Raw genomic sequence first — 55,708 nt, forward strand, 5'->3', positions numbered from 1 at the left:
GAGGGTGGCGGGCGTCTCGTCGTCGAGATGACCCCGGACGAGGCCACCGACCTCAGTGAGGCGCTGAAGTCGACCGTCGGCTGACAGTAGACGACACGGACACGACGCGGCGGGGCCGGGAGACCGGCCCCGCCGTCGTCGTCTCCGGGGGTCCCGGCGACGGGCCTCAGGCCACCGACTCGTAGATCTCCAGCGTCCGACGGGCCATCTCGGCCCAGGCGAACTCGGCGACCGCGCGCTCCCGGCCCCGCTCGCCCATCGTCGCGGCCCGCTGCGGGTCCGCGACCAGCGCGTTGACCCCGTCGGCCAGCGCCGCCTCGAACGCGGCGGTGTCGGCCGGGTCGTAGTGCGCGAGCAGGCCGGTCACGCCGTCGTCGACGACCTCCGGGATCCCGCCGACGTCGGAGGCGACCACGGCCGTCCCGCAGGCCATCGCCTCCAGGTTCACGATGCCCAGCGGCTCGTAGACCGAGGGACACACGAACACCGTCGCCGCCGACAGCAGCTGGCGGACCTCGGTGGTGGCGAGCATCCGCTGGATCCACACGACGCCCTCGCGCGAGGCGGACAGCTCCGCCACCGCCCGCTCGGTCGAGGCCGCGATCTCCTTCGTGTCCGGGGCGCCCGCGCACAGCACGACCTGCGCCGACGGGTCGAACCGGTGCGCCGCCGCGACCAGGTGCCCGAGGCCCTTCTGCCGGGTGATCCGCCCGACGAACACCACCAGCGGCCGGTCCGGGTCGACGCCGTGCGCCAGCAGCGCGTCGCGCGCCGGGTCGGGCGCGTAGAACTGCGTGTCGATGCCGTTGTGCACCACGTGCACCAGCTCCGGGTCGATCGCCGGGTAGGCGTTCAGCACGTCGCGGCGCATGCCGTGCGACACCGCGATGACGGCGTCCGCCGCCTCGTAGGCGGTCCGCTCCACCCACGACGACAGCCGGTACCCGCCGCCGAGCTGCTCGGCCTTCCACGGCCGCAGCGGCTCCAGCGAGTGCGCCGTGACCACGTGCGGGCGCCCGTGCAGCAGGCCGCCGATGTGGCCGGCCATGTTGGCGTACCAGGTGTGGGAGTGCAGCACGTCGCAGCGCTCCAGCTCGGCGGCCATCGACAGGTCCACGCCGAGCGTGGTCAGCGCGGCGTTCGCCCCGTCCGGCAGCGGCGGCGCGGAGTGTGCGCGGGCGTCGGCCGGGGCGTCGCTGCCCGGCTCGGCGAAGCAGTGCACGTCGACGTCGACGAGCTCCCGCAGGGCGGGGACGAGATGTCCCACGTGGACTCCGGCACCGCCGTAGACGGCGGGCGGGTATTCACGGGTGAGAAGGCCGACGCGCACGGGCCGGGACGCTACCGGGGCGCCCGGACGCCGCGCGAGGAGTTCGTGCGCCCGATCCGGTCCGGTCGTGCCCGGGGTCGCGCACGGCGCACACGGCGCGGCCGGACGTATGGCCCCACCACCGAGCGGCCACTAGTGTTCACGCCATGCGACCGACCGCGCCCGGACGTCTTCCCGGCAGGGTTCTCGGCATCGTGCTGGCGGGCGGTGAGGGGAAGCGGCTCTGGCCGCTCACTGCGGACCGCGCCAAACCGGCGGTGCCGTTCGGTGGCAACTACCGGCTCATCGACTTCGTGCTGTCCAACCTCGTGAACTGCGGGATGGACCGGCTGTGCGTGCTGACCCAGTACAAGTCGCACTCGCTTGACCGGCACATCTCGACGACGTGGCGGTTGTCGTCGGTGCTCGACCAGTACATCACCACCGTCCCGGCCCAGCAGCGGCTCGGCCGGCGGTGGTACACCGGCTCGGCGGACGCGATCTTCCAGAGCCTCAACCTGGTCTACGACGACCAGCCCGAGTACATCGCCGTGTTCGGCGCCGACCACGTCTACCGGATGGATCCGGCGCAGATGATCGCCCAGCACGCCGAGTCCGGCGCGGGCGTCACCGTCGCGGGGATCCGGGTGCCGCGGGCCGAGGCGAAGGCCTTCGGCTGCATCGCCTCCGACGAGTCCGGTCGCATCACCGAGTTCCTCGAGAAGCCGTCCGACCCGCCGCACGTGCCCGACGACCCGGACGTCACGTTCGCCTCGATGGGCAACTACGTGTTCACCACCGAGGCCCTGCTCGACGCGCTGAAGGCCGACGCGGCGAACGCCGACTCCGACCACGACATGGGCGGGGACATCATCCCGGCGCTGGTCGCCAAGGGTGAGGCGCACGTCTACGACTTCGCCGACAACGTCGTGCCCGGTGCCACCGAACGGGACGCTGGCTACTGGCGCGACGTCGGGACCATCGACGCCTACTACGACGCGCACACCGACCTCGTCTCGGTGCACCCGATCTTCAACCTCTACAACCAGCGCTGGCCGATCCGCACCGCGGTGCCCGCCCTGCCGCCGGCGAAGTTCGTCGAGGGCGGCATCGCGCAGGACTCGATCGTCGGCGCGGGCACGATCATCTCTGGGGCGATCGTGCGCCGGTCGGTGATCAGCCCGAACGTGTCGGTGTCGGGCGGTGCGGAGGTCTCGGACTCGGTCGTGCTGCCGGGCGCCCGGATCGGCCGGGGCGCGGTGGTGCGGCGGGCGATCCTCGACAAGAACGTCGTCGTCCCCGACGGTGCCCTGATCGGGGTCGACCTGAACCTGGACCGCAGCCGCTACACGGTCTCCAACGGCGGCGTCGTGGTCCTGGGCAAGGGCGTCACCGCCCACTGAGCTACCTGCGGTGTGGATGCCGCGTTCGCTCCGCTCACCTGCGGACCGCGCAGAGCATCCCGTCCGCGACCGGCAGCAGCGCCGACAGCAGGCGCTCATCGTCGCGGACCAGGGCGGCGGTCTCGCGCAGCGCGGCCGTGCCCGGACCGTGCTCGGCGCCGGGCTCGGCGACCCGGCCGCCGTCGAGCACCCCCTCCAGCACGAGCATCCCGCCGGGGCGCAGCAGCCGGATCGCCTCGGCCAGGTAGCCGGGGTACTCGGCCGGGACCGCGTCGGCGACGACGAGGTCGTAGCCGCCGTCGGTCAGCCGCGGCAGCACCTCCAGCGCCATCCCGTTGATCAGCCGGGCCCGCCCCGGCCCGTACCCGGCGGCGAGGAAGGTCCGCCGGGCCGAGCGCTGCAGCTCCGGGTCGACGTCGATGGTCGTCAGCGTCCCGTCACCGGCCATGCCGCGCAGCAGGTACAGCCCGCTCACCCCGGCCCCGGTCCCGATCTCCACCACGGCCCGCGCGGAGATCGTCGCGGCCAGCACCGACAGTGCCGCCCCGCCCGCCGCGGAGATGGGGTGCGCGCCCGCCGCCGTGCCCAGTGCGCGGGCCTCGCCGCACGCGTCGTCCTCGGCGAGGTAGCCATCGGCGTACGCGGCCGCCCCCGCGGGTGTGCTCATGGAACAAGATTATCGCCGGACGATTTCACAGACTTCTCTCAGACGGGTTTCACATCCTCCTCATGGGTGGCAGGCAGGCTGTGCTGCAACGAACGAAGCTTCGCGGCCGATCGACTCCACGACACGGTCGCGACTCACGGAGGTGCCCCGCCCCGATGTCCGCCCCTCGCGCAACCGACGACGCCCCGTTCCGGGACGCCGCCGCCGGTACCCGCCCCGGTGAGGGTGCCGACTGGACCCCGCCCACCTGGGACGAGGTCGTCCGGGAGCACGCCGACCGCGTCTACCGCCTCGCCTACCGCCTGTCCGGCAACCAGCACGACGCCGAGGACCTCACCCAGGAGACGTTCATCCGGGTGTTCCGGTCCCTGGCGTCCTACAAGCCGGGCACCTTCGAGGGCTGGCTGCACCGCATCACCACGAACCTGTTCCTCGACATGGTCCGCCGCCGCGCCCGGCTGCGGATGGAGGGCCTGCCCGAGGACACCGACCGCCTGCCGGGCGGTGGCCCCGAGCCCGAGACCGTCTTCGCGATCAACCACCTCGACCCGCACCTGCAGGCCGCGCTGGACGAGCTGCCCCCGGACTTCCGGGTCGCCGTCGTCCTGTGCGACGTCGAGGGCCTGTCCTACGAGGAGATCGGCGCGACCCTCGGGGTGAAGCTCGGCACCGTCCGCAGCCGCATCCACCGAGGCCGGACCGCGCTGCGGGCGTCGCTGGAGCGGCACCGTGCGGCGGCTGCGGAGGAGCAGCCGGTGGCATCCGACCGTGGTCCGGTGGCAGAGTTGGTGCCGTGACCGAGCGACGGCGTTTCCAGGTCGTCCCCCTGGACTGGGGGGAGACGCATCTGACGCTCGAGGCGGTCGTCGCCTTCGTGGACGACGAGTTGGCCGCCGGTCCGCACGACCGTGCTGCCCGCCACCTCGAGCGCTGCCCCGACTGCGCGGTGGAGGTCGCCGAGCAGCGGCGGGCCCGCACCGCGCTGCGAGCGGCCGACGCCCCCACGCTCCCGCCGTCGCTGATGTCGGCGCTGCGCGCCATCCCGCAGGACACCGAGCTGCCCCCGCCGCCGGCGGGCCTCTCGCTCACCCCGGACGGCCAGCTCGTGTCGGTGCTGCGCCCGGCACCGGTCGAGGGCGACCACGGCCGTCGCGCCAGCCGGTCGCGACGCGTACGCCTGGGCACCGGCGCCGCCGTGTCCGGGCTGGCGCTCGGCGCACTCGCGCTCGGTCTGCCCCCCACCACGACCGGCACCCCGACCGCGCCGACCGTGCCCGGCCCGGGTGCCGCGGCCGTCGCCCGGTTCGCGGCCACCCCGGTGCCCGCCTCGTCGCGGCGGACGGCCGTCCCGGCGGTCAGCACCACGGCGGGCTCGACCGGCGCGTCGCTGTCGCCGACGACCTCGGCCACCCCGACCGGCGACGCCGGCCTCTCCCCGACGCCCTGACCCGTCACCGATACACCGACTTCACCGCCCGCCGGGCAGGCTGTACGGGTGTACTGGGTGGACGCCGTGCCGGCTGATCGATCGTCGGGAGCAGTCTCCCCGGGCTCCGGGGTGACCCGGTGAGCGACGACCGCGGCGCACGCCCGGACGGCGCGGCCGATCCGGACGCGCCCGGCTCCGCCCCGCCGCGACTGCGCCCCCGCCCGCTGGACCGTCCGGCGACCGACCCCGGCGAACGGGCGGCGTTCGGCCGCCCAGACGGCGTCGACAGCTCGTTCGCGCCGCCGTCGTCGCACCTCGGGGCGAACGGGTCGCTGCCGAGCGCGCCCCCGCCGACCGCCGCCGTCGCTCGCGCCTTCGGCCGGCCGGACCGCACATCCGACGGCGAGCCCGCCGGCGGTCTGCAACGCCCGCCCGGTGCGTCGGGCGACGCGCTGCGTGGGGGTGAGCAGAGCGCCGAGCAGGACCCGTTCTGGCCCGGCGGCTCGGCCGGCGACCCGTGGCGCGACCCGGGCACGCCGGTCGTCGCCGCCCCGCCCCCCGGCGACGGCGCCGCCCCCGCGGAGGGCCCTCGCCCCGACGGTCCCCGCCTCAGCGTCCGCGAGGTCCTGTTCGGCAGGCGGGTGCAGCCGCGCGCGCTGGCGCTGCTCGGCGTCCTCGCCCTGCTCGTCGGCGCGGCGGGCGGACTGGTCGGGTACTGGTCCGCGACCGCGGCGGGTGCCCTGACCAGCCCCGGAGCGGTGCTGAGCGCGACCGAGCCGGCTCGTGAACGGCCGCCCGGCTCGGTGTCGGAGGTCGCCTCGCGGGTGCTGCCCGCGGTCGTCTCGTTGGAGGTGACCGTCGGCAACCAGGCGGGCAACGGCTCCGGCGTCGTGATCGACCCCGCGGGCTACGTACTCACCAACGACCACGTCGTCGCGCCCGCCACCGGGCCGGGCCAGGGCACCATCGAGGCCCTGTTCTCCGACGGGTCCCGGGTCCCGGCCACCGTGGTCGGGGCGGACCCGATGACCGACCTCGCGGTGGTCAAGGTGCCCGTCGCGAACCCGACGGTCGCCGCGATCGGCCGCTCCGGCGAGCTCGCCGTCGGCGACGCGGTGATCGCGATCGGGTCGCCGTTCGGCCTGGCCGGCACGGTGACGACCGGGATCGTGTCGGCCGTCGATCGCCCGGTGCGGCTCGACCCGGAGGGCAGCGCGGGCGACGCGGTCATCGACGCGGTGCAGACCGACGCCGCGATCAACCCCGGCAACTCCGGCGGCCCGCTGGTGGACGCGACCGGCGCCGTCGTCGGCATCAACACGGCGATCCGCAGCGCGGACAGCGCCCAGTCCGGCGGGCAGGGCGGCTCGATCGGCCTCGGCTTCGCCATCCCGATCGACGACGCCCGCGCCATCGCCGAGGAGCTCATCCGCACCGGCCGCGTCGCGCACGCCGACCTCGGTGTCAACTCCCGCTCGGTCACCGACGGCGCCACCGACGGCGCCCAGGTGCAGAACGTCGTCGCCGGGGGACCGGCGGCCGCGGCCGGGATCGCCGACGGCGACGTCGTCGTCGACATCGCCGGGCGCCCCATCGCCAGTGCCGACGAGCTGGTCGTCGCCGTCCGCGAGCACTCACCCGGCGAGCAGGTCCCGGTCCGCCTCGTCCGTCAGGGACGACCGCTCACCGTGACCGTGACGCTCGGGCAGCGCTAGTACCCGTACGCTGGCGTCGTGTTCGAGAACATCGGCATGCCGGAGATCCTCGTCCTGGTCGTGGCGGGGCTCTTCATCCTGGGCCCGGAACGGCTGCCCGAGGCGGCGGCCTGGGTCGGTCGCGCGGTCCGGCAGGTCAAGGAGTTCGCGAGCGGCGCCCAGAACCACCTGAAGAAGGAGCTGGGCCCGGAGTTCGACCAGATCCAGCAGCCGCTCAACGACCTGCGCAGCCTGCGCTCGCTCAACCCGCGGACCGCGATCACCCGGAGCCTGTTCTCCGACGACGCCGCCACCCCGCCGGTCAAGCCCAACGGGTTCGCCCCGGGCCCGGGTGCCGGCGCCGCCGGGGCCGCAGCCCTGGGCGGGGCAGCGGCGAGCACCCCGGCCCCGGTCCGTCCGCCGCAGCCACCGCTGGCCGCCGACGAGCGCCCCCCGGTGGACCCGGACGCGACCTGACCCCGGCCCCTCCCTACGACGACGGCGCCGCTCCCCGGCCGGGGTGCGGCGCCGTCGTCGTGGACGGGGTCGGTTCAGCCCAGCAGCGGCGGCCGGCGCAGGTGGTGCGTGGTCGCGCGCTGGTAGGCGTGCGCGGCGGCCAGCACCGTGGCGTCGGCGTGCCGCGGTCCGACGACCTGCAGACCCACCGGCAGACCGGCGGAGGTGAAGCCGCACGGCACCGAGGTCGCGGGCTGCTGGGTCATGTTGAACGGGTAGGTGAACGGCGTCCACGACGTCCAGCGCGGGTCGTGCCAGCCCTCGGGGACCTCCCGGCCGCCCTCGAACGCGGTGATCGGCAGGGTCGGGGTGAGCAGCAGGTCGTACTCGGAGTGGAAGGCGCCCATCAGCGTCCCCAGCTCGTTGCGCACGGCCATCGCGCCCAGGTAGTCCAGCGCCGAGACCCGGGCCCCCTGCTCGGCGATCTCCACCAGCGCCGGGTCCATGGCCTTCCTGGCCTCGGCGCCGATGGGCTCCAGGGACTTCGCGGCGGCGGCGAACCAGAGCGTGTGGAACGGCTCGATCGGGTCGGCGAAACCGGGGTCGGCGTTCTCGACGGTCGCACCGAGCTCACGGGCGAACACCGCGACCGCCTCGGCGACGAGCGCCGCCACCTCCGGGTCGACGTCGACGAACCCGAGAGTGGGGGAGAACGCGATCCGCAGACCCGCCGCGCCGCCGGCGAGCCGCTCGACGGCCGACTCACGGGGCACGTCGAACACCCACGGGTCCCGCGTGTCGGGCTGGGCGACGACGTCGTACAGCAGCGCGGCGTCCTCGACGGTGCGGGTCATCGGGCCGACGTGGGCCAGGGTCCCGAACGCCGAGCCCGGGTAGTGCGCGATGCGGCCGTAGGTGGGCTTGTGCGCGACGGTCCCGGTGAACGCGGCCGGGATGCGGACCGAGCCGCCCGCGTCGGTGCCCAGCGACAGGGGTCCCATCCCCAGCCCGACGGCCGACGCCGAGCCGCCGGACGAGCCGCCGGCCGTCCTCGTCGGGTCCCACGGGTTGGTGGTGACGCCGGTCAGCGGTGAGTCGGTCACGCCCTTCCACGCCAGCTCCGGGGTGGTGTTCTTCCCGATCAGCACCGCACCCGCGGCGCGGACCCTGGCCACCGGCGGGCCGTCGACCTCGAACGGCCCGTCCGGCGACGTCGTCGTCGAGCCGCGGCGGGTCGGCCAGCCGATCGTCAGGAGCATGTCCTTGATCGAGGTGGGCACGCCGTCGAGCGGCCCGACCGGCTCACCGGCCTGCCAGCGCGCCTCGGAGTCCTTGGCCTGCGACAGTGCCGAGTCGGGGTCGACCAGGCAGAACGCGTTCACCGCGCCGTCGTGCGCCTCGATCCGCTCCAGCGCGTCCCGGGTGGCCTGCACCGGCGAGATCTCGCCGCTGCGGTAGCCCGCCAGCAGCTCGGTCGCGCTGAGGTCTGCAGTCGTCACAGCAGTCACACCTTTCCTGCGGATGAGCTCACGTACCCGCGCTCGGGGTCCACCACGTTGCGCAGCTCCCGGCCGTCCCGGAAGCGCGCGAGGTTGTCGGCGAACAGCTCGACGAGCATGTCCTTCCAGCCGACGACGTCACCGGACATGTGCGGGGAGAGCAGCACGTGCTCCATCGCCCACAGCGGCGAGGTCGCGGGCAGCGGCTCGACCTCGAACACGTCCAGCGCCGCGCCGGCGAGCCGCCCGGTCGCGAGCGCGTCGGTCAGGTCGTCCTGCACGACGAGCGCGCCCCGGCCCACATTGACGACCCTGGCCCGCTCGGGCAGCAGGGCGATCGTCCCGGAGTGCAGCATCCCGCGGGTCGCGTCGGTCAGCGGAGCGGCGAGCACCAGGTGGTCGGTGTCGGGCAGCAGGCCGGGCAGCTCGTCGAAGGCGTGCACACCGTCCGCGGCGCGCCGGCCGACCAGCCGCACCCGCATCCCGACCGCACCCAGCAGGTCGGCGACGGCGCGTCCGATCGGCCCGCTCCCGACGACCGTCGCGACCTTCCCGGCGACGGTCTCGGTCTCGCGGTGGCGCCAGGTCCGCTCCCGCTGCAGCGCGAGCGAGCGGGCGGTGTCCTTGGCGAACGCGATCACCGCGCCGAGCACGAACTCGGCGATGGGCCGGTCGAACACGCCGCGGGAGTTCGTCAGCGTCGCGCCCGAGGCGAGCAGGGCGGGGAACGCGACCCGGTCGACGCCGGCGCTGGCGGTGTGGACCCAGCGCAGCGCGGAGGTGTCGGTGGCGTCCCAGACGTCCTTGACGGCGTCGGAGGTGAAGTCCCAGGTGAGCAGCACGTCGCTGCCGGGCAGTGCGGCGGCGAGCCCGTCGGCGTCGGCGGCGAAGCGGAGACGTGCGTCACCGGCGTGGCGCTCGAGGCCGGGCGGGGTCTCCCCGCCGTGCAGCACGGCGACGGTGATCGGGTCCTGACCAGCGGAAACCGGCAACGGGAGATCCTGTCGGTAGGGAGGTCGGGCGGCGTTGACACGCTAAGAAGCGCACCTACGATTGTCAACAATCCGCGTATCGGACAGGGGGATCGGATGACCAAGCTGATCAGGATCGAGCTCGCGAAGCGGGGCGTCGCCTGCACCGCGGCACTGCTGGAGACCGAGGCGCCCCGCACCGCCGCGGCGGTCTGGGAGGCACTGGCCGACGGCCCGCAGGGCGGCGACGCGCAGCACGCCAAGTACGCCCGCAACGAGGTCTACACGATCGTCCCGCGGTTCGGCCCGCGGATCGGGCAGGAGAACCCGACGGTGACCCCCATCCCGGGCGACGTCTGCTACTTCGACTTCCACGGCGGGATGCTCGACAGCGCGTTCAAGGACGACCAGGGCATCGACGCCGCCGAGGGCGGGATCGACCTCGCGATCTTCTACGGGCGCAACAACCTGCTGCTCAACGGCGACGTCGGCTGGGTGCCGGGCAACGTGTTCGCCACCATCGTCGACGGTCTCGACGCGATGGCGACCGCCTGTCACGACGTGTGGCGCGCGGGCAGCGTGGGGGAGCGGCTCGTCTACTCGCGGGCGTCCTGACCCTTGCGGTCACCCCAGCCTCTGTAGGATTGTCGACAACATGAGCACGGTCGGATTCCTCTACCCGGGCTACTCGGCCGAGGACGACTACCCGCGCGCCGAGAAGCTGCTGGCCGATGGCAGCCGGCTCGCCCTCGTCCACACCGAGATGGCCACCGACGCCCACCGCGAGGACGCGCTGCTCGCCATCGGCGGCGACGAGGTCCTCGCCGAGGGGGCACGTCGGGTCGCCGCGGAGGCGGGCCCGCTGGACGCGGTCGTCTGGGCCTGCACCTCGGGGTCGTTCATCTTCGGCCCCGACGGTGCCGCCCGGCAGGTCGCGGCGCTGGAACGGGTGTCGGGCGTGCCGACGTCGAGCACGTCGTTCGCCTTCGTCGACGCCTGTCGACGGCTCGGGATCGGCTCGGTGGCGGTCGGGGCGACCTACCCGCCCGACGTCGCCGGCGCCTTCGTGCACTTCCTGACCCACCACGACATCTCCGTGCACACGCTGTCCGCGCGCGACATCATCACCGCCGCCGAGGTCGGGACGCTGCCGCCGGAGACGGTGCTGGAGTTCGCCGCCGCGGTGGCCTCGGACGCGCCCGGCGCCGACGCGGTGCTGCTGCCCGACACCGCGCTGCACACCGTGGACGTGCTCGACGCGCTGGAGGCGCGGGTGGGCAGGCCGGTGCTGACCGCGAACCAGGTGAGCATCTGGCAGGGCCTGCGCCTGGCCGGGGCCGACATCGACCGTCCCGGCCTGGGGACACTGTTCCGGAGAGGGTGAGTCGTGGGCCTGGACGTCTCGGAGCTCGAGCCGGTGAGCCGGCGCTCCACCGCGGAAATCGTCGCCGACCGGATCCGTGCCGCGATCATGCGCGGCACGTTCGCGCCGGGCACCCAGCTCGGCGAGGTGGACCTCGCGAACCGGCTCGGGGTGAGCCGCGGCCCGCTGCGGGAGGCGATGCAGCGGCTGGTCGCCGAGGGGCTGCTGCGCAGTGAACGCCATCGTGGCCTGTTCGTGCGCGAGCTCGGCCCCGACGACGTCCGCGACGTCTACCTGGCGCGCACCGCCGTCGAGCGGGCCGCGGCGCTGAAGGTGCTGGAGGGCGACCGGGCCGCCGCCGTCGTCGCGCTGGAGATCCCGCTCGGGGTGATGGCCGCCGCGGCCGAGGCGGGTGACGCCGTCGCGCTCGCCGACGCCGACCACGACTTCCACGCCGCGCTCGTCGCCGCCTCGGGGAGCCCGCGGCTGCGCCGGATGACCGAGGGGCTCCTCGTCGAGACGCGGATGTGTCTCGCCGCGTTCCAGCAGACCGCCCCGCCCGCCCGCGCGCTGCTCGCCGAGCACGAACTGCTGCGCGACGCCCTGCGCGACGGCCGCACCGAGCTGCTGCTCGACCGGCTGGCCGCGCACATGGACGACGCCGTCAGCCGGATCCTCGCCGCGATGCCCGGCGCGGCCTGAGTGCACCTGTGAACCGCACCGCCGGACACCCCGGGGACTAGTTCGCATACGTAACATGTCGGGACGTGGTGGGCGTCATCGAGGGTTTCCTGGTCATCGGCGTCGTCGTGACCGTCGGGTACGTCCTCGGCCGTGGCCGGCTGCTCGGCGACCAGGGCTCGAAGGTCCTCGCCCGCACCGCCTTCTTCGTCGCGACGCCCGCGCTGCTGTTCACGACCCTCAGCCACTCCGACGTCGGTGCCGTGCTGTCCTCGGGACTGGTCGTCACCGCGGTCACCAGCACCGTGGCCTGCCTGCTCTTCGTGCCGGTCGCGCTGCTCCGTCGGCGCCCGGCCGGCGAGGTCGTCGTCGGGTCGATGGCGTCCGGCTACGTCAACGCGGGCAACCTCGGCATCCCGATCGCGACCTACGTGCTCGGCGACTCCGCCGCCGTCGCCCCCGTGCTGCTGTTCCAGCTCGCGATCCTGACCCCGCTGTTCACGACCCTGATGGACGTCCTGCCCGGCGACGGCCGCGGCGAGCGGCCCGGGTGGGTCCGGGTCGCGTTCGCCCCGCTGCGCAACCCGATCGCGATCGCCACCGCCGCCGGGTTGACCGTCTCCGCGACGGGCGTCGTCCTGCCGGAGCCGGTGACCGCCCCGATCGAGCTGCTCGCCGACCTCGCGGTGCCCGCCATGCTGCTCGCGTTCGGCATCTCCCTGTACGGCGCCCGCCGCCCCGGGACGGGGGAGACCGCGGTCTCGGTGTGGATCGCCGTCGCGATCAAGAACGTGGCGCACCCGGTGATCGCCTGGGCCTTCGCCGCGGGGGTGCTCGGCCTGACCGGCCCGGCGCTGCTCGCCGCGGTGGTGCTGGCCGCGCTGCCCACCGCGCAGAACGTCTTCGGCTACGCCGTGCGGTACGACCGCGCCGTCCCGCTGGCCCGCGACGTGGCGCTGGCCTCGACGGTCGTCGCCGTCCCCGTGCTGCTGGTGATCGCCGCCCTGCTGGCCTGACCAGGGCTTTCCTCTTTGCTGCGTCCGAGATGAGGGGTCCTTCGCTCGTCCTTTTGCTCTGCTCACCGATACGCAGCACCGGCCCTGCGCCGGCGCCGGGTGGCGTCACGGCGGGCCGGCCACCCGTGTCGCGCGTGCGCCGAGATGCAGCCCAGCGGGCGGTGGAGATCGACAACTCCCGCTGAGCTGCATCTCGACGCCGCCGACGACGGCTGTCCGCACGCGACGCGGGCCCGTCCGGGACCGCAGCGCCGGGTCGCCCCGGGTGCCTGATGCGTATCGGTGAGCAGAGCAAAGGCGGGCCCGGACGACCCTTGCCCGGACCCACCCACCCGTGTTTCCCTAGGATTGTCGACAACTCGACAACCTGAGACGCACCACCCTCGACGCACCAGGAGCTGCGAACCCATGGCACAGCTGTCCCCGCTGCTCAAGCAGGCCACCCCGGTCCAGGCCGCCCGCGGTGAGGGCGTCTACCTGTACGACACCGACGGGCGCCGCCACCTCGACTTCACCGCCGGAATCGGCGTCACCTCGACCGGGCACTGCCACCCGAGGGTCGTCGCGGCGGCGCAGGAGCAGGTGGCCACGCTGATCCACGGGCAGTACACGACCGTGATGCACCAGCCACTGCTGGCGCTGGTCGAGCGGATGGGCGAGGTGCTCCCCGAGGGCATCGACTCGGTGTTCTTCACCAACTCCGGTTCCGAGGCCGTCGAGGCGTCGGTGCGGCTGGCCCGCCAGGCCACCGGCCGGCAGCTGATCGTCGCGTTCGACGGTGGCTTCCACGGCCGCACCATGGGTGCCGCGGCGCTCACCACCTCCGGGGCGAAGATCCGGGCCGGGATCGGCCCGATGATGGGTGGGGTGGCGTTCGCGCCCTTCCCCTACGCCTACCGCTACGGCTGGTCCGAGGAGCAGGCCGTCGCGTTCGCCCTGTCCGAGCTCGACCGCCAGCTGGCGAGCACCGCGCCGGCGTCCGACGTCGCCGCGTTCATCGTCGAGCCGGTGCTCGGCGAGGGCGGCTACGTCCCGACCCCGCCCGCGTTCCTCCAGGGGCTGCGCGAGCGCGCCGACCGGCACGGCATCCTGCTGATCGCCGACGAGGTCCAGACCGGCTACGGCCGCACCGGGAAGTTCTGGGGGCACCAGCACGCCGAGGGCCTCGTCCCGGACATCATCGTCACCGCCAAGGGGCTCGCGTCCGGCTTCCCGCTCTCGGCCATCGCCGCGCCCAAGGCCCTGATGGAGAAGGCGTGGCCCGGCTCGCAGGGCGGCACCTACGGCGGCAACGCCGTCGCCTGCGCCGCCGCGCTCGCGACCCTCGAGGTCGTGCAGGGCGAGGGGCTGGTCGAGAACGCCCGGGTGCAGGGCGAGAAGCTCCTCGCCGGTGTCCGGGACGCCGCGCAGGGGATCGCCGCCATCGGCGACGTCCGCGGCCGCGGACTCATGATCGGCATCGAATTCGTCGACGCCGACGGCAAGCCCGACGGCGCCACCGCCGCGACGGTGCACGCCGCGGCCGCCGCACAGGGCCTGCTGCTGCTGACCTGCGGTGTGTACGGCAACGTCGTCCGGATGATCCCGGCGCTGGTCGTGACCTCCGAGCAGGTCGACGAGGGGCTGGCGCTCTGGACCAAGGCGCTGAACGACGCGCTGTCCTGAGACCCGCCCCGGGGGACGGACGAGGCCCCGCACACCGGTCGGGTGTGCGGGGCCTCGTGGTGTCGGAGGGTGTGCGGGTCAGCGCCCGACGGGGGAGATGTTCAGGCTCATCCCGGCCAGGCCGCGGGCCTTCACGGTCAGCTTCTCCGCGATGGCGTCGAGGGCCTGCGCCGCCGCCGACTCCGGCTTCCCGAGCACGATCGGGGTGCCGGCGTCGCCGCCCTCGCGCAGCGCGACGTCGAGCGGGATCTGACCCAGCAGCGGCACCGTGGTGCCGACCGTGCGGCTCAGCGAGTCCGCGACGGTCTGCCCGCCGCCCGAGCCGAAGATCTCGTTGCGCGAGCCGTCGGGCATCTCCATCCAGGACATGTTCTCCACGACCCCGGCCAGGCGCTGGCGGGTCTGGGTGGAGATCGACCCGGCCCGCTCGGCGACCTCGGCGGCGGCCTGCTGCGGGGTGGTGACGACCAGCAGCTCGGCGTTCGGCACGAGCTGGGCGGTCGAGATGGCGACGTCGCCGGTGCCCGGGGGCAGGTCGAGCAGCAGCACGTCCAGGTCGCCCCAGAACACGTCGGCCAGGAACTGCTGCAGCGCGCGGTGCAGCATCGGACCGCGCCAGACGACGGGGGTGTTGCCGTCGGTGAACATGCCGATCGAGATGACCTTCACGCCGTGCGACTGCGGCGGCATGATCATGTTCTCGATCTTGGTCGGCCGGTCCGCGGCGCCGATCATGCGCGGGATCGAGTGGCCGTAGATGTCGGCGTCGACGACGCCGACCTTCAGCCCGCGCCGTGCCATGGCCGCGGCCAGGTTGACGGTGACCGAGGACTTGCCGACGCCGCCCTTGCCGGACGCCACACAGAAGACGCGGGTCAGCGAGCCGGGCTGGGCGAAGGGGATCACGGGCTCGTCGGCGTCGCCGCGCAGCGAACGACGCAGCTGGGTGCGCTGCTCGTCGCTCATGACGTCGAGCTCGACCTCGACCCGCTCGACGCCGGGGACCTTCGAGACGGCCTCGGTGACGCGGGAGGTGATCGTCTCCCGCATCGGGCAGCCCGCGACGGTCAGGTAGACCCCGACGTGGGCGAGGCCGTCGGCGGAGACGTCGACGCTCTTGACCATCCCCAGCTCGGTGATCGGCTTGTGGATCTCCGGGTCCTCGACGGTGCCGAGGGCGGCGCGCACGGCCTCGACGACGGTGCTGGTGCTGCTGGTGACGGACATGAGCTCCTACGACCTCTTTCCTCTCGCGTCACCCCATGCTACGTGGGCTGTTCCGGGGTATCCGGGTCACCGGCGGTGTCACGCGGCACCTCCGCGCTGACGGGGCGGTCCGGGTGTCTCTAGCATTCTTGCGATGGACGACACGACCGGCACCCCGACGCGCGAGCACCCGGTGCGCCGGCGCGTGGTCCCGACCCCGGCCGAGCTCGCGTCGTGGCGCAGCTTCCTGCGCGCGCACGCCGGCATCACCCGACGGCTCGAGGCCGAGCTGGAGAGCGAGCAGGAGCTCTCCCTGGCCGCCTACGACGTGCTCGTCCAGCTGCCCGAGGCCCCCGACCGCCGGTTGCGGATGACCGAGCTGGCCGACGCCGTGCTGCTCTCGCGTTCCGGGGTGACCCGGCTCGTCGACCGCCTGGAGCGGGTCGGGCTCGTCGCCAGGGCCAAGGTCGCCGACGACGGCCGCGGGGTCACCGCCCGGCTCACCGACACCGGCTACGAGCGCCTGCGCACCGCCGCGGTCACCCACCTGCGCGGAGTCCGCGCGCACTTCGTGGAGCGGCTCGACGCCGAGGACCTCGCCGCGCTCGAGCGCATCATGGGCCGCCTGATCCCCTGAGCGCTCAGCGTTCCTTCTTGCGCATCTTCTTCCGGGCACCCGGCTCGACCGGGGGTTCCTCGCCGCGGCTGCGGGCCACGGCGTCGTCGAGCCGGTCACCCAGCTTCTCCAGCTCACCGCGCAGGTAGTCCCGGCTCGCGGTCTCCCCGACGGCCAGCCGCAGCGCCGCCAGCTCCCGGGCGAGGAACTCGGTGTCGGCCTTCGTCCGCTCGGCACGCCTGCGGTCCTCGTCCAGCGCGATCCGGTCCCGGTCGTCCTGCCGGTTCTGGGCCAGCAGGATCAGCGGTGCGGCGTACGCGGCCTGGGTGGAGAACGCCAGGTTGAGCAGGATGAACGGGTACGGGTCCCACCGGCCCACCCAGGCAAACCCGTTCAGTGCGATCCACACGACGACGATCACCGTCTGGATGGCGAGGAAGCGACCCGTCCCGAGGAACCGGGCGATCCGCTCGGAGAACCGGGCGAACCCGTCCGGGTCCACCTCGAACCGCCGACGCCCGACGCGCGGCTGGTCCAGCCGCCGACCGATCCCCGGCTCAGCCACCGTGCACCTCCCCGTCGCGCGAGCGGCCGTTGCCGCCGTTCGCGGCAGCGGCCAGCGGGCCGCCGTGCACCTCGCCCGGGGCGAGGTCGCGGTCGCGCCAGCCCTGCGGCAGCAGGTGGTCCAGCACGTCGTCGACGGTGACCGCGCCCAGCAGGTGGTCCTCGGCGTCGACGACCGGGCCCGCCACCAGGTTGTAGCTGGCGAAGTAGCGGGTCACCTCGCCGAGCCCCGCGTCGGGGCCCAGCTGCGGCAGGTCGGCGTCGACCATGCCCGCGACCAGCTCGAACGGCGCCGCCCGCAGCAGCTGCTGGGCGTGCACGCAGCCCAGGTAGCGCCCGGTCGGGGTCGCCGTCGGCGGGCGGACGACGAACACCATCGACGCCAGGGCCGGCGGCACCTCCGGGTTGCGCACCCGGGCGAGCGCCTCGGCGACGGTCACGTCCGGCGCCAGGGTGATCGGCTCCGGGGTCATCAGGCCGCCCGCGGTGTCCCACTCATAGCGCATCAGGCGGCGCACGGGTTCGGACTCGTCGGGCTCCATGAGCTCCAGCAGCCGACCGGCCTCGTCGTCGTCGAGCTCGCCGAGCAGGTCTGCCGCGTCGTCCGGGCTCATCGCCTCCAGGACGTCGGCGGCGCGGTCGTCGTCGAGGTAGCCGAGCAGCTCGCGCTGGTCGGACTCGGACAGCTCCTCGAACACGTCGGCGAGCCGCTCGTCGTCCAGGGCGTCGACGACGTGCCGCTGCCGGTCGTCGGGCAGCCGCGACAGCGCCGCGGCGACGTCGGCCGGGCGCATCGAGTCGAACACCGCGAGCAGCCGGTCCGCACCCTGCGCGGCGGCGACGTCCAGCCCGGACACGGCCTCCCAGCCGTACACCTCGACCCGTGGCCTGCGCGCCAGCCGGGTCCGCCGGAACCGCAGCGCGACCTTGGTGATCACCCAGTCCCGGGTCCGGCTCGGCTCGATCGCGACGTCGACCACCGAGCCCTCGGTCCCGTTCTCGCGCACCGTCGCGGGGGAGTTCAGCAGCTGGCCGAGCACCCGGGTCTCGTTGGGGCGCTGGTCGAACGAGCGCAGGCTCACCGAGCCGCTGGCCAGCGTCACCGCGGTCGGGGCGATGTCGGCGACCCGCAGCATCGGCACGAAGATGCTGCGGCGCGCGGACAGGTCCACGACCAGGCCCAGCACCCGCGGCGGATGGCTGTCCACGCGCAGCGACACCACGACGTCGCGGACCTTGCCGATCCGCTCGCCGTCCGGGCCGTAGACGGCCAGGCCGGCCATCCGCGCGACGAACACCCGTACCGAGGCCATGGCGCCGAGACTAGGACCCCCGGCGGTCCCGCGGCCGCCCCGGCCGTGTGACTAGGCTCGCCCGCCGTGAACGACCCGCAGCACGATCCCGGCCGGGACCCCGAACCCCTCCGCTACGACATCGTCGACGTGTTCACCGACCGTCCGTACGCCGGCAACCCGCTGGCCGTCGTCCACGGCGCCGAGGCGCTGTCCACGGCCCGGATGCAGGCCATCGCGCGGGAGTTCAACCTGTCGGAGACCACGTTCCCGCTGGCCCCGACCGGCGACGCCGAGGGCGGCGCGGACTACCGGGTGCGGATCTTCACCCCGCTCGCCGAGCTCCCCTTCGCCGGGCACCCCAGTGTCGGCACCGCCTGGGTGCTGGCCCGCGACGGCGTCATCGGCGAGGGCGACCGCGTGCAGGAGTGCGGCGCCGGGCTGCTGCCGGTGCGGGTCGACGGGACCGGCGCCCGGGTGTGGGGCGGCACGCCGTCGATCGGCGCCGAGCTGGACGCCGTCCGCCTCGCCGCCGCGCTCGGCCTCGGCCCCGACGACGTCGACGGCGCCGCCGTGCCGGGTGTGGCCGGTGCCGGGACCGACTTCGCGATCCTGCTCGTCGTCGCCGGTGCGGTCGCCCGCGCGGTGCCCGACCCCGCGGCGCTGGCCGCCGCGGTCGCCGGCAGCGGCGCGACCGGGGTGCTCGTCGCCGCCGTCGACGCCACCGCCGAGCGGGTGCACGCCCGCATGTTCGGCATCGGGATCGGGGTGCCCGAGGACCCGGCGACGGGCTCGGCCGCCGTCGCGCTCGGGATCTTCCTCGCCGACCGCGGTCTGGTCACCGACGACGGCGAGCACTCCTTCGTCGTGACCCAGGGGGTGGAGATGGGCCGTCCGTCCACGCTCTACGCCGGCGTCCGCACCGAGGGCGGGCGGGCCGTCGGCAGCTGGGTCGGCGGGACCGTCGTCGCGGTGGCCAGGGGCTCCCTGACCCCACCTCCCGAACAGGGGTGACCGACGGGTAACCCCATCTGACCACCGGCGGGTGAGAAACCAATCACCTGCACGGGGCGCCGCGGCCGTCGTCGTGCCAGCATCAGTCCCCAGCCCGAGCGCCCGGGTCGTGACGACGTCGTCGCCGCGACGCGGGCGAGGACGAACTCGACGAGGAGCCCGCCTGTGAGCACCACCCTCCGCGCCCGCCGGTCCTGCCTGGCCGTGCCCGGATCGAGCCAGAAGTTCATCGACAAGGCGCGCACGCTGAACTCCGACCAGGTCTTCCTCGACCTGGAGGACGCCTGTGCCCCGCTGGCCAAGCCCGGTGCGCGGAAGACGATCGTGGAGGCCCTCAACGAGGGCGGCTGGGGCGAGAAGATCCGCGTCGTCCGGGTCAACGACTGGACCACCGAGTGGACCTACCGCGACGTGATCGAGGTCGTCGAGGGCGCGGGCGCGAACCTCGACGCGATCATGCTGCCGAAGGTGCAGACCCCTCAGCAGGTCGTCGCGCTGGACCTGCTGCTCACCCAGATCGAGAAGACGAACGGTCTCGAGGTCGGGAAGATCGGCATCGAGGCGCAGATCGAGAACGCGCTGGGCCTGACGAACGTCAACGCGATCGCCACCGCGTCCCCGCGCGTCGAGACGATCATCTTCGGCCCGGCCGACTTCATGGCCTCGATCAACATGAAGTCCCTGGTCGTCGGCGAGCAGCCCCCCGGCTACGACGTGGGCGACGCCTACCACCACATCCTCATGTCGATCCTGATGGCGGCCCGCGCGCACGACAAGCAGGCCATCGACGGGCCGTACCTGCAGATCAAGGACGTGGACGGATTCCGCCGGGTCGCCGGCCGCTCGGCCGCGCTGGGCTTCGACGGCAAGTGGGTGCTGCACCCCGGCCAGATCGACGCCGCCAACGAGACCTTCTCCCCGGCGCAGAGCGACTACGACCACGCCGAGAACATCCTCGACGCCTACGAGTACTTCACCTCCGAGGCGGGCGGCAAGCGCGGCGCGGCGATGATCGGCGACGAGATGATCGACGAGGCCAGCCGCAAGATGGCGCTGGTCATCTCGGGCAAGGGGCGCGCGGCGGGCATGACCCGCACCGACAAGTGGACCCCGCCGGAGGCGTGAGAGCAGCTTGCGCAACGAACCTCAGCGCTGAGAGCAGCTTGCGCAACGAACCTCAGCGCTGAGAGCAGCTTGCGCAACGAACCTCAGCGCTGAGGGCCCGACCGCCCGCCGACCGACGACGCTCACCGAGGAGTAACCAGCATGGCCCGGCTCGCCCAGACCGCCGGTCTGACCGACATCCAGACCGAGATCCTGTCGACCGTCCGCTCGTTCGTGGACAAGGAGATCATCCCGCACGCGACCGCCCTGGAGCACGCGGACACCTACCCGCAGGACATCGTCGACGGGATGAAGGAGATGGGGCTGTTCGGCCTCATGATCCCGGAGGAGTACGGCGGTCTCGGCGAGTCGCTGCTCACCTACGCCCTGGTGGTCGAGGAGATCGCCCGCGGCTGGATGAGCGTCTCCGGTGTGATCAACACCCACTTCATCGTGGCGTACATGCTCCGCCAGCACGGCACGCAGGCGCAGAAGGAGAAGTACCTGCCGAAGATGGCCACGGGGGAGACCCGCGGCTCGTTCTCGATGTCCGAGCCGGACCTGGGCTCCGACGTGGCGGCGATCAAGACCAAGGCCGTGCAGGACGGCGACGAGTACGTCATCGACGGCGCCAAGATGTGGCTGACCAACGGTGGCACGTCGAACCTGACCGCGGTGCTGGTGAGGACCGACGAGGGCGCCGAGCGCCCGCACCAGAACCTCACCACCTTCCTCGTCGAGAAGCCCACCGGCTACGGCGAGGTCGCCCCCGGCCTGGTCGTCCCCGGCAAGATCGACAAGATGGGCTACAAGGGGGTCGACACCACCGAGCTGGTGTTCAAGGGCCACCGGATCTCCGGTGACCAGATCCTCGGCGGGGAGCGCGGCAAGGGCTTCGCGCACATGATGGACGGCGTCGAGGTCGGCCGGGTGAACGTCGCCGCCCGCGCCTGCGGCATCGCGATCCGGGCCTTCGAGCTCGGTGTCTCCTACGCCCAGCAGCGCTCCACCTTCGGCAAGCCGATCGTGGCGCACCAGGCCATCGCGTTCAAGATCGCCGAGATGGCGACCAAGGTCGAGGCCGCGCACCTGATGATGGTCAACGCCGCACGTCTGAAGGACCGCGGTGAGCGCAACGACGTCGAGGCCGGCATGGCCAAGATGCTCGCCTCGGAGTACTGCAAGGAGGTCACCGAGGAGGCGTTCCGCATCCACGGCGGCTACGGCTACTCCAAGGAGTACGAGATCGAGCGCCTCATGCGCGAGGCGCCGTTCCTGCTCATCGGCGAGGGCACCTCGGAGATCCAGAAGACGATCATCTCCCGGGGGCTGCTGCGCGACTACAAGCTGCGCTGACCGCACCCGCGTCCACGGCCCCGTACCCCGTCCCGGGGGTGCGGGGCCGTGTCGTTCGGTCGGTGGGGTGTGACCTGCGGCTCCGCGACTAGTCTTCGGGGGACGTCGCGGTCCGGTCGAACGTTGCACCGACGACGAGACAGGACATCTTCCACGAGGAGCACGCCATGACCAATCCCTTCGGCGGCCAGACTCGTCCGGCTCCGGGCCTGCCGCAGCTGCCCACTCCGCCGACCGGGTGGCCGGTGGGTTCCTACGCCACCTACGAGGAGGCGCAGCGGGCCGTCGACCACCTCGCCGACTCCGACTTCCCGGTCGCCGACGTGACGATCGTCGGCGTCGACCTGATGCTCGTCGAGCGGGTCATCGCCCGCCTGACCTGGGGCCGGGTACTCGCCTCCGGCGCGGCGCAGGGTGCCTGGCTGGGCCTGTTCGTCGGGCTCCTGCTGTTCATGTTCTCCCCGGACGGCAACTTCCTGCCCATCCTCGTCGGCCTGGTGTCCGGCGCGGTGTTCTTCATGGCCTTCGCCGCGGTCAGCTACAGCGCGAGCAAGGGCCGCCGGGACTTCCAGTCCGCCAGCCAGATGGTGGCGGGCCGCTACGACGTCCTGTGCGAGCCGCGCAACGCCGAGCGGGCCCGCGAGATGCTGGCCAAGCTGGCGATGGGCAGCCCCGGCGGGGGTTTCTGACCGGCTCCGGCGCCCGCACGACCCCACGGCCGTCGTCACCCGACCGGGTGGCGACGGCCGTCGTGCGTCGGCGGTCGGACATCTGTTCCCACAGGCCACATTGCCTCCTATAGTTCGCGCGTCGGACATATCGGAGGGGCGCGATGACACAGGTGTCAGGCGGACCGGCGGAGCGCGAGCTCCCGCCGGCGGCGGTGGACGAAGAGGTGCTCCTCGCCGAACAGCGGGCGTGGACCCCGTGGAAGATCGCGGTGTGGGTGGGGATCGCCCTGCTGGGCGGTCTGGCGTGGGTGATGCTCGCGCTGGTCCGCGGGGAGACGGTCAACGCGATCTGGTTCGTGTTCGCCGCGGTGAGCACCTATGCGATCGCGTACCGGTTCTACTCCCGCTACATCGAGAACAGGCTGCTGCGTCCGGACGACCGGCGCGCCACCCCGGCCGAGTACAAGGAGAACGGACAGGACTTCCTGCCGACCGACCGGCGGGTCCTCTACGGCCACCACTTCGCCGCGATCGCCGGTGCCGGTCCGCTCGTCGGCCCGGTCCTGGCCGCGCAGATGGGGTACCTGCCCGGCACGATCTGGATCATCGTCGGGGTCATCGTCGCCGGTGCGGTCCAGGACTACCTGGTGCTGTTCTTCTCGATGCGCCGCGGCGGGCGCTCGCTGGGCCAGATGGCCCGCGAGGAGCTCGGCCGGGTCGGCGGCATCGCCGCGCTGATCGCGACCCTCGCCATCATGATCATCCTGATCGCGGTGCTCACCCTGGTCGTCGTCAACGCCCTCGGCGAGAGCCCCTGGGGCGTCTTCTCGGTCGCGCTGACCATCCCGATCGCCCTGTTCATGGGTGTCTACCTGCGCTTCCTGCGGCCGGGGAAGGTCTCCGAGGTCTCCTGGATCGGCTTCGCGCTGCTGATCGGCGCGATCGTCGCCGGCGGCTGGGTCGCCGAGACCGGCTGGGGCCAGGCACTGTTCACCCTGGACCGCACCACCATCGCCTGGGGCGTGATCATCTACGGCTTCGTGGCCGCGGTGCTCCCGGTCTGGCTGCTGCTCGCCCCGCGCGACTACCTGTCGACGTTCATGAAGATCGGCACGATCGTGCTGCTCGCCGTGGCGATCATCGTCGTCCGCCCGGAGCTGGCCGCGCCCGCGTTCAGCGAGTTCGCCGGCCGCGACGACGGCCCGGTCGTCGCCGGGTCGCTGTTCCCGTTCCTGTTCGTGACGATCGCCTGCGGCGCGCTGTCGGGCTTCCACGCCCTGATCTCCTCGGGGACCAGCCCGAAGCTGATCGAGAAGGAGCGCCAGACCCGCCTGATCGGCTACGGCGGCATGCTCATGGAGTCCTTCGTGGCGATCATGGCGCTGGTCGCGGCGCTGTCGATCGACCGCGGGCTCTACTTCGCGATGAACTCGCCCGCGTCGCTGACGCTCGGGACGGTCGAGGGCGCTGCCGCGTTCGTGAACCAGCTCGGGCTGATGGGCGTCAACATCACCCCCGACCAGCTCGCGACGACCGCGGCCCTGGTCGGCGAGGAGTCCGTCGTCTCGCGCACCGGTGGCGCCCCGACCCTCGCGGTCGGCCTGGCGAACATCATGGCGCAGTTCATCGGCGGGCCGGCGATGATGAGCTTCTGGTACCACTTCGCGATCATGTTCGAGGCGCTGTTCATCCTCACCGCCGTCGACGCGGGCACCCGGGTGGCGCGCTTCATGCTGCAGGACGCCATCGGCACCGTGGTCCCGCGGTTCGCCGACACCTCGTGGAAGCCGGCCGCCTGGATCTGCACCGCGCTGATGGTCGGTGGCTGGGGCGCGATCCTGGTGATGGGGGTGACCGACCCGCTCGGCGGGATCAACACGCTCTTCCCGCTGTTCGGCATCGCGAACCAGCTGCTGGCGGCGATCGCGCTCGCGGTCTGTCTGGCCATCGCGGCGCGGCGCGGGCACGTGCGCTACCTGTGGATCATCGTCGTTCCGCTGGCGTTCGCCGCCGTCGTGACGGTCACGGCGTCGATGTACAAGATCTTCTCCGCGAACCCCAAGATCGGGTACTGGGCACAGCACTTCGCGTTCCGGGAGGCCATCGCGTCCGGGGAGACGAGCTTCGGCACCGCGGGCACCCCGCAGGCGATGGCGGCGGTCGTCCGCAACACCTTCGTGCAGGGCACGCTGTCGATCCTCTTCGTGACGCTCGCGCTCGTCGTGATCGTCGCCGCGGTCCTGGCCGCCTGGAGGTCGATCGCGATGGGCGGCCGCCCGGACAACGAGGACGATCCGGTGCCCTCTCGGCTCTACGCCCCGGCCGGGATCATTGCGACCCCGGCGGAGAAGGAGCTGGAGAAGGAATGGACCGAGGCGGTCGGGACCCCGGCCCGGTCGGGGCACTGACCGTGGCGGCCAGGACGCTCACCCGGCTGCGGGCGCTGCACGACTGGTGGCGTGGAGTGATCGGGGCGGACCTGTACGACCGCTACCTCGACCACCACCGTCGCAGCGGGCACGACCACCCGCCGATGAGCGAGCGGGAGTACTGGCGGGTCCGCACCGCGTACCAGGAGAGCAACCCGCAGGGTCGCTGCTGCTGAGGTGGCGCCGTTCCGACCGGTCCCGTTGCGCCGCACGGGTGGCCGGGCATCCACGTTCGGCCCAGCGCGCCCTCCCGGGTGGGTGTCACACCCCACCGGGGAGGGCGCGTCGGGTTCCGGACTCGGGTCGGTGCGGGCAGGATCAGGCCCCGTGAGCGGCGAGGCGTGGCAGGAGAGCGACCAGATCCGCCCGGCCACGGTGCACCGTGCCTACGGGCGAGGCGCCGCGGGCTACGACGCCTTCGTCGCGACCCTGCCCGGCTACCGCACCCACCTGCGGGTGTCGGCCTCGCGAATGGGGCTGGGCGACGGCCACGGCCTGCGGCTGCTCGACGTCGGCTGCGGTACCGGGGTGTCCACCGAGGCGCTGTTGACCAGCGTCGGGGGTGCCGAGGTGGTCGCGGTCGACGCGTCCGCGGAGATGCTCGCCGTCGCCCGGCGGAAGAACTGGTCGCCCCGGGTGACGTTCGTGCACTCCCGGTTGGAGACCCTCGCCGAGGCCGGTGTCGAGGGCCCGTTCGACGGGATCCTCGCGTCCTTCCTGGTGACCAACCTGCCCGACGCCGAACACGGCCTGCGCCGGCTGCTGAGCCTGCTCGCCCCCGGCGCTCCGCTGGCGGTGCACGACTACGCCGTCAGCGGCCGGAGCCGGATGCGGTGGACGGCGGCGAACTGGACCTGGATGCTCCCGATGGCCTCGCTGCGCTGGGGGGCGGCGGATCTCGCGCGCTACCGGGCCCGGCGGATCGCGACGGCCGGTGGGCCCGAGCAGATGGTGCACCGGATGGAGCGCGCCGGGTTCGACGACGTGCGCGTCCAGACCGTCGGCGGGGTCCAGCAGCACCTCGTGCACACGTTCCTGGGGCGGCGCCCCGACGAGCCCGACGTGGTGGGGGAGCGGAAGGAACGCCGCGCCCGCGGTTCGGCCATCGCCGCGGCCGGGTGGCGGCCGCGGCGGGACGAGCCCGTCCCCGCCCACGGGGACACGACCGGGCCCGTCGACGAGGGCGGCCCCGAGGACCCCGGCTACGCCGAGACGCTCCCGGACCAGGTGCTCGACGGCGACGACGTCGAGCTGGGCGAGGGGGACGCCGCCGTGGTCCCCGTGTCTCCTCCTGGTGCGCCCGCCGGCCCCGCGGGGCGCACCGGCGACGACGACCGGGACGACACCGGCGACGGGCCGGACGACCAGGACCGGGGTGGGTCGGGCGCCCCCGACGGCCCCACCCCCGACGAGGACCCGGACACCCGTCCGCGTGGGCACGGCGTCGCCCGGGCGCTGCGGTACGGGCTGCCGGGATCCCGGCCCGACTCCTCCAGCCCCGGCGCGCGACCCGGCCCCGGCCCCGGCGCGGGACCCGGCCCCGACTCCGCTGGACCCGACTCCGCGGGACCCGACTCCGCGGGACCCGACTCCGCAGGACTCGACTCCGCGGACCCCGGCGCGGCCGGATCCGACCCCGCTGCCGCGGGACCCGGCCCTGGAGAGCCCGACCCCGGTGCCACGGGCCCCCGGCGTCCGACACCCGGTCCTCGTCCGCGCCGCCCGGTCGGGCTCCGCCGCCCCGGCCCCCCGCGGCCGCGCCCCGGCGAGGCGCCCCCGCCCGCCGAGGACGACGAGCCGCCGACCCCGCCGACGGGCACCCGCCGGGTCTGACCGGCGGGCTCCCCGGTCCACGGCCGGCCCGTTCTGCAGCAAGGTCGGCCTGGTCGCACTGCAGGCTGCCGGAGCAGCCGTTGCCGGTGTCGATATCCCAGTCACCGCCGGACTCGCATTGCGCGAGGCGATCCCACGTCGCCGACCGGCGCTCTCCGCCGCGGCGACGTCGTTGGTAGCCGTCTGGGGCTTCTCCGGGCCACGAGGCTGCTCCCCGTCCACCGACCCGGCAGCACCGGTCTCGCTCTGCCCACCGGGGGCAGGCAGAGCGGTCCGGTGTTCCGGAGTCATCCAGCTTCCTGGAACTGCGGTGCAGACGTCGCCGATGTGGCGAATGGTGACGGAGCAGGAGCTGAGTCGGCGTTCTTCTCGTATGCCTCGATGATCTCGACCGGGATACAGCCACGCTCGGCGATCCGGTATCCGTTCTGGCGTGCCCATGAACGGATCGCATTGCTGTGCTGGTGCCGTCCAGTCGATGTCGAGGTTGACACCGTTCGGGCGCGACGCGGCCGGGCAGCGCCACTGGGCGCACGGCGAGCTGCGGGCCGGGCGTCACACCTCGGTGCGCTCGGCGACCGGGCACGCGCCGACGCGACGTACGCCTCGTGCTGCTCGGACGCTGCCGATGACCGTCGCCGCGGTGTTGCCCGCCGGTAGCGTCCGGTGAAACGACGATGCGCCGCCCCAGATTCTGGGGCGGCGCATCACGTACAAAGCCCCGGCGACATGATCACTGAGGTGATCAGGGGCCATCCGGGGCTCTTCGCGGACCACGTTACACGAACGGGCGCCAACGGGAGCAGGGATGAGCGACTGGATCGATGACTGGCTGTCGACGCCCCGGTTCGACGTCTACCTCGCCGACGCCGCCGGCGACCGCGACCTCGCCCTCGCCCGCTACGACTGGAACGCCCGCGCCGCCGCCGCGTTCCACCACGACCTCGGGCACCTCGAAGTCGGACTCCGCAACGCCTACGACCGCGCGCTGCGCGCCGCCGCCCCCGACGGCCCGCACTGGGTGTTCGCCCCGGACCGGCACTTCTCCCCCCTGCTCGAACGCACCAGGCGGGGGAAGGTCTACGACTCCAACGAGACGTCCCGGAAGGTCATCGACGCTGCCGTGCGGTCAGCGCGCCGCGCGACCGGCACGAGCCGCCCCGACCCGGGGAAGGTCATCGCCGAGATCGGCTTCGGGTTCTGGCGGTACCTGTCCGCCCGACGACTGTCCGAGCGGCTGTGGGTGCCGTACCTGCACCACGCGTTCCGACCCGGCACCGGTCGCCCCGCGGTCGACGGCCCGGTCGGTCGGCTCCACGACCTCCGCAACCGGGTCGCGCACAACGAGCCACTGATCCGGCGCAATCTCGACGCCCGCTACGCCGACATCCTCACCGTGGCGGGGTTGTTGTCGGCCGAGCTGCGTGAGCACATCGCCGGTCAGTCCCCGGTCCCAGGGGCGCTCGCGGACCGTCCGTGAAGCCCCCGGGCATGACCTTGGCCAGCGAGCCGGCCCCGCACCATGGAGCCGTCCTGCGACGCGGTCTCGTCACCGCTCGCCGGCTTTCCACCGCCTGATCGCATCACGCATCGCCCACTGCGGGTCCTCGCGCCGCCGCCGCTCCGCAGCCTGGTGTTGATCCATCCGACGTCGACGCTGCTGGCGAAGCTCCGCGAGGTACGCCCGCCCCTCATCGGTCGGCCAGCCGTCTGCATCGACGAGCCCGTACCGGCGCAGCCACCGCAGCGCAGTCCGCGGCTGCGACTCAGGGCCCTGCCCTCCCTCGACGAGGCGGTGCAACGTCGCGTGCTGGAGCGGCGTCAGGTCCACACCCCAGATCCTCGCTCAGCACGTAGCCGCGCTGCTACCGGGGCGCGAACCTCACTGCGATTCCCGCACTCCGGCCCGCCAACGAGGGGACGGCCTCGTCGCCTTCGGCGGGTTAGGGCCGATCGGCGGGGAACAGCGTGGTCTGTTCCGGAACTCCGGCCTCCGGCGTGCCGGTGCGTGACGCGCACTTGCGGCACGTCACGGGATCGCTGGTGGCCAGGAGATCGCCGGCGGCGGCGAAGCCGGACCAGCCCTGGTGGCAGGGGGGCACCGGAAGGGACAGGTCTCCGAGCCAGGTCCGGAACGTGACGGCATGCACGACCCGGGACCGCCCGACGCGCAACTGGTGGTCGGTGAACCGCTCGACCTGCGCGCGGGCGAAGTCCTCAGGATCGACCCGACGCGGGAACAGCTCCAGAGCGATGGTCACCGCGCACCTCCTCCCACCGGCGTCCCGGCCTCACCTCGAAGCCTGACACAGGGGACCGACAGCGACCGTTCAGCACGGGTCGCAGAGTCTGGTCGAGCGGGTTGGGGCGGCTGCTGGCGGTGGCAGGTTGGCCCGCGGTCCCGGCCGGCTCGGCCGCAGGTACGCCGGGTCCCGTGAGAGGGCAGCTACCCGCCAAGAAGATCGGTCGTGCATCGGCGGGCGCGGTCGCAGGATGGGCGTACTCCACTATGGCCGAGCTATGGCCGATAAACGGGCAGAACGGATCAACGTCACGATCTTGCTTGTTCAGTTTCGGAACTTCGCAGGGAGTGCAGCGACCGCACGGTGGCTCCGCGACCGAGTGCGCGCGTGGCCGCCTCCTGAAGCACGGGGCCGTCGAGCATCGGGTCGGTGAGCGGCAGCCCGATCTCCACCGCGTCGGCGCCCGCAGCAGCGCACGCCCGCACATGATCGGTCCACGCCGGGATGACGCCGGTCTACAGCCAGCCGTTGCGGCGGAAGTTGCGGTACAGCAGCCCGCACAGCGTCGCGATGACGAGCAGGACCATCGGGTAACCGAAGTCCCAGTGCAGCTCGGGCATCGAGTCGAAGTTCATGCCGTAGACACCGGCGATCATCGTCGGCACCGAGATCAGGCCCGCGTAGGCGGTGATCTTCCGCATGTCGTTGTTCTGTCGCATGCTGATCTTCGCGAGGACCGCGTCGACCAGGGTGGTCAGCAGCTCGTTGAAGCCCGCCACCTGCTCGGCGACGCCACCGAGGTGGTCGTCGACGTCGCGGAAGTAGGACCGCACGTCGTGCGGGACCAGGGCGCTGTAGCCCTCGGCGAGCTTGCGCATCGGCCCGACCAGCGGCATCACGGCGCGGCGCAGGTCGAGGATCTCGCGCTTCATGACGTAGATCTGCTCGGGGTTCATCGTCGAGCGCGGAGAGAACACCTCGGCCTCGACGGCGTCGATGTCGTCCTCGATCTGCCGGCAGACCTCGATGTAGGAGTCCACGACGTGGTCGGCGATCGCGTGCAGCACCGCGGCCGGGCCGAGGGACAGCTGCTCGGGGTCGTCCTCCAGGCGTCGGCGCACCTCGCGCAGGCCGGTGTGGCGGCCGTGCCGGACGGTCACGACGAAGTCGCGCCCGAGGAACGCCATGACCTCGCCGGTCTCGACGATCTCGTTCGACGTCGTCGGGTCGGCGTGCCCGACGTAGCGGACGGTCTTGAGCACCATGAACAGTGTGTCGTCGTAGCGCTCGAGCTTGGGGCGGTTGTGCGCGTGCACCGCGTCCTCGACGGCGAGCTCGTGCAGCCCGTAGGTCTCGGCGATGCCGGAGATCTGCTCCTCGTCGGGCTCGTGCAGCCCGATCCAGACGAAGCCCTCGCCGCGCTCGCGCACCTCGGCGATGGCCTCGTCGTGTGTCCAGCGGCCGGGGAGCCGGTGGCCGTCGAGGTAGACGCTGCAGTCGACGACGTAGGCGGACAGGGGGACACGCAGCCGGACGGGCGGGCTCGCGGCGGCCCGCGCCGCGGCGCGCTCGGCGCGCCGGGACGGGCGGATGGTGGGGCGCAGCTGGGAGAGCGAGGGCATCACGAGGACCACCTCCGGGCGTGCCGGTGCGGCTCGGGGGACGAGCGGCACCGGATGACGGTGCGACCGCGCAGGGCGGCCGCCGGGCCGGAACTCGCCTCCCGCCGGGATCAGCCCCGGACGTACCTCGGGGCCGTGCGCAGCGGGAGGCGGCACCTACTGCTCGCCGGTGTCTGGGACGCGGACACCGCACTCACCTCCCTGCTGTTCGGCGGACCGTCCTGTGTCTCGTCCGTACGCCGGCCGACGTCACCGTGATGTGACATCCCCGACCGCGCACGTGTGAGCCGGACCGCCCTTCCTCGCGCGGGCCACCGGATAGATTACTCCCGCAACGAATCGACGGCGTGATGGGAGCGTGAACGGTGCAGTTCGGGCGCTACTACGAGGAGTTCGAGGTCGGTGCCGTCTACAAGCACTGGCCCGGCAAGACGGTCACCGAGTACGACGACCACCTGTTCTGCCTCCTCACCATGAACCACCACCCGCTGCACATGGATGCGCACTACGCGGAGGAGACGACCGACTTCGGCAAGAACGTCGTGGTCGGCAACTACATCTACTCGCTGCTGCTGGGCATGTCGGTGCCGGACGTGTCGGGCAAGGCGATCGCGAACCTCGAGGTCGAGTCGCTCAAGCACACGAAGCCGACCTTCCACGGCGACACGATCTACGGCGAGACCGAGGTCCTCGACAAGACCCCGTCGAAGTCCAAGGACGACCGCGGCGTGGTGTACGTCGAGACCCGCGGCTACAAGCAGGACGGCACCGTCGTCTGCACCTTCCGCCGCAAGGTCATGGTGCCGAAGCGGTCCTACGGCGACAGCCGCGGCGGCGAGCAGCCCGGCCGTCCCACGCCGCAGGTCTGACCCGACGGCCGCACCCCGGCGCACCGGCCCCCGACTCCCACCGGAGCGGGGGCCGTCGTGTGTCACCCACACGCATACCGCCGGGGCGGTCGGGCACCCGCCGTGGTGGTCAGGCCCGGGGCAGACAGTCCCAGCCGCCGAGGGTCTCGGTGAGGCCCTCGACGACGGCCAGCGCCGCGTAGCCCGCCCGGTCGACGAACCGGGCGTCGGTGGCGTCGTCGCCGGCCCGCGGCGCACCCGCGTCCGCCGCGAGGGCGCAGACGTAGTCGGCGATCCGGTACGGGCCTCGGAACACCACCCCGGCGAGCCGGCCGGGGACCACCGTCAGACCGGTCTCCTCGGCGAGCTCGCGGACCACCGCGTCGTGCTCGCTCTCGCCGGCCTCGACCCGCCCACCGGGGACCGACCACAGCCCCCGACCAGGCTCGTTGGCCCGGCGGACGAGCAGCAATCGTCCGTCCGGGTCGAACACGATTCCACCCACGCAGGCGACGTGTCGGCTACTGTCGGTCATCCGAAACGACGGTACGCTGCTCGGGTGCCGGTACCGGGGCCAGCCGGCCCTCCGGTACCAATGACATGTCTGTGTGTCCGACACACCGAGAAACGGGTGGGCAGGGAACGTGAAGAAGATCCTGATCCTGGTTGCGGTGGCGCTGGGGATCTTCCTGGTGATCACCAATCCCAATGGTGCAGCCGGTTCGGTCACCAACGTCGGCAACATCCTCTACGACGCCGCGCAGTCCGTCTCGGTGTTCGTCACCAACCTGATCTGAGCCCGTGCTCGCGCCCCGGGAGATCGACGAGTACCTGCTCCCCACGGAGCGGCGCGTCATCCGTGTGCGCCAGCACTGGGCGGTGATGGTCAAGCACATCTGGCAGACCGCGCTGTTCATCATCGTGGTCGTCGGGATCGAGCAGCTGCTCGACCGCCCCGGGACCGACCCGGTCCTGGACGTCGTCGTCGACAACCTGGCGTTCTACCTGGTCGTCGTCGCGGTCCTGCGCTACACGGCGCTGTCGATCCTCTGGTGGATCGAGCGGATCGTGATCACCGACAAGCGGGTGATGATCGCCCAGGGGATCATCGTGCACAACGTCGGCATGATGCCCCTGGGCAAGGTCACCGACCTCACGTTCCAGCGTTCGCTGTCCGGGCGCATGCTCGGCTACGGGACCATGGTCGTCGAGTCCGCGGGGCAGATCCAGGCGCTCAACCGCATCGACTACATGCCGAGGCCCGAGGAGATCTACGAGGCGCTCTCCGAGCTGGTCTTCGGGGAGAAGGGCAAGACCCGCGCGACGGGCATGCTCGCCAAACCACGCTGGCGGCGCTGACCCGCGTGTCCGTCGCGGGATGCGCGCGCGCCGCGCGGCGCTAGTGTCGGTCACGTGTCCGTCATCGACTTGCACGCCCACTCCACCGCGTCCGACGGCACCGACTCCCCGGCCGGGCTGGTCCGGGCGGCCGGCGCCGCGGGGCTCGACGTCGTCGCGATCACCGACCACGACACCACCGGTGGCTGGGCCGACGCGGCAGCGGCGCTCCCGCCGGGGCTCGCGCTGGTGCGCGGCGCGGAGTTCTCCTGCCTGAGCCCGACCGGCCGCACGGGCGAGCCGCGCTGCTCGGTGCACCTGCTGGGCTACCTGTTCGACCCCGAGCACGCCGCGATCGTCGCGGAGCAGGAGCGGCTGCGGGCCGAGCGCGTGCAGCGGCTGGAGACGATGATCGGGCGGATGGCCGCCGACGGGTACCCGGTCGACGTCGAGACCGTGTTCGCGCACCTGCCCGAGGGTGGTAGCGCGGGCCGGCCGCACCTGGCCCGCGCGCTCGTCGCGGCCGGCGTCGTCGGGTCGGTCGACGAGGCCTTCGCCGAGCTGCTGCACAACGACAGCCCCTACTACGTCCCGCGTGCCGACACCCGGGTCGAGACGGCCGTCGAGATGATCGTCGCGGCCGGCGGGGTCGCGGTGTTCGCGCACCCGCTGGCCCGCACGCGTGGTGTGGTCGTGGAGCCGTCGGTGCTCGTCGACCTGATCGGCTGGGGGCTGGGCGGGATCGAGGTCGACCACCCGAACCACGCCTCGGTCGACCGCGAGCTGCTGCGCGGGATCGTCGCCGAGCACGGCCTGCTCGCGACCGGCTCCAGTGACTACCACGGCACCAACAAGACGACCCCGCTCGCGCAGGAGACGACCGACCCGGAGGTCTACGCGGCCCTGACCGAACGGGCCACCGGCGTCCCCGTGCTGCACGGCTGATCCGGCGGCACCGCGTGACGGTGGGTCGCCGGGAGTGAGCGACGGTCGGTGACCGTCCGGGAGTACCGTGGCGCCCATGGCCCGGACCACCGCTCCCGCCACCGGGGCCCCGGACGGTCAGCTCGGCCTGGACCTGCTCGACCCCGGCTTCGGTGCGACCGCACTGCACCGGGTCACCCCGGCCCGGCTCGACACCTGGGACGCCTGCCCGCGCCGCTACCGGATGCTGCACGTCGACCGCCCGGCCCCGTCGCGGGGCGGCGGGTTCGCCCACACCACGCTCGGTGCGGTGGTGCACCTGGCGCTGCGCTCGCTGGCGGCCCTGCCCGTCGATCGGCGCACCCCGGAGCAGGCCGCGGCACTGGTGGACCGGCACTGGACCGGCGAGGGGTTCGCCGACGACGCCCAGGCCGCCCGGTACCGCGAGCGTGCCCGGGACTGGCTGGCCGCCGTCGTCGACGGCCCGGTCGGGCGGGACGAGCCGCTCGCGGTCGAGCGGTGGGTACGGGCCCCCGCCGGGCCGCTGCTGGTCGAGGGCCGGGTCGACCGGATCGACGAGCGCGACGGCGAGGCCGTCGTCGTCGACTTCAAGACCGGGCGCCGGGTGCCGACCGCGGCCGACGCCGCCGCGTCCCGCCAGCTCGCGCTCTACGCCGTCGCCACCGCCTCGGTGTTCCGCCGCCCCTGCCGCACCGTCGAGCTGCACCACGTGCCGACCGGAACCGTCGCCGTGCACACCCACGACCAGGTCTCCCTCGACCGGCACGTCGCCGCGGCCGCAGGGTCCGCCGACGCCGCCGCCGGGGCGACGACCGCGCTGGCCGACGGCGGCGACGCCGACACGCTCTTCCCGGTCCGCACCGGTGCGCACTGCGGGACCTGCGCGGTCCGCCGCCACTGCGCCGCCGGCCGCGCCGCCGTGCCGGAGCCGCGACCGTGGGACCTGCTCGCCCCGTGACCGCCGACCCGCAGTTCCCCGGCCCCCCGCGGCACGGCCGACCCCCGATCCCGCCACGCCCGCCGGGCGCGCCCGCCCCGTACCGTGCCGGGCCGTCGCACGGGCGCCAGCACCCCGGCCCCGACGGCTACGGCCCCCGCCCGCCGGTCCCGCCGTCCGGTCCGCCCCGCAGGCGCGGTGACGTCGGGTCCCCGGCCGGTCCACGCCCCACCGAGGCCCTGCCCGCGTCCCGCCGCGCGCCGCGCCGCGGTCTGTCCTCCGGTCCCGCCGAGCCGCCCCGCGACGACGAGCACCCCGCCGCCCGCGCGCCCGGCCGGCGGGCCGACCGCCGCCGCGCCGAGGAGAACGCACGTCGGGCACGGCGCCGTGCCCCCGGACCCGACGTCGACGGGGCAGGCGCCCGGCTGCTGCGGGGCCTGGCCGGGGTGCTCGCCGGCGGACTCGTGGTGCTCGCGCTCGGGCTGGTCGTCGTGGAGTGGGTGGCCGGGAGCAGCGGGGTCCCCGGCCCCGGGGCCGGTGCGATCGTCGCGCACGCGGGGGCGGCGGCCGTCGCCGTCGTGGGCCAGGTCGTCGCGGACCGGCGGCGCGACCGCACCGGGCTGCTCGCCGCGCTCGGGGTGATCGTGACGGCGTCGCTGGTGCTCGGGCTCGGCTGGTTCCTGTAGGGGAGCGCGGCCGTCCCGACTCAGCCGGCGGGCCCCAGCACGACGATCTCGCTGCCGCGCAGCTCGACCAGCAGCGCGCCCTGGGCGGCGAGCAGCACCGGTCCGGCCACCGGGCCGCGGTCCACCGGCAGGGTCCGGGCGACGACGCCGGTGGCCGGGTCGACGTCGGCGATCCCGCCGGGGACGGGCACGAGCAGCCGGTCGCCGTAGCGGGTGCCCGGGCCGAGGGTGCCCGGCAGGCTCCAGCGCGGCTGGAGGCTGCGGGTGTCCAGCGCGACGGTCGCCCCGCCGGTCCACCAGTAGCGGTTCCGGTCGTCGGCGGTCGTGCGGGCGACGCCGTCGGCCGGGGCGGCGACCGTCGCACCCGCCTCGACCGGGAACTCCCCGATGCCGCGCCCGCCTCCGTCGTAGAGGGCCAGGCGGGGGACGCCCGGCAGCAGGACGGCGACGCGCTCGGACGACGCGGCGATCACCTGCGCGCCGTCGGTCCCGATGACCGACGACGAGTCGAACGCGGGCCGGTCGCCCTCGGTGCGGCTGGGACGCAGCACCGTCAACCGCTCGGACGGCTCACCGGGGCAGCGCTCCAGGATCACGGCGCGGTCCTCGGCGGCGGCGAAGGACCCGAACGTGCACCCCGACCGCGGCTGCGAGCCGGGCTCCTCCAGCGCGCGCACCGTGCCGTACTCGGCGGTGCGGACCAGGTCGGAGCGGAAGGTCTCGACGTAGTCCTGGCCGGTCGCGAGCACCGGGTCCTGGCCGATCAACCGGGTGCCGGGCCGGGCGTCGAGGGTTCTGGCCGGTCCGCGGGCGCCGGAGTCGGGCTGGAGCGTGGAGAGCTCCGAGCAGTACTCGTCGTTGCGGTAGAGCGCGAGCACGCGACCGTCGGCGAACCCGGTGGTGCACAGCGGGAGGTCGCGTTCGTAGCTCCAGCGCTCGGCGCCGGTGCGCGCGTCGCGCCCGGAGACCCGCGACCCCTCGGCGACGGCGACGCCGTCCCCGACCGCCAGCGGCACCGGGGTGTCCGGGCTGGCCGCCCGCCACAGCTCGGTGAACCCGGCCGGGACCGGGCCGACCGGTGGTGGCGGGGCGGGGGCGGTCGCGGCCGTCACCGACTCGGTGTGCGCGGCCGGGCTCTGCACCGCGTAGAGCACCGCGACCCCGGCCAGCAGCAGCACGAGCACCGCGGCGACCAGTCGGTCGCCGCGGTGTCGTCGTTCGGCGGGGATGCCCGGGAGCGGGAGCCGGTCCCGCAGGGGGCGGCCGCGCAGCACGCGTGGTGTCAGCTGGCGGCCGCGTCGGCCCCGTCGGCGGACTCGCCGCCACCGGGTCCGCGCCGCGACCCGCCGCGGCGGCGACGACGGCGCGGCGTGGCCGCCCCGCCCTCGGCCGACGCGCCGGCGTCCGGCCCGTTCTGCGGGGCGCCCTCGGTGGAGCCCGCGGCGGCGGCACCCTCGGCGGTGGTCGAGGCACCCGCCTCGACCGCGACGCCGCCCCGGGTCCGGGAACGGGAGCGGTTGCGCCGCGGGCGGCGACCGCCCTCGTCGCCGTCGCCGTTGCGGCTGGCCTCGCGGCTGCCACCGTCACGGCCACCACCGTCACGGCCGCCACCGTCGCGACGGCTGCCGCGCGGCTTGCGGGCGCCCTGGTGGTCGCCGTCGGAGTCGATGTACTCGGCGTCGAGCCCGGCGCGGGTGCGCGCGGACAGCGGGAGCCGCCCGGACGCCGTCGTCGGGATGTCGAGGTCGGTGAACAGGTGGTCCGAGGTCGAGTAGGTCTCGACCGGCTCGTCGATGCCCAGCGACAGGTCGTCGGAGATCATCTTCCAGCGCGGGGTCTCGTCCCAGTCCACCAGCGTGACCGCGACGCCCTCGCGTCCGGCGCGGCCGGTGCGGCCGATCCGGTGCACGTAGGTCTTGGCGTCCTCGGGGCACTGGTAGTTGATGACGTGCGTGACGCCGCTGACGTCGATGCCACGGGCCGCGACGTCGGTCGCGACCAGCACGTCGACCTTCTCCGCGCGGAACGCGCGCAGTGCCTGCTCGCGAGCGCCCTGGCCGAGGTCACCGTGCACCGCCGCGGCGGCGAAGCCGCGCTCGGCGAGGTCGTCGGCGACGCGCTGGGCGGTCCGCTTGGTCCGGGTGAAGATCATGGTGAGGCCGCGGTCCTTGGCCTGCAGGGCCCGGGTGACCAGCTCGACCTTGTCCATCGCGTGCGCGCGGTAGACCAGCTGCTTGGTCCGCTCGTGGATGGAGCCCTGGTCGGCCTCCTCCGCGCGGATGTGCGTCGGGCGGGTCAGGAACGCCCGCGAGAGCTGCACGATCGGGCCTGGCATGGTCGCCGAGAACAGCATCGTGTGCCGCTCCTCGGGGAGCATGCGCAGGATCCGCTCGACGTCGGGCAGGAAGCCCAGGTCCAGCATCTCGTCGGCCTCGTCCAGGACGAGTGCCTTGACCCGGCCGAGGACCAGGTGGCGCTGCTCGGCGAGGTCGAGCAGCCGGCCCGGGGTGCCGACGATGACGTCGACGCCCTTGCGCAGGGCCTCCAGCTGCGGCTCGTAGGCCCGGCCGCCGTAGATGGCGACGACGCGCACGCCCAGGTTCTTGCCCGCGGCGGCGATGTCCCGGGCGACCTGCACGCACAGCTCGCGGGTCGGGACGACGACGAGCGCCTGCGGGACGTCCTTGGTGCGGTCGGCGGCCTCGCCCTCGGCGGTGGCGGCGGGGCGCTCACCGGGCGGGGTGATCCGCTGCAGCAGCGGGACGCCGAAGCCCAGCGTCTTGCCGGTGCCGGTGCGGGCCTGGCCGATGACGTCCTCGCCGGCGAGTGCCAGCGGGAGGGTGAGCTCCTGGATCGCGAACGTGCGCACGATGTCGTTCTCCGCGAGCGCGGAGACGATCTCGGGCCGTACGCCGAGCTCGGCGAAGGTCGGGGGGAGCTTCTCGCCGCCGGGGTTGGTCACGCCGAGCGGGGTCTCGCTGGGGGTGATGCCGGTGGGCAGGAAGCCCGGGTCGGCCTCGGGGGTGTCGGTGCTGTCGCTTCGGGACAGTGTGATCGCCTCTCTCCGCGCACAGGAGCCGTGGCGTGGCTCGTCGACCGGCCCCGGGCCGTCGGGACGGTCCGGGCGGGAGAGCAGCCGAGGCGCTGCGCGCACCAGTACGGGTGCGGGTCCCGGTGAGACGTGCTCGGCCGGGTCGGCCGCTCGTCCCGTTACCCGGTCCCCGCGCGGTGGGCGCGTCCCCGTGGAGTCCCATGAGCCCGAAATCCGGTGACGCGCTGACCGCATGGTACCCGCCACGGCGCCCGAACACGACGGCGCGGCCGTCGCCGGGTGGGGTGAGTTGCCTCGCGCCGTGGTCGCGACGGCCGTCGCGGGCCGCCCGGCCGGCCGGTAGGGCCCGGTTAGGGTGGCGTCCATGACCACTGGAGGCGACGCGCCGACGGCCGCGACCGTGGAGCTGCTCGGCGTGCTGGCCTACGGCGAGCTGTCGGCGTTCGACCGGCTCGCCGAGGACGCCCGGGCCGCGCCGACGCTGGCCGGCCGCGCGCAGCTGTCGACGATGGCCGCCGCCGAGATCGGCCACTTCCGCCTGATCGAGGACCACCTGGGCCGCAGCGGGATCGCCGTCGCGGACGCGATGGCGCCGTTCGTCGCGCTGATCGACAGCTACCACGCCTCGACCGCCCCGCGGAGCTGGCTGGAGTCGCTGGTCAAGGCCTATCTCGGCGACGGTCTCGGCGCCGACTTCTACCGCGAGGTCGCGGGCTGGGTGGATCCCGGCACCGGCGACCTGGTGCAGCGGGTGCTCGCCGACACCGGGCACTCCGCCTTCGCCGAGCGCGAGGTGCAGGCCGCCTGCGCCGCCAACCCGGCGCAGCGCGACCGGCTGGCCCTGTGGGGCAGGCGGCTGCTCGGCGAGGCCGTCACCCACGCCCAGCGGGTCGTCGCCGAGCGCGACGAGCTGGCCGAGTTCATCGTGCTCGGCTCGGGGGAGAAGGGCGGCGTGGCCGGGCTCATCCGGACGGTGCAGACCGCGCACGGCCGCCGGATGGGCAGGCTCGGACTCTCCTGAGTCCCGGCCCGGTGGTCGGGGTCGCGGCTCGCCGATGCTCCGGCCCGATCTCGACTAGCCTGGCGCGGGCAAGGTGATCAGAAGTGACGGATCGGGAGGACCACCGGTGAAGGTCAAGATCGGCATCGCGGAGACCCCGCGGGAGCTCGTGGTGTCCAGCGACCGCACGCCGGACGAGGTGGCCCAGCTCGTGAGCGGGGCGATGAAGTCCGACGACGGGCTGCTGGACCTCACCGACGACGAGGGCCGTCGCTACGTCGTCCCGGTCGCGCGCATCTCGTACGTGGAGATCGGCCCGTCCGAGGAGCGCCGGGTCGGGTTCGGCCTCAGCGGCTGAGCGCACCCGGGGTCGTCCGGGCCCGGTACCCGTCCGCGGGGCCGGGCCCGACGCGTGTCCGGGGGAGGGGGCCGGTCAGTCGGTCTCCGGCGGGGGCGGCCCGTCCAGGGCGAACGGCGGCCTGCCGGTGCCGGTGATCCGGAACCGGTCCCACACGTCCGGCTCGGACAGCGTGCCGACGGCCGTGTGCCCGGGCGTCCGGACCTCTGCGGTGCCGCCGCGGCTGCCCAGCAGCGCGGTGAGCCGGGGGTGCGCGGCGACCCGGCCCGCCCAGTGCAGCCTGCCGTCGAAGGGCTCGTGCCGGGCGTCGAGGAGCACCTCGACCTCGACCGTCTCCTCGCCCAGCACCAGGGTGGCGGGGCCGCGGTAGCCCTCGTCGCGGTCGTGGTCGTGGTCGTGGTCGGCGCTCACCGGTCCTGCACCGAGCCCTCGTGCACCTGTGGCTCGGGGACCAGCCGCAGGATGTCGGCGGTCGCGGTGGGGGAGTCGAGCCCGGCGACGCCGGCGATCCCGCCCCAGATCAGTGCGGACAGGTAGTTGGTGAGCGCGTCACGGCTCATCGTCCGGCGCTCCAGCCACCACTCGCCCGCGGTCTGGACCATCCCGATGATCCCGTGCGCCCACGCCTCGGCGCCGCCGGAGTCGCGGCCCTGGGCGCGCAGCCGCTCCCCGAACAGCGTGGTCAGCAGGGCGCCGATCTGGCCGCGCACGTCCTGCGCGATCTCGGCGCCCGGCACCGGCTCGGCCGGGTTCGCGACGACGAACCGGTACAGCTGGGGCTCCTCCTCGATCATCCCGAGGTAGGCGTCGATGACGGCGGCGACGTGCTCGATCGGCTCGGCGTCGATCGCCAGCACCGGGTAGATCCGCTGCATCAGCATGTCCGCGGCGTGCTCGCTGACGGCGCGCTGCAGGTCGGCGCGGTCGGCGAAGTGCCGGTAGAGCACCGGCTTGGTGATGCCGGCCGCGCCGGCGATCTGGGCGACCGAGACCCCGGCACCGTGTTCGCGGATCGCGTCGACGGCGGCGGCGACCATCTCGGTCCGCCGTTCCTCCCGTCGGCGGCTGCGCGCATCGGGCTTGACATCCCTCGGGTCCTGGGGCACGTTACCAGTGGTAACTGTTACTGGCGGTAACAGCAAGGGTTCCGGGTGTGGAACCCGCCACCGCAGGCCCCTCGTCAGGAAGGCGCGACCGATGAGCGCTCCCGCCCGGACCGGAAGCAAGGCCCACCTCGCGGACCGCGAGGACACCGCTCGGCGGCTGCTGAAGAGCTCGGTGACGACCTCCTACGACCCCTCGATCGACATCGACTGGGACGCCCCGCTGGTCGAGGGCAGGTACGGCATCGTCCCCGAGCGCGTGTCGCTCTACGGCACGCCGCTGTGGGACGGCCTCACCGAGGAGCAGCGGATCACGCTGTCGGTGCACGAGTTCTGCAGCGTCGCCCGGATCGGGCTGTGGTTCGAGATGATCCTCATGCAGATGCTGCTGCGCTACGCCTACGACCGCGACCCCCGTCGCGCGCACATCCAGTACGCGCTGGTCGAGATCGCCGACGAGTGCCGGCACTCGATGATGTTCGCCAAGGCCACCGAGCGCTATGGCGTGCCGGACTACGCCCCCCGCCGGCTCACCCACGAGCAGGGCCGGCTGATGAAGACCATCGGCACCGGCCCGGCGATGTTCGCCGGCACCCTGTTCGTCGAGGAGATCCTCGACCAGCTCCAGCGCGAGGGGATGCGGGACGAGCGTGTCCAGCCGCTGTCCCGGATGATCAACAAGATCCACGTGACCGAGGAGGCCCGGCACGTCCGCTACGCCCGGGAGGAGCTCCAGCGGATCATGCCGAGGACCAACCGCGCGGAACGTGTCTGGGCCCGCTACCTCACCGCGCGGATCGCGTTCGTCGTCGCCCGCAACCTCATCCATCCCGAGGTCTACCGCAGCATCGGGATCGCCCCGGCGGTCGGGCGGAAGGCGGCGCTGGCCAACCCGTACCACCACGAGATGCTGCGCTGGTCCTCGCGCAAGCTCGTGCCGTTCCTGCGCGAGCAGGGGATCGTCGGCGGCCCGACGGAGACCCTGTGGAAGCGCGCCCACCTGATCTGAGGAGGCATCCCGCGATGAGCACACGGATCGTCACCTGCGACGGGACCGGCCTGTTCGCCAGGGTCTCGGGTCCGGAGTCGGCACCGGTCACGGTGCTGCTCGCCCACGGCTGGACGCTCGACGAGCGTTGCTGGGCCCCGGTCGCCGACGCCCTCGCCGTCGGCGCGCCCGGTGCCGGCCCCGCCCCGCGGGTGATCCGCTACGACCACCGCGCGCACGGCCGCTCCGACGACACCCCCGACGAGCTCAAGACCCTCGACGTCCTCGCCGACGACATGGCCGAGGTGATCACCCGGCTCGCCCCGAGCGGCCCGCTGGTCATCGCGGGGCACTCGATGGGCGGGATGACGGCGATGGCGCTGGCCCAGCGCCACCCCGACCTCGTCGCCTCCCGGGTCGCCGGCGTCGCCCTCGTCGCGACCGCGAGTGGCGGCCTCGGTGCGGCGGCGACGCTGGGGATGACCGGGCGGCCGGCGAAGCTCTTCCTGGCCGGCAAGGACAAGGTGACTGTCAGTCCGCTGTGGACGGAGCGCCGGTCGCTGTCGACCCACCCGACCCTGCTGCGGGCCGGTCTGCAGCCGCTGCTGCTCGGCACCCGGCCGGACCGGCTCGCCGTCCGCGCGACCTGCGAGGCGATCGCCGACTGCCGTCCGACGACGATCTCCGGCTTCACCCCGACCCTCACCACTCACGAGCGCGACGAGGCGCTGGCGGCGTTCTCCTCGCTGCCGGTGGAGATCCTGGTGGGGACCCGGGACCGGCTCACGCCGCCGCGGTTCGCCCGACGGATCCACCGCAGCCTGCCGCGCGCCGAGCTGACCGTGTTCCCCGGTGCCGGGCACATGCTCCCGGTCGAGCGGGTCGGCGGGGTCACCGGCCGGATCGCCGCGCTGGTGCGCCGGGCCGCGGCGGAGCAGGTGGCCTGAGCCGCCCGCCCCGTCGTCGGCGGTGGGGCGTCAGATCTGGTCGAGGCCCTGCTTCGGGAACCCGGCGATGCCGCGCCACGCCAGCGACGCCATGAGCGCCACCGCCTCGTCCCGCGGGACCCGCTGGTCGGAGTCCAGCCAGAACTGGGCGCCGACCTGGCTCAGCCCGACGAGCCCGACGGCGAGCAGCCGCGCGCGGTCCTGGTCCAGCCCGGCGTCGGCGGTGACCGCGCCGGCGACCGCGTCGATGCAGCGGTCCAGCGCGCTCTCCACCAGCGCCGCGGCCTCCGGGTCCCCCCGCAGGTCGGACTCGAACACCAGGCGGTAGGCCTTGCCCTCGCCGGCGACGAAGTCGAAGTACGCGGCGACGGCGGCCTGCACCCGCTCCTTGTTGTGCTCGGTCCGCTCGATCGCGTTGGAGACCCGCTCGACGAGCTCCTCGGCGTAGGTCGTGAGCAGCGCCTGGTACAGCTCCAGCTTCCCGGGGAAGTGCTGGTACAGCACGGGCTTGGAGACACCCGCCCGCTCGGCGATGTCGTCCATCGCGGCGGCGTGGTAGCCCTGGTCGGCGAACACGTCGCGGGCGGCCAGCAGCAGCTGGGCGCGACGCGCGCCGTGGGACAGTCGTGCGCCCCGTGGCGTGGCGGTTCCGGTCATGGGCCCCCTACCTCTCACCGTCGTGGGATAACCCTACTAGCAGGTAACCGCGTTGACGAACGATCCGTGAACGGGTGTCGCCGCAGAAGGGTGACAACCTCTCACGATCGGCGGTGCGGTCTCCGTGCGGCGAGCCCGAGCGCACCCAGGACCGGCACGGCGGCCACCACGACCGCGGGCGTCCCCAGCACGGCGAGGACCACGCCGGCGACGGCGAGCACCACGGCCGCACGGACGTACGAGCGGGCCCGGGCCCGCGCTCGGCGGGCGATCAGCAGGGCGGCGGCCACCTCGGCGGGACCGCCACGGGCGCAGATCCTCTCCGACCCGTGCGCGGGCGCGACGACCGGGTCCGGACGCGCGGCCGGGACGTCGTCCGGGTGCTCCGCGGACCCCGGCCCGGTGCCGGTGCCGTCGGCGGCGGGCCGGCCGTCGGCGGTGGGCCAGGGGACCAGCTCGACCGCCAGGTCGGCGGCGGCCAGCGCGGCCTCGTCGGTGGTCGGGTCGCCCGCCACCGCGACCGTGCGGCCCCGTACCCGCAGCCCGGCGACGGCCGCGGCCCGTGCCGCCGGGTCCAGCCCCGGGCGGACGGCGTCGGGGTCGGCCGGGTCGAGACCGGCCGCCGCGGCGAGGGCACGGGCGGCGCCGTCGTCGTCGGGGGTGAGCAGGACCGGCGTGACCCCGGCCGCCACCAGCTCCGACACCCCCGGCCGGGCCTCGGGGTGCGGCGCCCGGGGCAGCGCGAGCACGGCGCGGGCGCACCCGTCCCAGGCGATGACCAGGACCGCCCGGCCCTCGGCGACCGCCCGCTCCCGCTCCACCGACAACGGCGGGGGCACCCGGATCCCGTGCTCGGCCAGCCAGTCCGGGCTGCCGAGCAGCACCGCGTGCGCGACGACGGTCGCGGTCGTGCCGCCGCCGTCCGGGCCGGGGTCCCGCAGCTCGGCCACCAGGCCGGACACCCCGAGGCCGGGCTGCTCGTCGGCCTCGGCGACGTCGGGCACCGGGCCGTCGACGGCCGCGGCCAGCGCCCGCGCCGCCGCGCGCAGGTCCGACCCGGGCCGCGCACCCGCGGCGACCGACGCGGCCAGCCGCAGCACCAGCGCCGGATCCTCGCCGCGGCCCGCGTGCACGGCGACCGTCCCGGGGGCGGTGCCGGTCAGCACGTCCGGCCCGGACAGCGCGACGGTGTCCACCCGGCCCACGAGCCCCGGGCCGCCGGCGGACCCGGTCCAGCCCACCGGATCGCGACGGCCGGGCCACGGCGCCGGCAGCCGCACCGCGTCGCCGCCCGCCCGGTCCGCGGCTCGCAGCGCCGCCGGCAGCGCGGCCAGCAGCGGCAGCGGGCAGGCCCCGACCAGGACCGCGATCCCGGCCGGGACCGCGGCCGGCCACGGGGTGCCGGTGCCCGCCGCGAAGGCGGTCACCGCGACCGCGATCAGCGCCGCGGGCGGGGTGAGCAGGGCGCTCCACCGGTCGGCGACTGTGCGCAGGCCCGCGCGGACCTCGTCGGCGTCCGCCCGCGTGTCCCCGCCGTGCGGGCCGGGTGGGCGCCCGGTGCGCTGCACCGCCGCCGCGACGACGGTCAGCACCGCGGCGACCCCGGGCAGCAGGACGGGCCCGGCGAGCGGGTCGGTCGGGACCAGGACCGGGCCCGCGGGCGAGACCGCCGCGACGGCCTGCACCGCCGCCGACCACCCCAGCGCGGCGAGCACCGCCGCCGCGACGCCGGTCTCGGCGGTCACCGTGCCCTCCCGCAGGCCGCGGGCGGCGACGCGCAGGCCGGGCCCGCCCGTCGTCGCGACGACGGCGAGGGCGACCAGCAGGGCCACCGCCGCGCAGCGCGGGGCCCACGCCGCGCCGGCCAGGGCGGGACCGGCGAGCGGCAGCAGCAGGGCGAGCAGGGCCGCCACCGCCCGCGCGGCGTACCGCAGGACCGGACGCAACCGCCGTCAGCTCCCCGGCGCGGTCGGGAGCGTGAACTCGCACGACCGCAGCACACCGCCGGAGCGGTAGTCGAGGAACAGCTGGTAACTGCCCGGAGCGGGGACCGACACCGCGAACGCCACCCCGGGCCCGGAGCGGTCGGTGGCGGCCGCGCCGGTGATCTCGGGGCGGACGGGGAACCGGGCCAGGTCGCCCTGGCGGACCGCGGTCATCCGGCCGAACGCACCGCCGTCGACGGGCTCGAGGTCGGTGACCGGGGTGCCGTCGCGCCCCACGGTCGCGAACAGCCGGGACTCCCCGCCGGGGACCAGGGCGCCGTCGAGGCGGACCTGCTGGTCGCTGCCCCCGCAGAGCCCCGCCCGGTTCTCGGCCGGGAAGGTGAAGGCGCCGTAGGTGCCGGGGACGTGCAGGTCGGCCCCGAGGTCGAGGTGCGGGCCGCCGGTCGGGGTGAACCCGGCGTAGAGCCGCCAGACGCCCTGGCCGGGGAACCGCACGGGTGCCCGCCACACGCCGTCGGGGCCCTGGGTGGCGCGCAGCCGCTGGTAGCCGGCGACGTCGCGGCGCAGCACGGCGACGTCCATGACCCCCGAGCCGTCGGAGGGGGTGTCGAACCGGGTCACCGGGGCGTCGTCGGAGCCGGTCACGGTGAAGGCGACCTCGGTCGGCTCGCGCCACGGGTAGACGATCCCGACCGGGGTCAGGGTGTAGCCGGCCGCGGTGGTGAGCACACCCCCCGCGCCGGTCGTCGCGTCGCCGGTGGCCAGGCCGGCGGCGAGGACACCGCCGTCGCCGCGCACGTCACCGGGGTCGGCATCGCCCGGCGCCCCGGCGGTCGGGGTCTCCGGAACGCCGCCCGCCGTGCTGCTCACCGCGCCGCCCGCCGTCCAGGCCGCGGTGAACACCAGCACCGACGCGGCGCCGAACCCGGCGAGCCGGGCCGCGGCCGATCCGCCGATCCGCCCCATGCCCACCTCCTCCGTCGCGTCGTCCACGGGGTACAACGTCCGGGGGGCCGTCACGTTGCGCTCCGTGGAGCGCCGGACGCGGACGGTGATCACAGCGAGACGGGCGTCACCCGGCACGGCGAGTGACGTGCGCGACACGTCATGCTGGTCGAATGGTCGCCGCCCGGTCGATGTCCGTTCACTCGCCCGTCACCGTGCCCGCCCCGGTGTCGGCGCCGGGTGTCGAGACGTCCCCGGGTGCCTCGGCGGAACGCCCGCCGTGGCCGGGCCGCGCGGTCACCTCCGGTGGGGTCACCCTGCACGTGCGCGAGACCCCCGGCTCCGCCGACGCCGATGCCGTCTACGTCCACGGTCTCGCCGGGTCGGCCACGAACTGGACCGACCTCGCCGGGCTCCTCGCGCCGCGGGCCGCCGGCCTGTCGGTCGACCTGCCCGGGTTCGGGCTGTCCGAGCCGACCGCCGTCGCCGACTTCGGGCCGGACGGCATGGCGGACGCGCTGCTGTGCTGGCTGGCCGGGCGCGACCGCCCGGTGCACCTGGTCGGCAACTCCCTCGGCGGCGTGATCGCGACGACGGTGGCGGCCCGCCGTCCCGAACTCGTCCGCAGCCTCACCCTGGTCTCGCCCGCGGTACCGGACCGGCGCCCCGACCCGCGACGGCTGTCGGACCCGCGGATGGCGCTGGCCATGGTGCCGCTGCTCGGGCGCCGCGCGCGCCGCGCGCTGGCGCAGGAGCCGCTGCGTGCCAGGGCCGAGCGGATCGTGAAGGTCTGCTTCGCCGACCCGCAGCGTGGCTCCACCCGCCGGCTCGAGGAGCTGATCTCCGAGCACGAGCACCGCGCGACGCTGCCCTGGGCCGGCGCGGCGACCGACGGCGCCACCCGCGGTCTCCTCGGGCTGTGGGCCGGGCGCGAGATCTGGCGCCGGATGGCCCGGGTGCGGGTGCCGTCGCTGGTGGTGTGGGGGGAGCAGGACCGCATCGTGTCCCCGCGGCTGGCCGCGCGGACGGCCGCCACGCTGCCCGGGGCGCGGCTGCTGGTGCTGCCCCGCGCCGGGCACGTCGCGCAGATCGAGCGACCCGCGGCGGTGGCTGACGCCGTCGCCGCGCTGTGGGACGCGGTGCCGGTCGGAGCCGGTGCGGGAAGATGACGCGCACGTGGCGCGTTGAGACGCCCTGAGACCCGCACGCAACCCGCGAGGAGTGGACGAGATGGCGCTACCGCCACTGGTGGAGCCGGCAGCCGAGCTCACCAAGGAGGAGGTGGAGCGGTACAGCCGCCACCTCATCATTCCCGACGTCGGGATGGACGGGCAGAAGCGCCTGAAGAACGCGAAGGTGCTGGTCGTCGGCGCGGGCGGCCTCGGCTCGCCCGCTCTGCTGTACCTGGCCGCCGCCGGTGTCGGGACCCTCGGCATCGTCGAGTTCGATGTCGTCGACGAGTCGAACCTGCAGCGTCAGGTCATCCACGGGCAGTCCGACGTGGGCCGCCCGAAGGCCGAGTCGGCCCGCGACTCGATCCGCGAGGTCAACCCCTTCGTCGACGTCCGCCTGCACAACGAGCGCCTCACCAGCGAGAACGTGCTGGACGTCTTCCGGGACTACGACCTGATCCTGGACGGCACCGACAACTTCGCCACCCGGTACCTGGTGAACGACGCCGCGGTACTGCTCGGCAAGCCCTACGTCTGGGGCTCGATCTTCCGTTTCGAGGGCCAGGCCTCGGTCTTCTGGGAGGACGCTCCGAACGGGCAGGGCCTGAACTACCGCGACCTCTACCCCGAGCCGCCGCCGCCCGGGATGGTCCCGTCCTGCGCCGAGGGCGGTGTGCTGGGCGTGCTCTGCGCCTCGATCGGCTCGATCATGGTCAACGAGGCGATCAAGCTGCTCACCGGCATCGGTGAGCCGCTGCTCGGCCGCCTGGTGATCTACGACGCGCTGGAGACCACCTGGCGTCAGGTGAAGATCCGCAAGGACCCGGAGACACCGAAGATCACCGAGCTGATCGACTACGACGCGTTCTGCGGCACCGTGACGCAGGAGGCCCAGGACGCGGCCGCCGGCAGCACGATCACCGTCGGCGAGCTCAAGCAGATGATCGACGCGGGCAAGGACTTCCAGCTCATCGACGTCCGCGAGCCGCACGAGTACGAGATCGTGCGGATCCCGGGCTCGGTCCTGATCCCGAAGGACCGGATCCTGTCCGGTGCCGCGCTCTCGGAGATCGCCCAGGACAAGCCGGTCGTGCTGCACTGCAAGTCCGGCGGCCGGTCCGCCGAGGCCCTCGCCGCGCTGCACAAGGCCGGGTTCCGCGACGCCGTCCACGTCGGCGGCGGGGTGCTGTCCTGGGTCAAGCAGATCGACCCGTCGCAGCCCACCTGCTGACCACGGTCCGACCCGCTCCGCACTACACCGACGGCCGCCGTCACCGGTACACCCGGGACGGCGGCCGTCGTGGTTCCCGATGTGGCACAGGGTGACCGCTCATCGATCGCACGCGACCGTCCGAGTGAACATGGCCCGTTCGACCCTGCTGTTCGCCCGTTAGGCGAAACATTCCCGCCGATCGCCGCGACATGGGGATGCACGCGATCGCCAGGATCGGGAGGACGCTCGGTGGACCACTCGTTGCGCACATGCGCCCTACAGGGGTGCGACGCACCGTTGGAGCCCACCGGAGACGTGTCCGGAGACCGCCCACAGCGGCGCTACTGCTCGGCCGCCCACCGGCTGGCGGCCCGCCAGGCCCGCCGGGCCGCGGCGCAGGCGGCGGGGGACCAGCAGCTCGCCGAGACGCTGCCGTGGCTGCGCGAGCCCGAGGCCGTCGAGGTCGACGAGCCCGCGGTGCCCGCCCAGCGGACGTCGACCCGGCTCGCCGCGGCGAGCCCGGCCGCGTCGTCGGGCCCGGACCGCCCCGGACCGTTGCGGGTCCCGCGCAGCCCGCTGCGGCACCGGCGCACCCTGGCCCTCATCGGCGCGACGGCCGTGCTCCTCGGCGGATACGCGCTGGCGACCTCGCCGTCGGTGACCGGGACCCCGGTGCCGCAGGACCGCACGGCCGACCAGTGGGCCGGACAGGCCCGGATCGCACTGGCGGCCCTCGACGACAAGCTCGGGACCCTCAACGCGAGCGAACGGACCTGGCAGGCGTCCGCGCACGAGACGGAGCGCACCCCGGTCGCGGTCGCCAAGCTGCAGCAGCAGCGCGACACCCTGCTCCAGCAGCGTGCCGCCCTGCAGTCCCAGCTGCAGGTCTACAGCTCCCGGCAGGACGCCGTGGACGCGCTGGCCGCCGCCGAGCAGCAGCTCGCCGAGATGGACCGGATCGTCGCCGCCCTGCCGCCCGCCACCCGTCGGACCCCCGACCAGATGGCCGCGGCCGCGTCGCTCGAGGAGCAGCGTGACCTGCGTGCCCGCAACCGCGACGCCTGTGCGGAGCGGCTGGCCGCCATCGACGACGGCATCGACCGGGCCCGCACCGCCCCCCTGCCCGGTGACGGCGACGAGACCGAGAAGGTCTCCGACGACGTGCTGGCCCTCGCCCGCGGCGAGGACCCCGCGCCCCCGGAGCCGTCCGGCGTGCGCCGCAACCCCGAGGTCCTGGCCGGTGGCCGGGAGACCGGCGGGGACCGCGAGCGCGCCGACGTCGGTACCGCCGGGCCGCCCGACCCGCGGGGCCCGCTGGACGAGACCCGGCCGCGCGCCGAGGGGCCGGAGGGTGCCTCGGCCCGTGGCCCGGGCAGCGCAGCCGGCCGGGACGCGGGGCCGGGGGAGAAGCTGGGCGGTGCCGTGTCCCGTGCCGCCGACGGCGTCGCCAACCTGGCCGGCGGCGCGCCGAGCCCCGGGGAGGGCGCTGGTTCGGGCGCTGGTTCCGGTGCCGGTTCCGACGCGGGGAAGAAGGCGAACCGGGCCGAGGTCGCACCGGCGTCGTCCGACGGTCCGGTGAAGAAGCTCGGCGACGGCGTCGGCGCCGCCGCACGGGGTGTCGGGGATGCCGCCGAGTCGGTGGGCAAGGGCGTCGACGACGTCGCGAGCGGGCTGACCGGGAAGAAGCCCAGCGGCCCCGGGGCCGGCGCCCGCTCCGGCGGCGACTCCGCTTCCGGTTCCTCCGACGACGCCCCCCGCCCGTCCACCCCTGCTCCGCCGGAGGAACCCGCCGCGCCCGCGGCCGCCTCGCCGGAGACCACCCTGCGCGCGCCCAGCGCGCCCGTGCTCAGCGCGCCCTCGTCGGTCGCGCCGTCGGAGGGGGCCGGCACGGAGCGGTCCGGCTCGGGGGCGCAGGGGGCCGGCGGCAGCGGCGGCTCCGGCGGCTCCGGCGGCATCGTCACCGCCGTGGCCGGGCCCTATGTCGAGTCCGCCCTGGGACCGGAGGCGGCCGCGCCGGTGCTGGCGGAGGCCGACCGGCAGGCGGCCGAGCAGATGGCCGAGCGCACCGGGTCCTCCGGTTCGCGCTCCGGCGGCGGGTCGGAGGGGTCCGGCTCCAGCCAGTCCTCGCGCAGCTCGTCTGACGGCTCCTCGGACGGTTCCGGCTCGCGGTCGTCCGCCTCGCAGTCCTCCGACCGGGGTTCCGACCAGGGGTCGTCGGGCTCGCGGTCGTCCCGGTCGTCGGACTCGGGCTCGTCGGGGCCCGGCTCGTCGGGGTCACGGTCGTCGGACTCCGGCTCGTCGGACTCCGGGTCCTCGGGGTCGCGGTCGTCCGGCTCCTCCTCGTCCTCGTCGGACTCGAGGTCGTGGGACTCGTCGTCGGATTCGGGTTCGTCGGATTCGGGTTCGTCGCGTGGCGAGTCCTCGCGGAGCAGCGGCTCGGACGACTCCCGCTCCTCCTCGTCGTCCTCCTCGGACTCGGACTCGGGGTCGCGGTCGTCGGGCTCGGACTCGGGATCCAGCTCGGACTCGGACTCCGGGTCGGGTTCCGGCGGCGGCAGCTCCTGGTAGTGGGGTGTCTCCCGTGGCCGGCTCCGCACGGAGCCGGCCACGCTGCTCGTGCGTGCGGGAGCCCCGATCGGCCAGCCGTTCACCCGATCGGTCGTGGCGCGACGCGCGGTTCGGGCGTGGCGTGACGAACGTGAGCCGGTGGCGCGGGTACCGTCCCCGCTGTGACCGCTGCCCGCACGCTCGCCACCGCGCCGGCCGCGAGCGTCCTGCCCGAGCACGTCCGCACCGCCTTCGGGGTGCGTGAGACGTCCCCCCGTCCCGTCGTGTGGGCGGGCCAGCGGGCCTGGCAGTGCGGGGAGGTGCTGCTGCGGCCGGTGTCCGACCACGTCGTCGCCGCCTGGTCGGCGACGGTCCTGGAGAACCTCGAGGTCGACGGTGTCCGCCTCGCCCGCCCCGTCCGCAGCTCGGACGGCCGGTGGGTCGTGGGCGGCTGGGCCGCGTCCCGGCACGTGCCCGGCGTCCCCGAGCCCCGGCACGACGAGGTCGTCGCCGCCTCGCTGCGGCTGCACGCCGCCACCGCGACCGTGCTGCGCCCGCGCCTGCTCGACGACCGCGACGACCTGTTGTCCCGGTCCGCCGCCGCCGCGTTCGGCGAGCGTCGGCTGGATCTGCACCCCGAGACCGGCGGCCGGCTGTTCGCCGAGCTCGCCGCGCACCGCCGCACGATCCGGCTGACCCCGCAGGTCGTGCACGGCGAGCTGTTCGGCGCCATGCTGTTCGACCCGACGGGGCGGCCCGCGGTACTCGACCTCGTGCCGTTCTGGCGGCCCGCGGAGTGGGCGGCGGCGGTCGTCGTCGTCGACGCGGTGGCCTGGGGCGGCGCCGACGAGGAGCTGGTCGAGCGCTGGTCGGAGCTGCCCGAGTGGCCGCAGTCGCTGCTGCGCGCGGTGCTCTACCGGCTGGCCCTGCACGCCCAGCACCCGGACGCGACGGCCGAGTCGCTGGCCGGGATCGAGCGGGTCGCGAGCCTGGTCAGCCGCCGGCTCTGAGGTGTCCGCTCCCGGCACGCTGCTGCTCACCGGAGCCGCGGGGAACATGGGGACGCTGCTGCGTCCCCGGCTGGCCCGCGACGGCCGGACCCTGCGCCTGTTCGACACCGCGGAGCTGCAGGCCGGACCCGGCGAGCAGGTCCGCACCGGCTCGGTGACCGACCGGGACGCGGTCGCGGCCGCGACCGACGGGGCCGACGCCGTCGTCCATCTCGCCGGGATCAGCGGTGAGGCGGGCTGGGACGACATCCTGGCCGTCAACGTCGAGGGGACCCGCGCCGTGCTCGACGCGGCGGTCGCCGCGGGGGTGCGGACCGTCGTGCTCGCCTCCAGCAACCACGCCGTGGGCTTCCGCACCCGCGACGACGGCGTCCCGCTGCCGGCGACCGTCGGGCACGCCCCGGACACCTACTACGGCTGGTCCAAGCACGCGATGGAGGGGCTGGGCAGGCTCTACCACGAGCGGTTCGGCCTGACCGTGGTCTCCGCGCGGATCGGCAGCTGCTTCCCGCGGCCGTCGAACGCCCGGATGCTCGCGACCTGGCTGTCCCCGGACGACGCCGCCCGCCTGGTCGAGGCGGCGGTCGACCCGGGCACCCGAGGGCACCACGTCGTGTGGGGCGTGTCGGCCAACACCCGTCGCTGGTGGTCGATCGAGGAGGGCGCCGCGATCGGCTACCACCCGCGCGACGACGCCGAGGTCCACGCCGCGGACCTGCTCGACGGTCTCCCGCCGGACCCGGCCGACCCGGTGCACCACCGGGTGGGCGGCGCGTTCTGCGACGCCCCGCTCGGCGTCCCGATGCGCTGAGGCGGCTCACAGCCGTCGCGGCTCCCGTGTGAGATAAGCGTTGCGGGGGTGTCACGTGAGGCCACCCGTCGGAAACTGTGGCTCCCTAGCGTCGTCGACGACGTGACCGCCGGCGATCAGGAGACCGATCCGTGACCACCACCTCCACCCCGGGGCGCCGCATCGGCGGCCGTTGGATCGACCACTGGGACCCCGAGGACGAGGGGTTCTGGCAGCGGACCGGCTCGGCCATCGCCCGTCGCAACCTCTGGCAGTCGATCTTCTCCGAGCACATCGGCTTCTCGATCTGGACGATCTGGTCGGTCCTCGTGCTGTTCATGGGGCCGGAGTACGGGTTCACCGCGGCGCAGAAGTTCTTCCTGGTCGCGGTGCCGACGCTGGTCGGGTCGATCCTGCGGCTGCCCTACACCTTCGCCGTCGCCCGCTTCGGCGGCCGCAACTGGACGATCTTCGCGGCGTCGCTGCTGATCGTGCCCACGATCCTGGCGATGGTGGTGCTGGAACCGGGCGTGTCGTACACGACGCTGCTGGTCGTCGCCGCGGTCGCCGGTGTCGGCGGCGGGAACTTCGCGTCCTCGATGGCGAACATCAACGCGTTCTTCCCGGAGAAGGAGAAGGGCTGGGCGCTGGGCCTCAACGCGGGCGGCGGAAACCTCGGCGTGCCGGTCGCGCAGCTGCTCGGCCTGCTCGTCATCGCCACCCTCGGTGCGGGCTACCCGCGGGTGCTGCTCGCGATCTACCTGCCGTTCATCGTCATCTCGGCGTTCCTCGCCTGGAAGCGGATGGACAACATCGCCGCGATGTCCAACGACACCGGCGCCTTCACCGAGGCCTGCCGCGACCGCCAGACCTGGATCATGTCGTTCCTCTACATCGGGACGTTCGGGTCGTTCATCGGCTACTCGTTCGCCTTCGGCCTGGTCCTGCAGAACCAGTTCGACCGGACGCCGCTGCAGGCCGCCGCGGTCACCTTCATCGGCCCGCTCATCGGGTCGCTGATCCGGCCCTACGGCGGAAAGCTCGCCGACCGGTTCGGCGGCGCCGTGGTCACCCTGTGGAACTTCGTCGGCATGGCCGTCGCCACCCTGGTGATCATCTTCGCCTCGGGGATCGAGTCGCTGACGCTGTTCACCATCGGCTTCATCGCCCTGTTCACGCTGTCCGGTGTCGGCAACGGGTCGACCTACAAGATGATCCCGGCGATCTTCACCGGCCGGGCCCGCGTCGCGATCGCCGGGGGCGCGGACCGCGAGACCTCCTTCAACACCGCGCGACGGCTGTCCGGCGCCGTCATCGGCATCGCCGGCGCGGTCGGCGCGCTGGGCGGGCTGTTCATCAACCTCGCCTTCCGCCAGTCGTTCATGACGGTCCAGTCCGGCACGCCCGCGTTCTGGAGCTTCCTGGTCTTCTACGTCCTGTGCATCGGCGTCACCTGGGCCGTCTACCTGCGGCCGCGCCCCGCCCTGGTCGGGAGCACCGACGCCGCCGCGATGGCCCGGGTCTGAACCGTGGGTCCGGACGACCGGACCGCCACCCACTGCCCGTACTGCGCCCTGCAGTGCGGGCAGTGGGTCGGCCCGTCCGGCGAGGTCGACGCCCGTGAGTTCCCGACGAACGCCGGGGGCATGTGCCAGAAGGGCTGGACCTCCGGCGCTCTGCTCACCCATCCGCAACGCCTGACGTCGCCGCTGGTCAGAGCCTCGCGCGACACCGGTTTCGTCGAGACCGGCTGGGACGACGCCCTGGCCGGCGTCGCCGCGAGGCTCGCCGCGCTGCGTGCCGAGCACGGGCCGGACTCGGTCGCGGTCTTCGGCGCGGGTGGGCTGACCAACGAGAAGGCCTACCTGCTCGGCAAGTTCGCCCGGGTCGCGCTGGGCACCAGTCAGATCGACTACAACGGCCGGTTCTGCATGTCCTCGGCCGCCGCCGCGGGCAACCGGGCCTTCGGCGTCGACCGTGGGCTGCCGTTCCCGGTCACCGACCTCGACGACGCCGAGCTGGTCGTCCTCGCCGGGGCGAACGTCGCCGAGACCATGCCGCCGCTGATGTCGCACCTGACCGCGGCGCGACTGGTCGTCGTCGACCCGCGGCGCACCCCGACCGCGGAGCGCGCGCTCGCCTCCGGGGGGCTGCACCTGGCGCCGCGTCCGGGCACCGATCTGGTCCTGGCGCTGGGGATGCTGCACGCCGCCGTCGTCGACGGGCACCTCGATCTGTCCTACATGGACGAACGCACGACCGGCTTCGACGACGTCTGGGCGATCGCCTCGCAGTGGTGGCCCGAGCGCGCGGAGCGGGTCTGCGGGGTCGCCGCCACCGACATGCGCACCGTCGTGCGGTGGCTCGCGGAGTCCACCCGGCGCTACGTGCTCACCGCGCGCGGTGCCGAGCAGCACGCGCACGGCGTCGACACCGTCGCGGCGTGGATCAACCTGTCGCTGGCGCTCGGCCTGCCCGGCCGCCCCGGCTCCGGGTTCGGGACGATCACCGGGCAGGGCAACGGCCAGGGCGGGCGCGAGCACGGCCAGAAGTCCGACCAGCTGCCCGGCTACCGGCACATCACCGACCCGGCCGCCCGCGCGCACGTCGCGCAGGTGTGGGGGGTGCCGGAGACCTCGATCCCCGGGCCCGGCCGCAGCGCCGTCGAGCTCCTCGACGCCCTCGGCCGCCCCGGCGGTCCGCGTGCGCTGCTGGTGTTCGGCTCGAACGTGCTCGTCTCCGCGCCCGACGCCCGCGCCGTCGCCGAGCGGCTCGACGCGCTGGACCTGCTCGTCGTCGCCGACGTGCTGCCCGGTGAGACCGCGATGCGCGCCGACGTCCTGCTCCCGGTCGCCCAGTGGGCCGAGGAGGAGGGGACCATGACGAACCTGGAGGGACGGGTGCTGCGCCGCCGTCGTGCGCTCGCCCCGCCGCCCGGGGTGCGCACCGACCTGGAGGTGATCGCCGGGCTGGCCGCGGCCCTCGACGCGCCGGGGGATTTCCCCGCCGACCCGCGGACCGTGTTCGACGAGCTGCGGCGCGCCTCGGCCGGTGGGATCGCCGACTACGCGGGCGTGTCCTACGACCGGCTCGACGCGGGCGAGGCGCTGCACTGGCCGGTCC

General features: G+C 74.1%; 58 protein-coding genes and 1 pseudogene (2 of these 59 running past the window's edge). 38 read left to right on the top strand and 21 right to left on the bottom strand.

What is annotated here, in order from left to right; translation table 11 throughout:
- Positions 1-84: the 3' portion of a DUF3117 domain-containing protein gene (locus tag Ae717Ps2_RS03065; protein ID WP_010241564.1), read on the top strand. The gene continues 84 nt to the left of window position 1, outside the view; the window shows 84 of its 168 coding nt (coding positions 85-168); the start codon falls outside the window, past its left edge; its stop codon occupies positions 82-84.
- Between the two features lie 82 nt (positions 85-166).
- On the opposite strand, the gene glgA is transcribed toward Ae717Ps2_RS03065, so the two are convergent.
- Positions 167-1,330 carry a glycogen synthase gene (glgA, locus tag Ae717Ps2_RS03070; protein WP_075308185.1) on the bottom strand — a complete coding sequence of 388 codons (1,164 nt, stop codon included), beginning with the start codon at positions 1,328-1,330 and terminating at the stop codon, positions 167-169.
- Positions 1,331-1,476: 146 nt separating this feature from the next.
- Here glgA and glgC point away from each other — a divergent pair, with 146 nt between their 5' ends.
- Positions 1,477-2,712, top strand: coding sequence for a glucose-1-phosphate adenylyltransferase (gene glgC, locus Ae717Ps2_RS03075; RefSeq protein ID WP_051050304.1), 1,236 nt, complete (start codon positions 1,477-1,479; stop codon positions 2,710-2,712).
- A 34-nt stretch (positions 2,713-2,746) separates the two neighbouring features.
- On the opposite strand, the gene Ae717Ps2_RS03080 is transcribed toward glgC, so the two are convergent.
- Positions 2,747-3,379 (bottom strand): O-methyltransferase, encoded by a 633-nt coding sequence (locus Ae717Ps2_RS03080; protein ID WP_075308183.1) that lies wholly within the window; start codon positions 3,377-3,379, stop codon positions 2,747-2,749.
- A gap of 155 nt (positions 3,380-3,534) precedes the next feature.
- Between Ae717Ps2_RS03080 and sigE the strand changes: the two genes are divergently transcribed.
- The 4 genes from sigE (at position 3,535) to tatB (ending at position 6,979) form a co-directional block, all read left to right on the top strand.
- The gene (sigE, locus tag Ae717Ps2_RS03085) at positions 3,535-4,176 is read left to right on the top strand and encodes an RNA polymerase sigma factor SigE (RefSeq protein ID WP_020626064.1); all 642 of its coding nucleotides are present in this window, start codon (positions 3,535-3,537) and stop codon (positions 4,174-4,176) included.
- Complete coding sequence (locus Ae717Ps2_RS03090; protein ID WP_075333003.1) at positions 4,173-4,826, top strand: zf-HC2 domain-containing protein; 654 nt, start codon at positions 4,173-4,175, stop codon at positions 4,824-4,826. Before sigE ends, Ae717Ps2_RS03090 begins: the two co-directional genes overlap by 4 nt.
- Before the next feature lie 119 nt (positions 4,827-4,945).
- Positions 4,946-6,523: a trypsin-like peptidase domain-containing protein gene (locus Ae717Ps2_RS03095; RefSeq protein ID WP_075308179.1), complete on the top strand. Its 1,578-nt coding sequence runs from the start codon at positions 4,946-4,948 to the stop codon at positions 6,521-6,523.
- A gap of 18 nt (positions 6,524-6,541) precedes the next feature.
- Positions 6,542-6,979 carry a Sec-independent protein translocase protein TatB gene (gene tatB / locus Ae717Ps2_RS03100; protein ID WP_075308177.1) on the top strand — a complete coding sequence of 146 codons (438 nt, stop codon included), beginning with the start codon at positions 6,542-6,544 and terminating at the stop codon, positions 6,977-6,979.
- Between the two features lie 74 nt (positions 6,980-7,053).
- Here tatB and Ae717Ps2_RS03105 read toward each other — a convergent pair whose 3' ends face one another.
- Entirely contained in the window at positions 7,054-8,466 is a 1,413-nt protein-coding gene (locus Ae717Ps2_RS03105; protein ID WP_086002320.1) for an amidase, read from the bottom strand.
- Positions 8,463-9,449 (bottom strand): D-2-hydroxyacid dehydrogenase, encoded by a 987-nt coding sequence (locus Ae717Ps2_RS03110; protein ID WP_075308175.1) that lies wholly within the window; start codon positions 9,447-9,449, stop codon positions 8,463-8,465. Before Ae717Ps2_RS03110 ends, Ae717Ps2_RS03105 begins: the two co-directional genes overlap by 4 nt.
- Positions 9,450-9,545: 96 nt before the next feature.
- Between Ae717Ps2_RS03110 and Ae717Ps2_RS03115 the strand changes: the two genes are divergently transcribed.
- The 5 genes from Ae717Ps2_RS03115 (at position 9,546) to Ae717Ps2_RS03135 (ending at position 14,153) form a co-directional block, all read left to right on the top strand.
- Positions 9,546-10,043, top strand: coding sequence for a DUF3830 family protein (locus Ae717Ps2_RS03115; protein WP_020624324.1), 498 nt, complete (start codon positions 9,546-9,548; stop codon positions 10,041-10,043).
- Between the two features lie 40 nt (positions 10,044-10,083).
- Complete coding sequence (locus tag Ae717Ps2_RS03120; protein ID WP_020624325.1) at positions 10,084-10,812, top strand: maleate cis-trans isomerase; 729 nt, start codon at positions 10,084-10,086, stop codon at positions 10,810-10,812.
- Between the two features lie 9 nt (positions 10,813-10,821).
- On the top strand, positions 10,822-11,493 hold the full coding sequence (locus Ae717Ps2_RS03125) for a GntR family transcriptional regulator (RefSeq protein ID WP_369804865.1): 672 nt from the start codon (positions 10,822-10,824) through the stop codon (positions 11,491-11,493).
- Between the two features lie 65 nt (positions 11,494-11,558).
- Positions 11,559-12,488, top strand: a complete 930-nt coding sequence (locus tag Ae717Ps2_RS03130; RefSeq protein WP_075333004.1) for an AEC family transporter — start codon at positions 11,559-11,561, stop codon at positions 12,486-12,488.
- A gap of 408 nt (positions 12,489-12,896) precedes the next feature.
- Positions 12,897-14,153, top strand: a complete 1,257-nt coding sequence (locus Ae717Ps2_RS03135) for an aspartate aminotransferase family protein (protein ID WP_020624328.1) — start codon at positions 12,897-12,899, stop codon at positions 14,151-14,153.
- 78 nt (positions 14,154-14,231) lie between these two features.
- On the opposite strand, the gene Ae717Ps2_RS03140 is transcribed toward Ae717Ps2_RS03135, so the two are convergent.
- Positions 14,232-15,380 (bottom strand): Mrp/NBP35 family ATP-binding protein, encoded by a 1,149-nt coding sequence (locus tag Ae717Ps2_RS03140; protein ID WP_075333005.1) that lies wholly within the window; start codon positions 15,378-15,380, stop codon positions 14,232-14,234.
- Between the two features lie 133 nt (positions 15,381-15,513).
- Between Ae717Ps2_RS03140 and Ae717Ps2_RS03145 the strand changes: the two genes are divergently transcribed.
- Positions 15,514-15,996 (top strand): MarR family winged helix-turn-helix transcriptional regulator, encoded by a 483-nt coding sequence (locus Ae717Ps2_RS03145; RefSeq protein ID WP_075333006.1) that lies wholly within the window; start codon positions 15,514-15,516, stop codon positions 15,994-15,996.
- Positions 15,997-16,000: 4 nt separating this feature from the next.
- Here the strand turns inward: Ae717Ps2_RS03145 and Ae717Ps2_RS03150 are convergent, their stop codons facing one another.
- Both Ae717Ps2_RS03150 and Ae717Ps2_RS03155 read right to left on the bottom strand, forming a co-directional pair.
- Complete coding sequence (locus Ae717Ps2_RS03150) at positions 16,001-16,540, bottom strand: DUF1003 domain-containing protein (RefSeq protein WP_075308169.1); 540 nt, start codon at positions 16,538-16,540, stop codon at positions 16,001-16,003.
- The gene (locus Ae717Ps2_RS03155; RefSeq protein WP_075308167.1) at positions 16,533-17,852 is read right to left on the bottom strand and encodes a magnesium transporter MgtE N-terminal domain-containing protein; all 1,320 of its coding nucleotides are present in this window, start codon (positions 17,850-17,852) and stop codon (positions 16,533-16,535) included. The genes Ae717Ps2_RS03150 and Ae717Ps2_RS03155 overlap by 8 nt, the downstream gene beginning before the upstream one ends.
- Positions 17,853-17,918: 66 nt before the next feature.
- Here Ae717Ps2_RS03155 and Ae717Ps2_RS03160 point away from each other — a divergent pair, with 66 nt between their 5' ends.
- From Ae717Ps2_RS03160 to Ae717Ps2_RS38070, 7 genes are all read left to right on the top strand, one after another.
- The gene (locus tag Ae717Ps2_RS03160; protein WP_075308165.1) at positions 17,919-18,845 is read left to right on the top strand and encodes a PhzF family phenazine biosynthesis protein; all 927 of its coding nucleotides are present in this window, start codon (positions 17,919-17,921) and stop codon (positions 18,843-18,845) included.
- A gap of 165 nt (positions 18,846-19,010) precedes the next feature.
- The gene (locus Ae717Ps2_RS03165; protein WP_075308163.1) at positions 19,011-19,970 is read left to right on the top strand and encodes a CoA ester lyase; all 960 of its coding nucleotides are present in this window, start codon (positions 19,011-19,013) and stop codon (positions 19,968-19,970) included.
- Positions 19,971-20,111: 141 nt separating this feature from the next.
- Positions 20,112-21,305, top strand: a complete 1,194-nt coding sequence (locus Ae717Ps2_RS03170) for an acyl-CoA dehydrogenase family protein (RefSeq protein ID WP_075308161.1) — start codon at positions 20,112-20,114, stop codon at positions 21,303-21,305.
- A 167-nt stretch (positions 21,306-21,472) separates the two neighbouring features.
- Entirely contained in the window at positions 21,473-21,994 is a 522-nt protein-coding gene (locus Ae717Ps2_RS03175) for a general stress protein (protein ID WP_020623571.1), read from the top strand.
- A 143-nt stretch (positions 21,995-22,137) separates the two neighbouring features.
- A complete protein-coding gene (locus Ae717Ps2_RS03180) occupies positions 22,138-24,384 on the top strand; it encodes a carbon starvation CstA family protein (protein ID WP_075308159.1) in 2,247 nt (748 codons plus the stop codon).
- Positions 24,342-24,581 (top strand): YbdD/YjiX family protein, encoded by a 240-nt coding sequence (locus tag Ae717Ps2_RS03185; RefSeq protein WP_020623569.1) that lies wholly within the window; start codon positions 24,342-24,344, stop codon positions 24,579-24,581. Before Ae717Ps2_RS03180 ends, Ae717Ps2_RS03185 begins: the two co-directional genes overlap by 43 nt.
- A 151-nt stretch (positions 24,582-24,732) precedes the next feature.
- The gene (locus Ae717Ps2_RS38070) at positions 24,733-26,238 is read left to right on the top strand and encodes a trans-aconitate 2-methyltransferase (RefSeq protein WP_075333007.1); all 1,506 of its coding nucleotides are present in this window, start codon (positions 24,733-24,735) and stop codon (positions 26,236-26,238) included.
- A 55-nt stretch (positions 26,239-26,293) separates the two neighbouring features.
- Here Ae717Ps2_RS38070 and Ae717Ps2_RS40035 read toward each other — a convergent pair.
- Positions 26,294-26,587, bottom strand: a pseudogene (locus Ae717Ps2_RS40035) (transglycosylase family protein); the annotation flags it as partial.
- Positions 26,526-26,732 carry a histone-like nucleoid-structuring protein Lsr2 gene (locus Ae717Ps2_RS38815; protein ID WP_075308155.1) on the bottom strand — a complete coding sequence of 69 codons (207 nt, stop codon included), beginning with the start codon at positions 26,730-26,732 and terminating at the stop codon, positions 26,526-26,528. The gene Ae717Ps2_RS38815 and the pseudogene Ae717Ps2_RS40035, both read right to left, overlap by 62 nt.
- Here Ae717Ps2_RS38815 and Ae717Ps2_RS35935 point away from each other — a divergent pair.
- Positions 26,717-26,908: a hypothetical protein gene (locus tag Ae717Ps2_RS35935; protein WP_139318806.1), complete on the top strand. Its 192-nt coding sequence runs from the start codon at positions 26,717-26,719 to the stop codon at positions 26,906-26,908. The two genes, Ae717Ps2_RS38815 and Ae717Ps2_RS35935, sit on opposite strands and share 16 nt — an antisense overlap.
- Positions 26,909-27,046: 138 nt before the next feature.
- Positions 27,047-27,718, top strand: a complete 672-nt coding sequence (locus Ae717Ps2_RS03205; protein WP_020623567.1) for a hypothetical protein — start codon at positions 27,047-27,049, stop codon at positions 27,716-27,718.
- Between the two features lie 69 nt (positions 27,719-27,787).
- Here the strand turns inward: Ae717Ps2_RS03205 and Ae717Ps2_RS03210 are convergent, their stop codons facing one another.
- The 4 genes from Ae717Ps2_RS03210 to corA all read right to left on the bottom strand — a co-directional run bounded on the left by Ae717Ps2_RS03210 (position 27,788) and on the right by corA (position 30,103).
- Positions 27,788-28,069 carry a hypothetical protein gene (locus tag Ae717Ps2_RS03210; protein WP_020623566.1) on the bottom strand — a complete coding sequence of 94 codons (282 nt, stop codon included), beginning with the start codon at positions 28,067-28,069 and terminating at the stop codon, positions 27,788-27,790.
- A 112-nt stretch (positions 28,070-28,181) separates the two neighbouring features.
- Complete coding sequence (locus Ae717Ps2_RS03215; RefSeq protein ID WP_083702248.1) at positions 28,182-28,499, bottom strand: hypothetical protein; 318 nt, start codon at positions 28,497-28,499, stop codon at positions 28,182-28,184.
- A 290-nt stretch (positions 28,500-28,789) separates the two neighbouring features.
- A complete protein-coding gene (locus tag Ae717Ps2_RS03220) occupies positions 28,790-28,966 on the bottom strand; it encodes a tryptophan synthase subunit alpha (RefSeq protein ID WP_255407881.1) in 177 nt (58 codons plus the stop codon).
- A gap of 30 nt (positions 28,967-28,996) precedes the next feature.
- Complete coding sequence (corA, locus tag Ae717Ps2_RS03225) at positions 28,997-30,103, bottom strand: magnesium/cobalt transporter CorA (protein WP_075312332.1); 1,107 nt, start codon at positions 30,101-30,103, stop codon at positions 28,997-28,999.
- 365 nt (positions 30,104-30,468) lie between these two features.
- Between corA and Ae717Ps2_RS03230 the strand changes: the two genes are divergently transcribed.
- Entirely contained in the window at positions 30,469-30,972 is a 504-nt protein-coding gene (locus Ae717Ps2_RS03230; RefSeq protein WP_020623563.1) for a MaoC family dehydratase, read from the top strand.
- 109 nt (positions 30,973-31,081) lie between these two features.
- On the opposite strand, the gene Ae717Ps2_RS03235 is transcribed toward Ae717Ps2_RS03230, so the two are convergent.
- Positions 31,082-31,486, bottom strand: coding sequence for an NUDIX hydrolase (locus tag Ae717Ps2_RS03235; protein ID WP_043277853.1), 405 nt, complete (start codon positions 31,484-31,486; stop codon positions 31,082-31,084).
- Positions 31,487-31,595: 109 nt separating this feature from the next.
- Here Ae717Ps2_RS03235 and Ae717Ps2_RS03240 point away from each other — a divergent pair, with 109 nt between their 5' ends.
- The 5 genes from Ae717Ps2_RS03240 to Ae717Ps2_RS03260 all read left to right on the top strand — a co-directional run bounded on the left by Ae717Ps2_RS03240 (position 31,596) and on the right by Ae717Ps2_RS03260 (position 34,857).
- Positions 31,596-31,748, top strand: a complete 153-nt coding sequence (locus Ae717Ps2_RS03240; RefSeq protein WP_020623561.1) for a hypothetical protein — start codon at positions 31,596-31,598, stop codon at positions 31,746-31,748.
- 4 nt (positions 31,749-31,752) lie between these two features.
- Positions 31,753-32,310, top strand: a complete 558-nt coding sequence (locus Ae717Ps2_RS03245) for a PH domain-containing protein (protein ID WP_020623560.1) — start codon at positions 31,753-31,755, stop codon at positions 32,308-32,310.
- Positions 32,311-32,364: 54 nt separating this feature from the next.
- Complete coding sequence (locus Ae717Ps2_RS03250; protein WP_075308151.1) at positions 32,365-33,234, top strand: PHP domain-containing protein; 870 nt, start codon at positions 32,365-32,367, stop codon at positions 33,232-33,234.
- A 76-nt stretch (positions 33,235-33,310) separates the two neighbouring features.
- Positions 33,311-34,192, top strand: coding sequence for a PD-(D/E)XK nuclease family protein (locus Ae717Ps2_RS03255; protein ID WP_083695583.1), 882 nt, complete (start codon positions 33,311-33,313; stop codon positions 34,190-34,192).
- A complete protein-coding gene (locus Ae717Ps2_RS03260; RefSeq protein WP_075308149.1) occupies positions 34,189-34,857 on the top strand; it encodes a hypothetical protein in 669 nt (222 codons plus the stop codon). Before Ae717Ps2_RS03255 ends, Ae717Ps2_RS03260 begins: the two co-directional genes overlap by 4 nt.
- 20 nt (positions 34,858-34,877) lie before the next feature.
- Here the strand turns inward: Ae717Ps2_RS03260 and Ae717Ps2_RS03265 are convergent, their stop codons facing one another.
- Together Ae717Ps2_RS03265 and Ae717Ps2_RS03270 are read right to left on the bottom strand one after the other, a co-directional pair.
- Positions 34,878-36,131, bottom strand: a complete 1,254-nt coding sequence (locus Ae717Ps2_RS03265; RefSeq protein WP_083695585.1) for a hypothetical protein — start codon at positions 36,129-36,131, stop codon at positions 34,878-34,880.
- Between the two features lie 8 nt (positions 36,132-36,139).
- On the bottom strand, positions 36,140-38,014 hold the full coding sequence (locus Ae717Ps2_RS03270) for a DEAD/DEAH box helicase (RefSeq protein WP_075334150.1): 1,875 nt from the start codon (positions 38,012-38,014) through the stop codon (positions 36,140-36,142).
- A 259-nt stretch (positions 38,015-38,273) separates the two neighbouring features.
- Between Ae717Ps2_RS03270 and Ae717Ps2_RS03275 the strand changes: the two genes are divergently transcribed.
- Positions 38,274-38,930, top strand: coding sequence for a ferritin-like fold-containing protein (locus Ae717Ps2_RS03275; RefSeq protein ID WP_020625914.1), 657 nt, complete (start codon positions 38,274-38,276; stop codon positions 38,928-38,930).
- A gap of 106 nt (positions 38,931-39,036) precedes the next feature.
- The gene (locus Ae717Ps2_RS03280; RefSeq protein WP_020625913.1) at positions 39,037-39,267 is read left to right on the top strand and encodes a DUF3107 domain-containing protein; all 231 of its coding nucleotides are present in this window, start codon (positions 39,037-39,039) and stop codon (positions 39,265-39,267) included.
- Positions 39,268-39,342: 75 nt separating this feature from the next.
- Here Ae717Ps2_RS03280 and Ae717Ps2_RS03285 read toward each other — a convergent pair whose 3' ends face one another.
- Positions 39,343-39,678 carry a DUF4873 domain-containing protein gene (locus tag Ae717Ps2_RS03285; RefSeq protein ID WP_075308147.1) on the bottom strand — a complete coding sequence of 112 codons (336 nt, stop codon included), beginning with the start codon at positions 39,676-39,678 and terminating at the stop codon, positions 39,343-39,345.
- Positions 39,675-40,373: a TetR family transcriptional regulator gene (locus Ae717Ps2_RS03290; protein ID WP_043280359.1), complete on the bottom strand. Its 699-nt coding sequence runs from the start codon at positions 40,371-40,373 to the stop codon at positions 39,675-39,677. The genes Ae717Ps2_RS03285 and Ae717Ps2_RS03290 overlap by 4 nt, the downstream gene beginning before the upstream one ends.
- 91 nt (positions 40,374-40,464) lie before the next feature.
- On the opposite strand from Ae717Ps2_RS03290, the gene Ae717Ps2_RS03295 reads away from it, so the two are divergent.
- Together Ae717Ps2_RS03295 and Ae717Ps2_RS03300 are read left to right on the top strand one after the other, a co-directional pair.
- Positions 40,465-41,379, top strand: coding sequence for a diiron oxygenase (locus tag Ae717Ps2_RS03295; RefSeq protein WP_075308143.1), 915 nt, complete (start codon positions 40,465-40,467; stop codon positions 41,377-41,379).
- A gap of 14 nt (positions 41,380-41,393) precedes the next feature.
- A complete protein-coding gene (locus tag Ae717Ps2_RS03300; protein WP_075333008.1) occupies positions 41,394-42,305 on the top strand; it encodes an alpha/beta fold hydrolase in 912 nt (303 codons plus the stop codon).
- Between the two features lie 30 nt (positions 42,306-42,335).
- On the opposite strand, the gene Ae717Ps2_RS03305 is transcribed toward Ae717Ps2_RS03300, so the two are convergent.
- The 3 genes from Ae717Ps2_RS03305 to Ae717Ps2_RS03315 all read right to left on the bottom strand — a co-directional run bounded on the left by Ae717Ps2_RS03305 (position 42,336) and on the right by Ae717Ps2_RS03315 (position 45,901).
- Entirely contained in the window at positions 42,336-42,962 is a 627-nt protein-coding gene (locus Ae717Ps2_RS03305) for a TetR/AcrR family transcriptional regulator (protein ID WP_075333009.1), read from the bottom strand.
- A gap of 101 nt (positions 42,963-43,063) precedes the next feature.
- Positions 43,064-44,908 (bottom strand): HAD family hydrolase, encoded by a 1,845-nt coding sequence (locus Ae717Ps2_RS03310; RefSeq protein ID WP_075308139.1) that lies wholly within the window; start codon positions 44,906-44,908, stop codon positions 43,064-43,066.
- A 6-nt stretch (positions 44,909-44,914) separates the two neighbouring features.
- Positions 44,915-45,901, bottom strand: coding sequence for a hypothetical protein (locus Ae717Ps2_RS03315; RefSeq protein ID WP_143510287.1), 987 nt, complete (start codon positions 45,899-45,901; stop codon positions 44,915-44,917).
- Positions 45,902-46,026: 125 nt separating this feature from the next.
- On the opposite strand from Ae717Ps2_RS03315, the gene Ae717Ps2_RS03320 reads away from it, so the two are divergent.
- The 7 genes from Ae717Ps2_RS03320 to Ae717Ps2_RS03350 form a co-directional block, all read left to right on the top strand.
- Entirely contained in the window at positions 46,027-47,022 is a 996-nt protein-coding gene (locus Ae717Ps2_RS03320; RefSeq protein ID WP_075308137.1) for an alpha/beta fold hydrolase, read from the top strand.
- 61 nt (positions 47,023-47,083) lie between these two features.
- Positions 47,084-48,256, top strand: coding sequence for an adenylyltransferase/sulfurtransferase MoeZ (moeZ, locus tag Ae717Ps2_RS03325; protein WP_075334152.1), 1,173 nt, complete (start codon positions 47,084-47,086; stop codon positions 48,254-48,256).
- A 297-nt stretch (positions 48,257-48,553) separates the two neighbouring features.
- Complete coding sequence (locus Ae717Ps2_RS37215; RefSeq protein WP_075308133.1) at positions 48,554-50,806, top strand: hypothetical protein; 2,253 nt, start codon at positions 48,554-48,556, stop codon at positions 50,804-50,806.
- Between the two features lie 161 nt (positions 50,807-50,967).
- The gene (locus Ae717Ps2_RS03335) at positions 50,968-51,795 is read left to right on the top strand and encodes a TIGR02569 family protein (RefSeq protein WP_020623762.1); all 828 of its coding nucleotides are present in this window, start codon (positions 50,968-50,970) and stop codon (positions 51,793-51,795) included.
- A 1-nt stretch (position 51,796) separates the two neighbouring features.
- Entirely contained in the window at positions 51,797-52,606 is an 810-nt protein-coding gene (locus tag Ae717Ps2_RS03340; RefSeq protein WP_233147427.1) for an NAD(P)-dependent oxidoreductase, read from the top strand.
- Between the two features lie 131 nt (positions 52,607-52,737).
- Positions 52,738-54,111, top strand: coding sequence for a NarK/NasA family nitrate transporter (locus Ae717Ps2_RS03345; protein WP_083702251.1), 1,374 nt, complete (start codon positions 52,738-52,740; stop codon positions 54,109-54,111).
- A 3-nt stretch (positions 54,112-54,114) separates the two neighbouring features.
- Positions 54,115-55,708, top strand: the 5' portion of a protein-coding gene (locus Ae717Ps2_RS03350; RefSeq protein ID WP_083695591.1) for a molybdopterin oxidoreductase family protein. Its footprint extends 599 nt past the window's final position; the window shows 1,594 of its 2,193 coding nt (coding positions 1-1,594); it begins with the start codon at positions 54,115-54,117; its stop codon lies beyond the right edge, outside the window.

Source organism: Pseudonocardia sp. Ae717_Ps2, from assembly GCF_001932475.1.
Classification (GTDB): Bacteria; Actinomycetota; Actinomycetes; order Mycobacteriales; family Pseudonocardiaceae; genus Pseudonocardia.

Coding starts and splice junctions, on each gene's coding strand:
- glgC (WP_051050304.1), top strand. CDS start 1,477: ATGCGACCGACCGCGCCCGGACGTCTTCCCGGCAGGGTTCTCGGCATC.
- Ae717Ps2_RS03115 (WP_020624324.1), top strand. CDS start 9,546: ATGACCAAGCTGATCAGGATCGAGCTCGCGAAGCGGGGCGTCGCCTGC.
- sigE (WP_020626064.1), top strand. CDS start 3,535: ATGTCCGCCCCTCGCGCAACCGACGACGCCCCGTTCCGGGACGCCGCC.
- Ae717Ps2_RS03170 (WP_075308161.1), top strand. CDS start 20,112: ATGGCCCGGCTCGCCCAGACCGCCGGTCTGACCGACATCCAGACCGAG.
- Ae717Ps2_RS03140 (WP_075333005.1), bottom strand. CDS start 15,380: ATGTCCGTCACCAGCAGCACCAGCACCGTCGTCGAGGCCGTGCGCGCC.
- Ae717Ps2_RS03180 (WP_075308159.1), top strand. CDS start 22,138: ATGACACAGGTGTCAGGCGGACCGGCGGAGCGCGAGCTCCCGCCGGCG.
- Ae717Ps2_RS03295 (WP_075308143.1), top strand. CDS start 40,465: ATGAGCGCTCCCGCCCGGACCGGAAGCAAGGCCCACCTCGCGGACCGC.
- Ae717Ps2_RS03145 (WP_075333006.1), top strand. CDS start 15,514: ATGGACGACACGACCGGCACCCCGACGCGCGAGCACCCGGTGCGCCGG.
- Ae717Ps2_RS03155 (WP_075308167.1), bottom strand. CDS start 17,852: ATGGCCTCGGTACGGGTGTTCGTCGCGCGGATGGCCGGCCTGGCCGTC.
- Ae717Ps2_RS03175 (WP_020623571.1), top strand. CDS start 21,473: ATGACCAATCCCTTCGGCGGCCAGACTCGTCCGGCTCCGGGCCTGCCG.
- Ae717Ps2_RS35935 (WP_139318806.1), top strand. CDS start 26,717: ATGTCGAGGTTGACACCGTTCGGGCGCGACGCGGCCGGGCAGCGCCAC.
- Ae717Ps2_RS03205 (WP_020623567.1), top strand. CDS start 27,047: ATGAGCGACTGGATCGATGACTGGCTGTCGACGCCCCGGTTCGACGTC.
- Ae717Ps2_RS03185 (WP_020623569.1), top strand. CDS start 24,342: ATGGACCGAGGCGGTCGGGACCCCGGCCCGGTCGGGGCACTGACCGTG.
- Ae717Ps2_RS03080 (WP_075308183.1), bottom strand. CDS start 3,379: ATGAGCACACCCGCGGGGGCGGCCGCGTACGCCGATGGCTACCTCGCC.
- Ae717Ps2_RS03305 (WP_075333009.1), bottom strand. CDS start 42,962: ATGACCGGAACCGCCACGCCACGGGGCGCACGACTGTCCCACGGCGCG.
- Ae717Ps2_RS03320 (WP_075308137.1), top strand. CDS start 46,027: ATGGTCGCCGCCCGGTCGATGTCCGTTCACTCGCCCGTCACCGTGCCC.
- Ae717Ps2_RS03235 (WP_043277853.1), bottom strand. CDS start 31,486: ATGACCGACAGTAGCCGACACGTCGCCTGCGTGGGTGGAATCGTGTTC.
- corA (WP_075312332.1), bottom strand. CDS start 30,103: ATGCCCTCGCTCTCCCAGCTGCGCCCCACCATCCGCCCGTCCCGGCGC.
- moeZ (WP_075334152.1), top strand. CDS start 47,084: ATGGCGCTACCGCCACTGGTGGAGCCGGCAGCCGAGCTCACCAAGGAG.
- Ae717Ps2_RS03255 (WP_083695583.1), top strand. CDS start 33,311: ATGGCCCGGACCACCGCTCCCGCCACCGGGGCCCCGGACGGTCAGCTC.
- Ae717Ps2_RS03135 (WP_020624328.1), top strand. CDS start 12,897: ATGGCACAGCTGTCCCCGCTGCTCAAGCAGGCCACCCCGGTCCAGGCC.
- Ae717Ps2_RS03300 (WP_075333008.1), top strand. CDS start 41,394: ATGAGCACACGGATCGTCACCTGCGACGGGACCGGCCTGTTCGCCAGG.
- Ae717Ps2_RS03120 (WP_020624325.1), top strand. CDS start 10,084: ATGAGCACGGTCGGATTCCTCTACCCGGGCTACTCGGCCGAGGACGAC.
- Ae717Ps2_RS03275 (WP_020625914.1), top strand. CDS start 38,274: ATGACCACTGGAGGCGACGCGCCGACGGCCGCGACCGTGGAGCTGCTC.